The organism is Veillonella sp. CHU732 (assembly GCF_003992085.1).
In the GTDB taxonomy this organism is placed as follows: Bacteria; Bacillota; Negativicutes; order Veillonellales; family Veillonellaceae; genus F0422.
The window spans coordinates 1-57,671 of sequence record NZ_RQVC01000007.1 but is presented as its reverse complement, the minus strand read 5'-3'; the positions used below and the strand labels follow the sequence as shown (position 1 = coordinate 57,671).

50 protein-coding genes and 1 other RNA gene (1 of these 51 running past the window's edge) are annotated in these 57,671 nt (G+C 41.9%); 8 read left to right on the top strand and 43 right to left on the bottom strand.

Annotation, left to right across the window (positions count from 1 at the left end; all coding sequences use genetic code 11):
• The 13 genes from EO121_RS04450 to EO121_RS04390 all read right to left on the bottom strand — a co-directional run.
• Positions 1-1,349: the 5' portion of a 3'-5' exonuclease gene (locus EO121_RS04450; RefSeq protein WP_127166338.1), read on the bottom strand. The gene continues 1,300 nt to the left of window position 1, outside the view; the window shows 1,349 of its 2,649 coding nt (coding positions 1-1,349); it begins with the start codon at positions 1,347-1,349; its stop codon lies off the left edge, out of view.
• Positions 1,350-1,363: 14 nt separating this feature from the next.
• Positions 1,364-1,594, bottom strand: coding sequence for a hypothetical protein (locus EO121_RS04445; RefSeq protein ID WP_127161015.1), 231 nt, complete (start codon positions 1,592-1,594; stop codon positions 1,364-1,366).
• A 2-nt stretch (positions 1,595-1,596) separates the two neighbouring features.
• Positions 1,597-2,190, bottom strand: a complete 594-nt coding sequence (gene recR / locus EO121_RS04440; RefSeq protein ID WP_127166336.1) for a recombination mediator RecR — start codon at positions 2,188-2,190, stop codon at positions 1,597-1,599.
• Position 2,191: 1 nt separating this feature from the next.
• Positions 2,192-2,521: a YbaB/EbfC family nucleoid-associated protein gene (locus EO121_RS04435; RefSeq protein WP_009353175.1), complete on the bottom strand. Its 330-nt coding sequence runs from the start codon at positions 2,519-2,521 to the stop codon at positions 2,192-2,194.
• A 15-nt stretch (positions 2,522-2,536) separates the two neighbouring features.
• Positions 2,537-4,831: a DNA polymerase III subunit gamma/tau gene (dnaX, locus tag EO121_RS04430; protein WP_127166334.1), complete on the bottom strand. Its 2,295-nt coding sequence runs from the start codon at positions 4,829-4,831 to the stop codon at positions 2,537-2,539.
• Positions 4,832-4,886: 55 nt separating this feature from the next.
• An RNA gene (gene ffs / locus EO121_RS04425) (signal recognition particle sRNA large type) lies at positions 4,887-5,027 on the bottom strand.
• A gap of 341 nt (positions 5,028-5,368) precedes the next feature.
• Positions 5,369-6,013: a DUF421 domain-containing protein gene (locus tag EO121_RS04420; protein WP_127166332.1), complete on the bottom strand. Its 645-nt coding sequence runs from the start codon at positions 6,011-6,013 to the stop codon at positions 5,369-5,371.
• A 1-nt stretch (position 6,014) separates the two neighbouring features.
• Positions 6,015-6,476: a DUF3290 family protein gene (locus EO121_RS04415; protein WP_127166330.1), complete on the bottom strand. Its 462-nt coding sequence runs from the start codon at positions 6,474-6,476 to the stop codon at positions 6,015-6,017.
• Between the two features lie 16 nt (positions 6,477-6,492).
• Positions 6,493-7,044 (bottom strand): TIGR01440 family protein, encoded by a 552-nt coding sequence (locus EO121_RS04410; RefSeq protein WP_127166328.1) that lies wholly within the window; start codon positions 7,042-7,044, stop codon positions 6,493-6,495.
• A gap of 169 nt (positions 7,045-7,213) precedes the next feature.
• Complete coding sequence (locus EO121_RS04405; RefSeq protein ID WP_127166326.1) at positions 7,214-8,092, bottom strand: mechanosensitive ion channel family protein; 879 nt, start codon at positions 8,090-8,092, stop codon at positions 7,214-7,216.
• 381 nt (positions 8,093-8,473) lie between these two features.
• The gene (locus EO121_RS04400) at positions 8,474-9,184 is read right to left on the bottom strand and encodes a lactate utilization protein C (RefSeq protein ID WP_127166324.1); all 711 of its coding nucleotides are present in this window, start codon (positions 9,182-9,184) and stop codon (positions 8,474-8,476) included.
• Between the two features lies 1 nt (position 9,185).
• The gene (locus EO121_RS04395) at positions 9,186-10,631 is read right to left on the bottom strand and encodes a LutB/LldF family L-lactate oxidation iron-sulfur protein (RefSeq protein WP_127161007.1); all 1,446 of its coding nucleotides are present in this window, start codon (positions 10,629-10,631) and stop codon (positions 9,186-9,188) included.
• 11 nt (positions 10,632-10,642) lie between these two features.
• The gene (locus EO121_RS04390; protein ID WP_127166322.1) at positions 10,643-11,380 is read right to left on the bottom strand and encodes a (Fe-S)-binding protein; all 738 of its coding nucleotides are present in this window, start codon (positions 11,378-11,380) and stop codon (positions 10,643-10,645) included.
• Between the two features lie 526 nt (positions 11,381-11,906).
• On the opposite strand from EO121_RS04390, the gene EO121_RS04385 reads away from it, so the two are divergent.
• Positions 11,907-13,064 carry an S-layer homology domain-containing protein gene (locus tag EO121_RS04385; protein ID WP_127166320.1) on the top strand — a complete coding sequence of 386 codons (1,158 nt, stop codon included), beginning with the start codon at positions 11,907-11,909 and terminating at the stop codon, positions 13,062-13,064.
• A gap of 298 nt (positions 13,065-13,362) precedes the next feature.
• On the opposite strand, the gene dapF is transcribed toward EO121_RS04385, so the two are convergent.
• Entirely contained in the window at positions 13,363-14,202 is an 840-nt protein-coding gene (gene dapF, locus EO121_RS04380) for a diaminopimelate epimerase (RefSeq protein WP_127166318.1), read from the bottom strand.
• A 216-nt stretch (positions 14,203-14,418) separates the two neighbouring features.
• Here dapF and EO121_RS04375 point away from each other — a divergent pair, with 216 nt between their 5' ends.
• On the top strand, positions 14,419-15,174 hold the full coding sequence (locus tag EO121_RS04375; protein ID WP_127166316.1) for a DeoR/GlpR family DNA-binding transcription regulator: 756 nt from the start codon (positions 14,419-14,421) through the stop codon (positions 15,172-15,174).
• Positions 15,175-15,353: 179 nt separating this feature from the next.
• A complete protein-coding gene (gene mscL / locus EO121_RS04370; RefSeq protein WP_127166314.1) occupies positions 15,354-15,794 on the top strand; it encodes a large conductance mechanosensitive channel protein MscL in 441 nt (146 codons plus the stop codon).
• A 541-nt stretch (positions 15,795-16,335) separates the two neighbouring features.
• On the opposite strand, the gene EO121_RS04365 is transcribed toward mscL, so the two are convergent.
• The 3 genes from EO121_RS04365 to potE all read right to left on the bottom strand — a co-directional run bounded on the left by EO121_RS04365 (position 16,336) and on the right by potE (position 19,954).
• The gene (locus tag EO121_RS04365; protein WP_127166312.1) at positions 16,336-17,994 is read right to left on the bottom strand and encodes a YadA-like family protein; all 1,659 of its coding nucleotides are present in this window, start codon (positions 17,992-17,994) and stop codon (positions 16,336-16,338) included.
• 54 nt (positions 17,995-18,048) lie between these two features.
• Complete coding sequence (locus tag EO121_RS04360) at positions 18,049-18,267, bottom strand: ESPR domain-containing protein (protein ID WP_127166310.1); 219 nt, start codon at positions 18,265-18,267, stop codon at positions 18,049-18,051.
• 325 nt (positions 18,268-18,592) lie between these two features.
• Positions 18,593-19,954 carry a putrescine-ornithine antiporter gene (potE, locus tag EO121_RS04355; protein WP_127166308.1) on the bottom strand — a complete coding sequence of 454 codons (1,362 nt, stop codon included), beginning with the start codon at positions 19,952-19,954 and terminating at the stop codon, positions 18,593-18,595.
• A 268-nt stretch (positions 19,955-20,222) separates the two neighbouring features.
• Here potE and EO121_RS04350 point away from each other — a divergent pair, with 268 nt between their 5' ends.
• Positions 20,223-21,647 (top strand): sodium:alanine symporter family protein, encoded by a 1,425-nt coding sequence (locus EO121_RS04350; RefSeq protein ID WP_127166306.1) that lies wholly within the window; start codon positions 20,223-20,225, stop codon positions 21,645-21,647.
• A 299-nt stretch (positions 21,648-21,946) separates the two neighbouring features.
• Here the strand turns inward: EO121_RS04350 and addA are convergent, their stop codons facing one another.
• The 8 genes from addA to EO121_RS04310 form a co-directional block, all read right to left on the bottom strand.
• Entirely contained in the window at positions 21,947-25,891 is a 3,945-nt protein-coding gene (addA, locus tag EO121_RS04345; protein WP_127166304.1) for a helicase-exonuclease AddAB subunit AddA, read from the bottom strand.
• On the bottom strand, positions 25,878-29,267 hold the full coding sequence (locus EO121_RS04340; protein WP_127166302.1) for a PD-(D/E)XK nuclease family protein: 3,390 nt from the start codon (positions 29,265-29,267) through the stop codon (positions 25,878-25,880). The genes addA and EO121_RS04340 overlap by 14 nt, the downstream gene beginning before the upstream one ends.
• 116 nt (positions 29,268-29,383) lie before the next feature.
• Positions 29,384-29,881, bottom strand: a complete 498-nt coding sequence (queF, locus tag EO121_RS04335) for a preQ(1) synthase (RefSeq protein ID WP_127166300.1) — start codon at positions 29,879-29,881, stop codon at positions 29,384-29,386.
• Positions 29,874-30,374 carry a QueT transporter family protein gene (locus EO121_RS04330; protein ID WP_127166298.1) on the bottom strand — a complete coding sequence of 167 codons (501 nt, stop codon included), beginning with the start codon at positions 30,372-30,374 and terminating at the stop codon, positions 29,874-29,876. The genes queF and EO121_RS04330 overlap by 8 nt, the downstream gene beginning before the upstream one ends.
• 81 nt (positions 30,375-30,455) lie before the next feature.
• Positions 30,456-30,977: a GNAT family N-acetyltransferase gene (locus EO121_RS04325; protein WP_127166296.1), complete on the bottom strand. Its 522-nt coding sequence runs from the start codon at positions 30,975-30,977 to the stop codon at positions 30,456-30,458.
• Positions 30,978-31,066: 89 nt separating this feature from the next.
• Positions 31,067-32,020: a hypothetical protein gene (locus EO121_RS04320; RefSeq protein WP_127166294.1), complete on the bottom strand. Its 954-nt coding sequence runs from the start codon at positions 32,018-32,020 to the stop codon at positions 31,067-31,069.
• A gap of 16 nt (positions 32,021-32,036) precedes the next feature.
• Positions 32,037-32,747: a hypothetical protein gene (locus EO121_RS04315; RefSeq protein WP_127160994.1), complete on the bottom strand. Its 711-nt coding sequence runs from the start codon at positions 32,745-32,747 to the stop codon at positions 32,037-32,039.
• Positions 32,740-33,231, bottom strand: coding sequence for an ECF transporter S component (locus EO121_RS04310; protein ID WP_164725861.1), 492 nt, complete (start codon positions 33,229-33,231; stop codon positions 32,740-32,742). The genes EO121_RS04315 and EO121_RS04310 overlap by 8 nt, the downstream gene beginning before the upstream one ends.
• A gap of 184 nt (positions 33,232-33,415) precedes the next feature.
• On the opposite strand from EO121_RS04310, the gene EO121_RS04305 reads away from it, so the two are divergent.
• A complete protein-coding gene (locus EO121_RS04305) occupies positions 33,416-34,090 on the top strand; it encodes a response regulator transcription factor (protein ID WP_127166292.1) in 675 nt (224 codons plus the stop codon).
• A 3-nt stretch (positions 34,091-34,093) separates the two neighbouring features.
• On the top strand, positions 34,094-35,515 hold the full coding sequence (locus EO121_RS04300) for a cell wall metabolism sensor histidine kinase WalK (protein ID WP_127166290.1): 1,422 nt from the start codon (positions 34,094-34,096) through the stop codon (positions 35,513-35,515).
• A gap of 143 nt (positions 35,516-35,658) precedes the next feature.
• Here the strand turns inward: EO121_RS04300 and guaD are convergent, their stop codons facing one another.
• The 4 genes from guaD to EO121_RS04280 form a co-directional block, all read right to left on the bottom strand.
• The gene (guaD, locus tag EO121_RS04295; RefSeq protein ID WP_127166289.1) at positions 35,659-36,936 is read right to left on the bottom strand and encodes a guanine deaminase; all 1,278 of its coding nucleotides are present in this window, start codon (positions 36,934-36,936) and stop codon (positions 35,659-35,661) included.
• Positions 36,937-37,054: 118 nt separating this feature from the next.
• Positions 37,055-38,260, bottom strand: a complete 1,206-nt coding sequence (locus EO121_RS04290; protein ID WP_127166287.1) for an MFS transporter — start codon at positions 38,258-38,260, stop codon at positions 37,055-37,057.
• 151 nt (positions 38,261-38,411) lie between these two features.
• Complete coding sequence (locus tag EO121_RS04285) at positions 38,412-38,858, bottom strand: MarR family winged helix-turn-helix transcriptional regulator (protein ID WP_127160988.1); 447 nt, start codon at positions 38,856-38,858, stop codon at positions 38,412-38,414.
• Positions 38,859-38,886: 28 nt separating this feature from the next.
• Positions 38,887-39,303, bottom strand: coding sequence for an Rrf2 family transcriptional regulator (locus EO121_RS04280; protein ID WP_127166285.1), 417 nt, complete (start codon positions 39,301-39,303; stop codon positions 38,887-38,889).
• A gap of 334 nt (positions 39,304-39,637) precedes the next feature.
• On the opposite strand from EO121_RS04280, the gene EO121_RS04275 reads away from it, so the two are divergent.
• Complete coding sequence (locus EO121_RS04275) at positions 39,638-41,008, top strand: NCS2 family permease (protein ID WP_127166283.1); 1,371 nt, start codon at positions 39,638-39,640, stop codon at positions 41,006-41,008.
• Positions 41,009-41,231: 223 nt separating this feature from the next.
• Positions 41,232-42,602, top strand: coding sequence for an NCS2 family permease (locus tag EO121_RS04270; protein ID WP_127166281.1), 1,371 nt, complete (start codon positions 41,232-41,234; stop codon positions 42,600-42,602).
• Between the two features lie 104 nt (positions 42,603-42,706).
• Here the strand turns inward: EO121_RS04270 and EO121_RS04265 are convergent, their stop codons facing one another.
• The 14 genes from EO121_RS04265 to cysK all read right to left on the bottom strand — a co-directional run bounded on the left by EO121_RS04265 (position 42,707) and on the right by cysK (position 56,555).
• Positions 42,707-43,009, bottom strand: coding sequence for a hypothetical protein (locus EO121_RS04265; protein WP_009353198.1), 303 nt, complete (start codon positions 43,007-43,009; stop codon positions 42,707-42,709).
• Positions 43,010-43,221: 212 nt separating this feature from the next.
• Positions 43,222-44,007, bottom strand: a complete 786-nt coding sequence (gene truA, locus EO121_RS04260) for a tRNA pseudouridine(38-40) synthase TruA (protein WP_127166394.1) — start codon at positions 44,005-44,007, stop codon at positions 43,222-43,224.
• Positions 44,008-44,098: 91 nt separating this feature from the next.
• The gene (locus EO121_RS04255) at positions 44,099-44,905 is read right to left on the bottom strand and encodes an energy-coupling factor transporter transmembrane protein EcfT (RefSeq protein ID WP_127166279.1); all 807 of its coding nucleotides are present in this window, start codon (positions 44,903-44,905) and stop codon (positions 44,099-44,101) included.
• Positions 44,895-45,764, bottom strand: coding sequence for an energy-coupling factor transporter ATPase (locus EO121_RS04250; protein ID WP_127166277.1), 870 nt, complete (start codon positions 45,762-45,764; stop codon positions 44,895-44,897). The genes EO121_RS04255 and EO121_RS04250 overlap by 11 nt, the downstream gene beginning before the upstream one ends.
• Positions 45,749-46,591, bottom strand: a complete 843-nt coding sequence (locus EO121_RS04245; protein ID WP_127166275.1) for an energy-coupling factor transporter ATPase — start codon at positions 46,589-46,591, stop codon at positions 45,749-45,751. The genes EO121_RS04250 and EO121_RS04245 overlap by 16 nt, the downstream gene beginning before the upstream one ends.
• Positions 46,592-46,720: 129 nt before the next feature.
• Positions 46,721-48,391, bottom strand: coding sequence for a sulfate adenylyltransferase subunit 1 (locus tag EO121_RS04240; protein WP_127166273.1), 1,671 nt, complete (start codon positions 48,389-48,391; stop codon positions 46,721-46,723).
• Positions 48,391-49,290 (bottom strand): sulfate adenylyltransferase subunit CysD, encoded by a 900-nt coding sequence (gene cysD, locus EO121_RS04235; RefSeq protein WP_127135890.1) that lies wholly within the window; start codon positions 49,288-49,290, stop codon positions 48,391-48,393. The genes EO121_RS04240 and cysD overlap by 1 nt, the downstream gene beginning before the upstream one ends.
• Before the next feature lie 10 nt (positions 49,291-49,300).
• On the bottom strand, positions 49,301-49,615 hold the full coding sequence (locus EO121_RS04230) for a ferredoxin family protein (RefSeq protein ID WP_127135891.1): 315 nt from the start codon (positions 49,613-49,615) through the stop codon (positions 49,301-49,303).
• Complete coding sequence (locus EO121_RS04225) at positions 49,599-51,407, bottom strand: adenylyl-sulfate reductase subunit alpha (protein WP_127166271.1); 1,809 nt, start codon at positions 51,405-51,407, stop codon at positions 49,599-49,601. The genes EO121_RS04230 and EO121_RS04225 overlap by 17 nt, the downstream gene beginning before the upstream one ends.
• A gap of 81 nt (positions 51,408-51,488) precedes the next feature.
• A complete protein-coding gene (locus tag EO121_RS04220; protein ID WP_127166269.1) occupies positions 51,489-52,550 on the bottom strand; it encodes an ABC transporter ATP-binding protein in 1,062 nt (353 codons plus the stop codon).
• A 109-nt stretch (positions 52,551-52,659) separates the two neighbouring features.
• Positions 52,660-53,487 carry a sulfate ABC transporter permease gene (locus tag EO121_RS04215; protein WP_127166268.1) on the bottom strand — a complete coding sequence of 276 codons (828 nt, stop codon included), beginning with the start codon at positions 53,485-53,487 and terminating at the stop codon, positions 52,660-52,662.
• A gap of 7 nt (positions 53,488-53,494) precedes the next feature.
• Positions 53,495-54,370 carry a sulfate ABC transporter permease subunit CysT gene (gene cysT / locus EO121_RS04210; protein WP_240629387.1) on the bottom strand — a complete coding sequence of 292 codons (876 nt, stop codon included), beginning with the start codon at positions 54,368-54,370 and terminating at the stop codon, positions 53,495-53,497.
• The gene (locus EO121_RS04205; RefSeq protein WP_127166266.1) at positions 54,351-55,376 is read right to left on the bottom strand and encodes a sulfate ABC transporter substrate-binding protein; all 1,026 of its coding nucleotides are present in this window, start codon (positions 55,374-55,376) and stop codon (positions 54,351-54,353) included. The genes cysT and EO121_RS04205 overlap by 20 nt, the downstream gene beginning before the upstream one ends.
• 255 nt (positions 55,377-55,631) lie before the next feature.
• Complete coding sequence (cysK, locus tag EO121_RS04200; RefSeq protein WP_127166264.1) at positions 55,632-56,555, bottom strand: cysteine synthase A; 924 nt, start codon at positions 56,553-56,555, stop codon at positions 55,632-55,634.
• Between the last annotated feature and the right edge of the window lie 1,116 nt (positions 56,556-57,671).

Here is a 57,671-nt window from a genome sequence, read left to right as displayed (position 1 = left end):
ATTAAGTCCCAAGGGTTCACTAAGCATTTAAAAAATGCCAACACATCCTTGATTTCCAAACGTCGGAAAAATTTTAATTCATCTGCCAAAATAAACTTCAATTGTTTCTCTTCTGGCAAAGATCGATTACATCGTTTAAAATGCTCACTCAATTGTATAGCCTGTTTATTGGTGCGCACCAAAATTCCTACAGGAGGCATCTCTTCTCCAGTTCTCAACTGTTGAATAGATTGAAATATATACCTAGCCTCATCCTGAGCATCTGCAGCCGCATATATCGAAATGGGCTCACCTTGCTGTGTGGCTATCGCTTTCGGTTCTTTTCGATACAACTCTCGCACCCGTTGAGGGAACATATCTTTCAGCATGGAAAAAGCTCCCTTAAACAACATCTGATTAGACCGATAGTTTGTATCAAACACTAATTCTATAGGGTTATACTCTCTACGATACCGATCGATTAATATAATCGGATTAGACCCACGCCATTCATAAATGGTTTGAAAGTAATCCCCACAGAGCAAAATATGGTTCCCCTCCCACATGGTATTCATCACTTCATATTCTAACTCACTCGTGTCTTGCATTTCATCTACTGCAATATAGGAATAGCGTTGGCGCCAACGATTAGCTACCTCAGGACGCTGAAAGATTTGATGTACCCTCGTAATCAAATCGGCAAAATCTAGTCCATTCAACGAACGTAATCTCCATTCGTATTCCATCAATACCTGCAGCCCTTTTTCTTCTAAAAATTCGGCAGTATCCTCTGACATGATGCTATACCAAACAGACTGTTCCTGTTGCATACGCTTAATTGTCCGTGCATAATCATCTTCTATACTAGAGGAATAATATTGATACTTAGAACGATGTTCTTTCACCGCACTGATAACCTCACGAATCGTATTTGCATGTATTTTGAGTGCCATAAGACCTTGCTCTTCGCTATAGGCTTTCACAAGATTCGGCAAACATTCACTCAATAATTCCTCTACATCTTCTTCATCAAAGATAAGAAATTCTTTAAACAAATCTTCTTGTAATTTTGCTTCTTCTTGCAAAATGGTATAACAAAAGCTGTGAAATGTAGATACTTTCACAGCTTGCGCCTCTTGTCCTACAATGGTAATCATGCGCTCTTTCATTTCACGACACGCCTTGTTCGTAAATGTGAGACACAAGATTTGTTCACCAGTGGCACGTCCTGTTTCCAAGATATGTGCCACTCGATAGGACAATGTATTTGTTTTTCCCGTTCCTGCAGAAGCTAGCAATACAATATTTCTATCTAATTCCTGTACAACTTGTTGTTGAATGTCATTAAGTACCACAGTATTTGATTGCATAGTTGCTCCTTATTTTACCAATGAAAGTACGCTAAGCCTAGCACTGGTATAGGCCCTAACACGGCTGTTAGTGCCCACAACATAATATTCATATCCATAGGAATATGGAATACTTCTGTAGCTACTGCATAGGTAATCATGCCTAAAAAGACATTTATCGCCACTCGTTTGATGGTGAACCAAGCTACTTTGATAATCACCCAAGCTACAACAATAGCTACTACAGCTTGTAATATGTAATCCATCATTACCTCATTTCTTGACGATGTAATACAGCGCCGCTCAAGGTCACCTCATCGGCGTATTCAATATCACCACCTACTGGAATACCACGGGCAATACGAGTGACCTTAATCCCCGTAGGTTGCAATAATCGAGCAATGTATAGGGCCGTTGCTTCCCCTTCTACATCAGGATCTGTGGCGATGATGACCTCTTGCACTGTATCATCTTGAAGGCGCAACATAAGCTCTTTCAAGCGGATGTCTTCTACGCCAACCCCATCAATAGGGGACAAAGCCCCTTCCAACACATGGTATAGCCCTTTATAGTCACCACTGCGTTCGATAGCGATGACATCACGGGATGTTTCCACCACACAAATCATCGATTTGTCCCGTTTAGAGCTAGCACAAAACTCACAAGGATCTTGAGCAGATAAATTAAAGCATTGGGAACATCTATGAGTTGCTTCTTTCGCTGCAAGGATGGTTTCTACCAAGCGTTGTACATCTTCTGCATCTGCCTCAATTAGATGGTATGCTAATCGTCTAGCCGATTTAGCCCCCACACCTGGTAGGCGACGCAACTCTTCTACTAATCGTTCTAAAGGATTTGTCATATTAGAACATACCTGGCATTCCAGGAAGTTTCAAGTTTCCTGTGACAGCACCTAATTTTTTCTCTGCCACTTCTTTTGCTTTGCGATTTGCTTCATTGACAGCTGCTAAGATTAAATCTTCCAATGCTTCCACATCTTCTGGATCCACTGCAGCAGGAGCAATTTTAATGGACAACACTTCTTGTTCTCCGTTCATTGTTACAGATACGGCACCACCACCGATAGATGCTTCTACCACGGTGTTTTTAATTTCTTCTTGTGCTTTTTCCATGTCCTTTTGCATTTTTTGAACTTTTTTCAACATACCTTGCATATTACCGCCACCAAACATAGTGAACCTCCTTCATTACTTAGACGTGTCGTCTACTTCTTTCACATAAATATCATACCCACTAGCCTCCATGTGTTGTAAAGCATCATAGAGTAGAGTTTCTTGTTTTTCTTCATCACTGGCCTCGGCTGAGGACCACTTCGGCAACTTCCGTATCTCGTCTATACCTTCTTCTGAAAGCATGCCATTCCCCATTTCCTGATAGTAAGGATTTAATACTTCCTCTGGATTCTCATAAACTGTGAGAAAGTCATCAATAATACCCTCTACATTGGTTGGGTCACTACCCGCACCTACCTTTGAAGTGGTGTTTGTCCCTACATAAGTGGGTTTTCCACTGTCAGGCCTCGACGTTTCTACAGATACAGTTGGCATCTCCTCATCAGCTGTCACCGGGGGCGTTCCTTGCACCGCAACAATTGGTTGCCCTATCCCTTCAGTTTCTTTAGTACCTTTCACCACAGGAGTCGGTACCCTTGGTTGTACCTGCGACTGTCGGCTTTGGTGTGATGCCCCTCCAAAGGATTTTGCTGCCTCTAAGTACACCTGCAGTTTAGGGTCCTTCTTATCGATAGCTTTCACCACAATCGGTCGTCCTATCACTTGTTGGAATGCTTTCTTTCCACATTCTACATGTTGCTGCTGTACCAAAATAGGTCCCGCAATAGGCGTAGGGAATGCCAATATGGCTTGCTCTTGATCTAAGTACACCAAGGTTCCTTGCTGATAGATTGTATTTAGCAATCCATAGTTCTTGCCTCTCAACCATTTTATCACGTTTGCTAAAATCGTGCTATATTCATGAGGACTCACCATCCCCTGCCCTACGGTTCGCTCTTGCGCCGTGTCAAATGTCGCCGTTTTAGGCTTTACCGATGGAGATGCTTTCTTCGGTAATGGTGGTGGCAAGGAGCTTTTACCAATAGAATCGGCCACTTTAGCTACACGAGGAGGTGGTAACGGGGATGTTGCTTTTACAGTTCTAGCTCTCACTGGTGAGACAGGTGGCAACAACACCTCATCCTCTACTGGATGAGGAATATCCTCCAAGACTCCATCATATACATCCATATCCGACACAGGTAGTGCAGGTTCTACCACAGAGCTGGCAACTACAGGTCGTTGTTCCGCCCACTCATTCAACTTTTGGAGCAATGTATCTTCTTGACGATTCACAAATTGTTCCATCGTCGTCATGCGACCTTCCAAGGTTTGGTAGGTACCGCCACCTAATTGCAAGAGTGAAAGCAATCCCATTTCTACAATCACTCGTGGGTTATCTACTTGTTTTGCGTTATTTTGCACCGTTTGTAATACATTGATATAGCGTCCTATCTCCTCCATAGATAACGCATTGGCCTGCGCCAATAATCGCTCTTTATGCGTATCATAAGCCAATAACTCTTCTGCCTCAGGTAATACTTTTGCCACAATCATGGCGCGCAAATGTTCCACTAAGGCCGTCACAATTTGGCGAGCATCACGCCCCATTTGCAATGCTTCATCTACAGCTTGCAATAAAGCCGCTCCATTACCGGATTTCAATATATCTACCATATCGAGGACCCAAGATTTGCTCACTAAGCCAATCATAGACTCTACTAGAGGAGCTGTAATCATATCTGAGGTCATACCGGAACATTGATCCAGAATACTCAAGGCATCCCGTAAACCACCATCTGCATGGACTGCAATCACTTGTGCCGCCGCAAGGTCAAGAGAGATATTGCTTTCCTTCGCCACATGCAATAAGTGAGCTGTAATATCTTTTGCTGTGATACGGCGGAATGTATAACGCTGACAACGAGATAAAATAGTAACCGGTAATTTCTCCGATTCTGTTGTAGCAAAAATGAACATCACATGGCTTGGCGGTTCCTCGATCGTTTTTAACAAGGCATTCCATGCTTCATTGGTGAGCATGTGGGCTTCATCAATGATAAATACTTTTTTATGACCTACTACAGGCAAGAAGTTCACCTGTTCCCGCAAGGCACGCACTTCATCAATACCTCGATTGGAAGCCGCATCAATTTCGATCACATCCAAGGCTTGTCCTTGTAACATCTGCTGACACGATTCACACTGACCACAAGGTGTATCTGTAGGACCCTGTTCACAGTTAATAGCGCGAGCAAATATCTTTGCCATACTCGTTTTGCCCGTACCTCTAGGACCAGCAAATAAATAGGCATGGGCCACTTTATCTTCACGAATAGCTCGTTGTAATGTATCCGACACATGATGTTGACCCACAACATCGGCAAACTGTTTCGGTCTCCATCGTCTATATAACGCTAAATAACTCATAGCCCCTCCTTTCCCTTAAGATATGAAAAAAAGCAGCTAAGCTAGCTGCTTTACCATAGCACTCGAATCTGACAGCCCTATAGGTTTCCTCGTGGCACAAGAGAGTTACCGCTTAATGCTGCTCCAATCAAGGCCTGACATGGTTCACAGGCTCTCCTTGCACAAGCCCCATAGAACTGCCATATTCCAATGCTATTACCCTACTATTATACATGTTTTTTTATCCCTATTCAAGACTTTGTACCTCTTTCTATCACAAAATGTGCTATACTTTAGGTATCCTCTTTTGCGGAAAGGAGGTGAGTTTATGTACGAGGCTCTAACTTCATTATTATCTGGTTCCTTTCTGACCCCTATTCTACAAGGATTGATTGTTAATGTTTTAACATATGCAATTCTGAAGTATTACAAGGATAGAAAATAGAAAGAAAAAAGGACGGTGGCCACCGTCCTTTTTTGAGTTTATGAAAGAATGCTCTAACTTCTTATATCTTTCTACTCCAAGTATACACCATTCTATTCTAAAATACAATGGTATTATCCTCGTCGCCCTTCATAAGGGTGCAAAATAAGATGCCCTTTGGAGTATTCTCCTACATAGATATCTCCGATGGAATATCCTTGGTCTCGCACTTCTTCTTCCAGCCAAGCCATGTCTTTATCTGCCAGTTCTAGTATATCTGGATCTACTACGCCATCTACAATAACAGGGTAGCGAATGATATCGTCACCATTCATGACCAGCGTTAATTGACCATTTTGCTCTAGCACAGCACGGCGTACATCACTCACAAGGGTAACCCCTGCGCTCCGAAGTTTCAACTGCAAATCACTGCCACGAAGGCCACGTTTCAAACATTCTCCAACACGAATCTTTCCCCGATCAATGACAATGCTAGGTCGTCCATCAATAAGTGTCTTAATCCATCGCACATGAGCGCTAAGAAAACGCAAGCCCATAACTACAATAGTCCAGGCAATCAAGACTAGAAAGAATTGTAAGATACCAATACTTTCACTATAGATAACAGCACCAATGATACCGCCTAGCACATAGTTTTGCACTTGGTCTAGCGCAGAGTTAGGTGCCAAATTACCCTTACCCATCAAGTTCATTTGTAAAATAAGAGCTAAGATACCAAGGGTCAGTTTGATAAATACTAATGTATATCCTGTTAACATATTATCGTCCACCCTTCTCCACATCTACCACCTTAGGATGACTATTAATCATCTCCACAGGTCGCAAAGAATAGCCATCCTTATTCATAGTGAAAGTCACCTCAAAATAGGCTTCCTCAATATTGACAATCATCCGATCTTGCACGCGCAATGTGTTAACGCGAATCTTATCTTTAGGCACATCGGCACGTTCACTTAAATTATTTAAAAATTGCACCATATAGTTCGATTCTTCTGCACTATTAATATCACGAGTGTAATCATTAACTTGCAATCCTAATAAAAATACAAGCCCTAATACAATGATAATTCCCAAGTCACGGAACTTGGTATCAAAGCGATTATACATAACTTTTACACCTACTATTAGCAATGCTACTAGTAAAATAGATGTCATAATGTATTGCAACAGGGATGTAAACTCTCCTCGTTGCACCACATAGGCATAGGTATAAAATTCCATAATTACCTCACAGTTCTTACTTTAACGCTTCATTATACTGCGCTCGTTCACCGCCTACAAATTTAGGTCGCACACGAGCCGCCGTCACATGGGCTGCACCAATTTCTGTTACGCTTAAACGCACAGGCACTGCCACATGTTTTAGATGCATACCAATAAAAGTATCTCCTATATCGATACCGGCATCAGCTTTTACATGCTCTACCACCACAGGATCCGACCATATGGTATAGGCCGTAGTCGCCATGGAACCGCCTGCATGCTGTACAGGCACTACATTCACTTCTTCATAGCCTCTAGCCAATGCGACGTGACGTTCCAATACCAAGGCCCGATTAAGATGTTCACAACATTGAATAGCCACATCAAAGCCATATTCACTTTGCATGTCAGACAGCGCTGTAAATAAATCCGATGCCACAGTGAGAGAGGAATCCTTACCAATATGACCGCCTCTCACTTCGCTAGTGGAACATCCCACTACAAGTAGTTTACCTTCTTGCAGTTTTGCTGTCGTAGCCAATTCTGCTACAGCAGCTTTCATAGACTCATATATATTTTTATTCATAGGATTGCCCCCTCTTCATTGAGTACGAATCGACGTAAACAAGTATGCCATCGTCTTAGAGTATTATTTACCATATGCATCGTACATGATAGGCATGGAATAGCATTGCCCCTGGATATTCCTTACCCACCTATATCTTGCAGGTACAAAATAGGATTCTCTTAAGCTATTAGTTGGCCATATGTACCACACGTTGTGGATAGGGAATATCGATGCCCTCTGCATCAAAGCGATCTTTCACATCGGACATAACACCATAATAGACTTCTCTAAAATCACTGGCATTAATTAAAGGATATGCCACAATATCGACAGAGCTTTCACCAAACTCTTTGATGCCAATTTCTAAAGTATCCATATTATGAACCTTGCCTGTGCTCACTAGAATTTCTTTGATAATCTCAATAGCCCGATGATGGTCTGCATTATAGTTAATGCCAAACACAAATGTAATATACCTTGTTGGTTCATAGTTACTGTTCATCAAGTTATTGGACGTAATAGCTGAGTTCGGGATGAAGACAATACGATTTTCTTTCGTCGCAATAGCGGTATTAATAAGATGGATGCCTTTCACAGACCCTTCCACACCATTCACAGAAATCCAATCCCCAGCTTTAAACGGTTTAAACGCCAAGATAATCAATCCCGATGCTAAGTTAGACATGTTATTTTGCAACGCTAAACCAATAGCGATACCAAAGGCACCAAAAGCCGCCAAGAAGTTATTCGTCGGAAATCCCACTAAGGACAAAGCTGACAGCACGACTACGGACAAAATAGTGTAGTAAATAATTTGAGACGCAAAGCTGCGCACCGTTTGATCATAACCGGTGCGACTCATCAATTGTACTGATAGACGTCTTACAAATAGAGCGATATAGCGGCCTATAATCAACACGATGATGGCCAAAATAATACTAGGTAAATATTCCAGTAATAAGGATTGCACATGGTTAACAAAGGAAATACTTTCCTCTACATGCTCTGCTACCTTTTCAGCGCCTGCCGCTGTGGCTGTGGCAACTTTTTCTTCTGCTAATAACATACATTATTCCTTTCCTATAACTATATTGTCATTGCGTAACTCATAGCATAGGGATATGAGTTCGCCCAGTATTAGATTCTATTATATCCATAGCACTAAACTTGTCAATATATCATGCTAAAGTATACAACAAAGTTTCGTCAAATGTAATGGCTACTGTTATAAGGGCATTCTCTACATTTACTATAGCCCCATTTTGTTCTATCTCAAAGTTTTTAACAACTTTATAATTCAATAAGCCTAGTATTTAACTAGGCTCATCCCTATTAAAACCAACTCATTTTGCCCTATAGCACGAAAAACTTCTAGAACCAAAAAATATAGGATAGTTGATATACCTACCAACTACCCTATATCCTAATTGTTTATGAACTATATCTCTTATTTAACTAAGATGAATGTTACATTGATTGGACCATGAACACCTACTACACGAACTAATTCGATATCCGCTGTGTTAGATGGACCAGAGATGTGAACTACATTGGTAGGGAACTTAGCTGGATCATTACGATAGATTTTCGCTAATTCTGCCATCGTTTGTGTCATACGTGGATAAATTGTATCTTCACGCAATATAGAAATATGCGTTAAAGGCAATAACCCTAGGGAACGACCAGATTCTTCTGTACTTGGTTGGATTACTGTTGCTGTTTCCGCAATACCCAAAATTGGGAATGTAATACCAATGTTAGAATCCTTCGCCACATTGATATTCGCTTCACGACCTTTCGTAGCATCCCATTGATAGAATGTTGCTTGGTCTTCACCCAATTGTTTGAAAGCTGCTTCTAATCCATAGTTTTCTACTTCTGCAGATTTAGGGTACACAACGCTGCCGCCACCACGAACAATAATTTCATCCACTAATGCTTGAGCTAGTTGAGACTCTTCTACTTCGATAAGTTTAGTACCTAAACGTTCTGCTTCTGTTTTAAACATCTCTACTACTTGCTCATGACTAAGGTCAGAATACATAGTTTCTTGAGGTCCTTTTGAAAAATCAAAAGGTGTTACAGATGTAGGAATTGAGTCACGGCCTAACGCACGAGATAGGCGACCTAAAAAGGCTTGTTTTTTTGCTTGATCCATTTTATTTCTCCTTTCCCTTTTGTGCTACGTGTTTTGCATATTCATCACGGAATTTACTCATTTTGAGCAAGCCCATGTCTTTTGCTTTCACCCAGCCACCAACTACTGGTAATACTTTTGTCCAATCTGCCATATGGCCATTGTTACTCATTAATTTCATGCCGATAGCACCCATTTTAGTACCCATATCGAACAAGAAGGAGTTCGCAAATACACCTGCCACTGTATGGAAGATGCTGCGTTCAATAGCTGGACGCATTTGTAATTTATCTGCAATCACTTGACGATGTTTCAATAATAATTCATGCAATGGAATCTTAACTGGGCAGTGCTCCCAACATTCGCCGCACAATGTGGACGCGTAAGGAAGATCGCCAGCTTCTTCATAACCAACCAATAGCGGAGTTAATACAGCACCCATTGGACCTGGATAGATAGAGCCATAACCATGACCTGTAATGTGACGATATACAGGGCAAATGTTCATACATGCACCACAACGGATACAACGTAACATTTCTTCAAAATCGCCACCTAAAATACCAGAACGACGGTTATCAATGATGATGATGTGTAATTCTTCTGGACCGTCTGCTTCCCCTTCACGAGCAGGACCTGTAATCATGGAGAAGTAGTTGGAAATTTTAGCGCCTACAGAGGAACGAATCAACATTTCCATCATCACATCTAAAGATGCGAAGTTAGGCACCAAACGTTCCATACCCATCAATGCAATTTGCGTTTTAGGCATGGAGCTTGCCATACGACCATTACCTTCATTAGATACGATAGTAATAGTACCAGTTTCAGCTACACCGAAGTTACAACCAGTGAAACCTACGTCTGCACGTAAGAAACGATCGCGAATATAGCGACGTACGAAACGAGTCATTTCTTCTGGATTTTCAGTGCCTTCATAACCTAATTTTTTCGCAAATGTATCACGAATACGGTTACGTTCAAAATGCAATGCAGGTACTACGATATGGGATGGAGGATCAAAGTCAGCTGTTTGCAAAATAAATTCTGCCAAGTCAGTTTCGTTTACTTCGATACCCGCTTCAATTAATTCGTGGTTCAATCCGATTTCTTCAGATACCATGGTTTTGGATTTAACAACCATTTTTGCTTCTTTTGCACGAAGTACTTCCATGCAAATGGCCGTTGCTTCTTTATCATCTGCTGCAAAGTGTACATGAGCACCAGCTTTTTCAGCATTTTCAGCAAATTGATTCAAATAGTAATCCAAATTAGCCAATACATGGTCACGCAAATCAGCGGCTTCATCACGGAAATCTTCCCATTCTGCTACTTGATCTACTACAGCTTTACGTTTTTCATAGAATACATCCTGTGCTGTTTGAATGGCTTTTACTTTGAAGTCATTAGCAAGCACATCATTAACGCGTGTCTTAAACGGGCGTTTATCGTACACAATATTACTCATGGTGACTCCTCCTATCGACTATTCAACAATTCCGCTATGTGCATTACACGGATATGGCGATCAATTTCGCCTTCTTTGTAAAGTCGATCTAACATACCTTCAATATTCATCAAGCAAGCCATATCAGAACCTGCTACAATGTTAGCACCAGAATCAGCGATATTCAACGCTTTTTCTCGTGTCATAACAGCGGAAATTTCAGGATTTTTTACTGTGAAAGTACCACCAAATCCACAGCAACGTTCTGCACGATGCAATGGTAAGTATTCTAAACCTTGAATGCCTGCTAACAGTTTCATAGGTTGTTCTTTGATTCCCATCAAACGTGTTACGTGACAAGATTTATGGTATGTCACTTTATCATTAAAGCGAGCTCCTACATCAGTTACTCCCAACACGTCAACGATGAATTGTGTGAACTCATAAATTTTAGAGCTCAATTTTTCAGCTCGTGCTAACCATTCTGGTTCATCTTTTAAAATATGATGATATTCATCGCGAATAGCGAACGCACAAGAGCCGGACATGCTCACTACATAATCAGCATTTTCGAATTGTTCAATTGTGTTTTTGATAGCTCCTTTTGCAGCTTCATTGTAACCAGAGTTAACAAACATCTGACCACAGCACACTTGCTTTTTAGGAACTGTTAGTTCGCAGCCAAGGTTTTCAAGAACCTTTACACCTGCCATGCCTACATGAGGGTAGAACATATCAATCAAACATTGTTGAAATAAATGAATTTTCATTTTTTCACATCCTCAACTTTAAAGTAAACTACTATCACTTGATTGGCAAAATGCAACAATCGTTTTCCATCTATGTACTATTAGAACGGTAGATTCTAAATAGTTTTTTGATGATTTTATTATATAGTAATTTTTCTGTAATTACAAAAGACTTGCAATATTAGCAAGACCCCATTTTTATACCATTTTGCTAGTCATTATCAATCAGATGTTTTGTATCAAAAATCACACATTTTTCCTAGTCTCATCAAGCCTTATAGCATCAAGGCTTGTATAATTTTTATGTATTTTAATACATATCAAATCTTCTATTAAAACACACATGTCTTTTCATCTGTTAATTCCTACCCAAAATTAGTGCTATAACCAAAACTCATGATAGAAATAACTATCACTGTATAATTCAACTTTTTCTATAGTAAATTTATTGATAAATATCACTCTTTTCGCATGGAGCGAATCTTTCAAATATGGTATGATAAACATACTAGAACACAATTCGATTCTCTATATCTGGAGGTCCTTTATGAAACGTATAATGACAACACTTTTTTTAACTACATTCCCTATAATACTAGCCCAAGCACAAACTTCAGTCTCACCCTCCACCAGTGCGCTTCCTGTAGTACCTAATACATATACCTACTCACAGCCCAACAGTATTCCTACTTTTGATCGAGTACAAAAATATCGTTTTACCGATGTACCAGCTAATTTTTGGGCCTTTGAGTCCATCACAAAAATGACAAAGGAAGGTCTCATGAGTGGCTATCGTAATGGTACATTCAAGCCAAATGATCCCCTGTCTCGTGAAGAGGCTGCCTCTTTATTCAGCAATATGCTTGGTGACACACCGTCTATCATGCTAGCCAGCTCTTTCTCAGACATCACCTCTGATCGTTGGTCTTCCTTAGCCATTGAAAGTGTAGCAAGGGCTAATATCATCAGTGGGTATGGCGATTCTACCTATCGGCCAGAACAATATATGTCTCGCCAAGAGTTTGCTGTCGTTGCCAATAAATTTTTACACTACCAAGGGTACCACACGGAAGATCCCACTGCATTAGATACAATTCACTTTAGCGATCAAAAATTCATTGCCCCTTGGGCCCAGTCATCTGTACGAGAATTAGCTTTACTGGGATTTATTAACTACAGCACAACAGGTTTGTTTAACCCTGAAAAGTATGTAACACGTGCTGAAGCTGCAGAAATTACCTATCGTTTACTCTTCTCTAAAGAAGCTACTACCATTCAGCACACAATTCAGCAACAACAAATGGAAGAAACGGCACGCGCTCTGATCAAGAAAACATTTGGCGAGAATTACGATTTCCACAACCGTGGTGCTATGTTCTGGCGTGATGGTAAATTAGTTATTTCCTTTACATCTTCCAGTGATGTGAAAGCCATTACTGCCGAAACGGCTTACATTAGAGATAAATACTTCTTAGATAACCACATCATTACAACTGGATCATATAGCTTAGGTGACTTTGACAATTTACAAACCGATGCCGCTTACTTGTATCGCCAATTAGAACCGCAAGGAACCATCCTAGCTGTCACACCAACACCAAATGTAGATGGATTGATTCTAACTGTAGACAAGTTACATGCTACGGCACAAACAGCATTTGTGAAAAAGTTTGGTAAAAAAATACAGCTTAAAACTAATTCATAGGTATACGTTAATTGGTAATGCACGAGAGCAGTCAATGCTAACTACAACAAAGTTTATCTGATGTAAAACCATACTATTATTTTTTATTTTTATATTTTCATGATTGTATATAAAGAAAGAGGAACGTTGATACGATGTGATCAACGTTCCTCTTTTATATTGGAAGTTATTTTGTTACCACTTTCTTTACATTTGAAACTCAGTGTATTGCTACCCCTACATTTAAATTCGGATATATCTTAAGTTTTTTATTCTAGGGGCTTATACGTCTTCGGCATTCCTACATGTTAGCATTTATCTAACAAGTTACATCCTCTAAATCCAAGCTAAATACTTCTGTAGCAGGCCCTGTCATATACACCGTTCCATCCTCATCATAATCGATATGTAAGGTACCAAGGTATAACTCCACATCTACAGAACGTCCAGTTAATCCTTTTTCATGAGCCATCACAGCACTAGAACAAGATCCTGTACCACAAGCTAAGGTCGCTCCTGCACCTCGTTCCCACGTGCGGACTTTCACAGTGTTTTCATCCATCACTTGCACAAAGTTCACATTCGTCCCTTTGGGGAACAAAGGATGCTTTTCAATCTTCGGCCCTAACACTGTCAATGGAACTGTTGTTACATCCTCTACAAAGACTTCAGTATGCGGTACTCCTAACAGTACAGAACTCACCACATAGGATGTGCCATCTACATCGATGGTATAGTCTATAACTTTGTCTGTTTCTACGTCCATAGGAATATCCTTCGCAGGAAATGTTGGTTTCCCCATATTGACTTTCACCAGTTTAGCCACACCATTTTCGGCAATAATCGTTGGCGTCATAATACCTGCTAGCGTTTCTACCGTAAACACTTCTTTATCGATAATCTTGCGGTCATACGCATACTTCGCAAAGCATCGAATGCCATTACCACACATTTCCGCTTCACTGCCGTCAGAATTAATAATGCGCATGCGCACATCCGCTACCTTAGAAGGCATGACAATGACAAGACCATCTGCGCCAATACCGGTATGACGATCACAGAGGCGTTGCGCCATATCTGTCACATCAAACTGACTTGCACCATCATCGAAGAAGACGATAAAATCATTTCCTAAACCATGCATTTTTGTTATTTTCATACGTATCTCCTCATTTATAGTATGTAATTCCTATCCGCACAGAGCGGATATTAAATTTATCGCAAAATATAGCCTTTACTTTTATACATTTTGATGAAAACCACCGTAGACTACTATAATTTATTTGCCATTTATATTACCATGAATATAGGAAAAATAATAGGTACGTTTTCCTAAGCAGTATTAGGTTAATCATATATTGGAGGTGATTTTACTATGCTTCCTGAAGAACGTTATTCTGCTATTTTACGACGCTTGAAACAAAATCGTGTGGTGACCGTACACGAACTGGTCACTGCCTTGTCTTCTTCAGCGCCTACAATACGCAGAGATTTAGCCTATCTCCACAACAAAGGTCTCTTGCAAAAGGTTCATGGTGGTGCAGCGAGCCTCACCATTGACCATACCACAACGGATATAGATATGCTCCCTAAATCTGTCATGTATCGTGATGCGAAAGAATCTATTGCCTTAGCGGCCTCTGAATTAATCAGTCCCTCTGGTTTTATCTTCATTGATGCGGGCAGTACCACTGAAATGGTATTACATTATTTACAGCACACGAATGCAACATTTGTGACTAACGGTATTCATCATGCTACCCATTTGGCATCACGCCATTTGAAAGTCATCTTATTAGGTGGCACTGTCAATCCCATTTCGTCTTCTATCGTCGGTAGTGTAGCCCTTAATCAATTGGAATCGTATAACTTTACCCAAGGATTCTTTAGCACCCATGGTATTAGTTTTAAATCTGGCTTTACTACAGAAGATCCTCTTGATGCATCTGTGAAAGAAAAAGCATTGCAAAAATGTCACAATGCCTTCGTCTTAGCAGATCCATCTAAGTTTGATTGCATTTCATCTGTAACCTTTGCCACCATTGATAAAGCGTCTATTATTACTACGAAATTACCTAATGAATTATATCGGAACTATGCAAATATTCAAGAAGTTGATCATCATCGTTAATTATAAAAAGCTGTCATCCCTAGACCTATGAGTCTAACGGTATGACAGCTTTTTTTCAATCTATAAAACGTTGTGTATTCAATCATTTTATTTATACTGTACATCTATCTTTTTCGATGTATTTGTATTATAATTTAGGTTACGTTTTTTATTTTGTAAGTTTTGAAACGGAGATTAGTATGAGCTTTTTTAAAGATTTTAAAGACTTTGCTATGCGCGGAAATGTAGTAGATTTAGCAGTCGGCGTTATCATTGGTGCGGCTTTTGGTAAAATTGTTACCTCTTTGGTAAACGATGTAGTTATGCCTCCTATCGGTTTATTATTAGGTGGAGTGGACTTTTCAAATTTATTTATCCCTTTAACTTCGGGTGCTACTCCTACTACCTTTGCAGAAGCAAAAGCAGCTGGTATCCCTATGATAGCCTATGGTCTTTTCTTGAATACAGTGTTTGAGTTCCTTATCATTGCTCTTTGTATTTTCACTGTCATCAGCCAAATCAAACGATTTACACCTGCAGAAGCACCGGTGGAAGTTCGTAAATGTGACTATTGCCGTGAAGCGATTGCTGATGATGCTACACGTTGTCCACACTGCACAGCCGAGTTGGCTATCAAATAATGATAGATGTAACAAATACCAGCCTCTATCTTTTTGAATTTTAACTTTATATTATGCTAATAGGAAAGGACTGATACGAGTATCAGTCCTTTACCTATAATTAGTATTATGTGAAATGCATAATGCATGATCACAACAAACCTAGCATATACTTTTATTATGTATATTGCTTTTCAAATATAGCATAACTAGATATTTAAAATCAAGTATTAAAATATTCATTTCGCAAATGCCGATAAATCCCTTAATATAAAGGGTTCTCTGCCTCATTAAAACGGTTGCTACCAGTGCTATACACACATAGAATCTAGGTAATATATAAAACAATTATCATCTTGATTCTACCTCGAGTAGGAACACCTTATCACCCATTCTAACTATAAAAATCTACAACAAAATAGCCCTAACTACAATAGAGGAAAGCTGATTACAACATCAACTTTCCTCTTTTTTTAATTATACTATTATAGTTTCAATGTATTTGATATCTAGATAGCATTATATGCCTCTACCTCTAACATCATATACAAGAGTGTATGTATTATTTACCTTGTTGCATATTTGCCATAGCATTCATCAACATAGCAATTTTTTGATCTTGTGCTTGCAATTGAGCTTTTAAGTCATCAATCTCTTGCGTCATAGCTTTTCTAGACTTAGATACGCCATTATGTTGACCTAGTTTAAGGCTCACACCTACATTGATCATATTTTGACCATTACCCATGGCACCACCAATGCTAAACATAGTATCTTCATTAGGACGGTAGAATGCACCTAATGCCAACGCACTGCCACTGCGGTAATTACCATAGCCAGCAGCTACATTCCATTTATCATTTTCATCAAAATCCAATGGATGTAATGCCGCCAATGCTGCAGAACCAGCTACCGCTTTATCCATACGAGAGTTTACACGGTTTTCTAAGGCGTTCATATTTTGACTGATATTAGATGTATTAGCATTGATCTCTTTTATTTTTTCGTTAATTGTATCTTCAATGCTGTCTTTCATAGTAGATACATCATTTTTCACTGTATTCACATCTTGTTTCACCTTAGAAACATCTTTCTTAATATTAGAAATATCAGTTGTATTTTTTCCAACAGTCTCTTTAGTTGTGGATACATCATTTTTGATAGTGTTTACAGTCTCTTTAACAGTGTTCACATCTTGTTTCACTGTATTTAGCTCAGATTTATCAGCCTTTTTCTCAAGCTCACTATGTAATTGCCCGCCATTCACAGCGTCTTTAGAGCCTGCCGCTACAGAACCATCACCTACGTTTTTAATCGCTTGATTATTTGCATTCAATCCAGTAGCAGATACATAGTTTTTATCTCCAACACTAAGACCAGTAGCATCCATTTTTGTAGTACCGGTTGTAACACTATTCAACGTAATATCGTCTTTTACTGCCACTGTATATATGGATTGACCATTTGCACCAGTAGATGGAGTTACAGTTACATTTTTCCCAGCTACTACTTCTGTTTTCGCTACTTTGATAGCTTCTTCCACAGTATCTTTACCTGTACCACCGATATTTGTCATTGTAATGGCTCCTGTGTCTGCTACGGCTGCATTGCCACCTAAGATGGTTTTTACAGAACCTGCGATAGTGCTCATCGTGCCTGCTACAGAGTATAATTGGCTACCATTCACTGCATCTGTAGATGTAGCCGTAATTTGACCTGCTGCTACATTCTGGACTTGCTTTTCTTTACCAGCTGTACCAATAGAGACAACGAATCCTTCTCCATTCGCTTTTCCATCACCTGCAAAGCCAGTGAATTTTAAGGATGTACTATTTGCTGTCACTGTAGCTTCTGCTGTATCCACTGCCTTTGTTGTTTTTGCATAAGTACCCAATGCGACAGAATGTGGCATCGTTGTTCTAGCTGCTTCTGCTGCATTGTAACCACCACCAATGGCGACACTTGTAGGATTTGCTTCTACACGAGCACCAATAGCAATACCATACCAAGAAGATTTGGCACTATCACCAATAGCAACTGCACGATTGCTTGTAGCTTGCGCACTGCCACCAATGGCTACGGTAGACTGCCCACTATTACCAGCACTACCAGATTTACTACCTGTACCAATAGCTACTGCATTTTCACCTGTAGTACTAGCATTCGCACCAATAGCAACACTATTCGCTTCTTTTGCTAGAGCCCCTACGCCTTGTGCCACCGTATTAGCCCCTTCGGTACTAGCGTTATTACCGATAGCTACGCTATTAGCTCCTTATGCTGAGGAGGCTTCTCCAAAAGCAACATTTGAATCTCCACCAGTACCCGCTTCATTCAATGCAGCATGTACAGGTCCTGCAAAAGCCGTAACAGCTAAAACAGCGCCTAGTACACCCGCTTTCATTGCTTTGCCGTTGACAGTACTTGCCAACTCAGACACCACTACATACATATTTTTTGTTTTGTTCCATACAACTCGATACATTTGATTCATTTCTATTCACCTTTCTATCACTCAATACGTATGTGTATCTTCCCATTACATACGTGACACTACCATGTATATGCCCACTATACATTTACAATACTCTAATGATTTCTTACTCAATATCATTTGCTATATATCCTTTCATAATAAAGACGGTGAAAGTAGGATTTAAGTGCAAATTTTTTTCGGCCCTACTCACAAGACCATTATGAAAGAAAAAAGAAATACTGCACCAAACCTACATCTGATACAGTATTTTTACTTGCTATATGAGTATCATACACTATGTTTATGAATATTTCATGAAATTTCGTAAAATATGTTCATATTTTCATAATGTATACTCTGATTTTATTTTTTTATACGCCGGATGTTTCCCCACGGCTTTCACGAGGCGTGCTCTCCAATGGAATGCCGCTTGGTACGCTGCATAGCCAAAGATGATTACCGCCAAGCCACCTTGGATAGGGACTTCACCACAGGCATAGATAGCATAGCTATCATAGGTGATAGCTACGGCACTCATCACATAGATGAGACGGCGCAATCCCATAGTAGCGCCCTCAATGGATAACATCTTATTCACTGCCACGCAGCAAAGAATGTAAGGGAATACATTTGTCACTACTGCTAAGTTAACGAGCTGCGCAAATTGTTCATTCAAACTTTCATCGGTAGTCATCAACGCTAAGATACCTTGCAATGCCAAGAGAATGATAATACCGCGCACTGGAGAATCTACACGATTCACACGAGCAAATACCTTGGGAAAGAATCCCGCTTCTGCACAACTTTTAAACACACGGCTCAAGGTGAATTGCCATCCCATGATTGCCCCAAAGCAGGATACTGCCATGAGAGCCATCACGATTTTGCCTGCTGTGCCATTAAACATGTAAGCAAACACTAACCCGAAAGGAGCGGTGGAATTCACTAGCTCGATGTTAGGAATGATGCCCGCCATAATATTCGTCGATACAATATACACCACGGCTACTGCCAACGTGCCAAAAAATGTCGCTATCGGTACATTCTTTTTAGGATTTTCAACAGCATCTGCATTAGCGGCCGCCGACTCAAAGCCTAAAAAGCCCCACAATGTAAGGGAAATAGACTGACTGACCGCATCAAACACGGGCAGTTCTTGTGGGTTCCAAACAGACACAAACATCTCTGGATCGAACCAAAACCAACCAAACACACCAATAAATAAGACTGGCAACATCGTTCCCCAAATGGTAATGTTACTAATGCGCCCTGTACTCTTATTACCACGCACATTGATTAAAGCCGCCACCATGAGCAACGCGATAGTTGCTAAACTCACTTCTAATGGTGAAAGGTGTACGTCAAACAACACAGCCCCATACCCTACAATGGATATGGCGATGGCTACATTGGCAATCACCAAGGACACTGCATAGGAGTAGTTCGCCATAAAATGGCCTGTTCTACCGAAGGCATATTCTACATAGCCACCTAAGCCGCCTGCTTTCTTTGTAAATAAACCACATTGGGCGAAAATATAGGCTAAGGTCAAGGACCCTAGTACAGTGATTATCCAAGATAGGATAGAAATGGTGCCTACCTGTGCTAATTGAGACGGTAGCATAATAATTCCAGCACCCAACATATTGGCTGCCACGATGGATGTCAGTTGGAATACAGACATTTTTTTAGCGGTGGTTTTCATGTATCAAGCCCCTTTCCATACATCACTTGAGCATTTCAAGTATCCGTGTCGTCAAAAACCGCTAGCGCCACTAGTCCGTACGGAATGGGTTCGGATGTAGTGACGCATCTTCATTTATTTATCGATTCATTGTAACACCTTTTACCCCTCGTGGATAGATGTTTTTTTACAATTTTTTTAGGATTGTTATAACTTTCTATCATTTCCCTATCTTCCTATGATATACTATAGAAAATATGCTATGTCCATAGAAAGAAAGGATGTCCTTATGCAAGAACAAATCATTCAACTCTTGGGCGATGTGAACGGATTCCTCTGGAATAATATCATCATCGCACTCCTTATTATTGCCGGAGTTTGGTTTACGGCAACCACACGATTCGTGCAATTACGACAACTACCAGAAATGTTCCGTATTTTAAAATCTGGGGCAGGAGAAAAAAGTAAAGGTGACCATCATATTTCTCCATTCCAAGCCTTCTGTATCAGTGTTGCCTCTCACGTAGGTGTTGGTAATATTGCGGGTATCGCTATTGCTATCGCTTTAGGTGGTCCGGGCGCTGTGTTCTGGATGTGGTTCATCGCTCTTCTTGGTGCGGCTACTAGCTTCATCGAAAACACATTAGGCCAAATCTACAAAGAGCGTTTACCTGATGGCTCTTTCCGTGGCGGTCCATCCTATTATATTCGCCATGGCTTGAACAGCCCATTCTTATCTGTTTTATTTGCCATCTTAATCAGCGTTACCTACGGTCTAATCTATAACTCTGTACAAGCAAACACCATCGCTATCGCCGTACAACCTTGGAATATCGATGCGTCCACAACAGGTCTTATCGTAGCAGCTTTATCTGCACTGGTTATCTTCGGTGGTGCCAAACGTATCGCTCAAACAGCTGAATTTTTAGTGCCTTTTATGGCTGGTTTATATTTCTTAATCGCCTTATACATTGTCATCTCTAATATTTCTGTATTACCAGATGTGATTTCCGCTATCTTTACACAAGCTTTCACCATTGATTCTGCTACGGGCGGTTTCATCGGTGCTGCGGTAATGCAAGGTATTAAACGTGGCTTGTTCTCTAACGAAGCTGGTGAAGGTTCTGTACCAAATGCGTCCGCTTCTGCTGATGTAAATCACCCAGTAAAACAAGGTTTAATCATGTCCCTTGGGGTATTCGTGGATACTATGTTTGTATGTACTGCGTCCGCCTTCATCGTTCTTGTATCTGGCGAATACGTACACACTGATTTAACTGGTATCGCCCTTGTGCAACACAGTATTGGTCACCAATTAGGTGCTTGGGCACCTGCGGTTATCGCCTTATTTGTATTCATGTTTGCTTACAGTTCCATTATCGGCAACTATTTCTACGGCGAAGTGAATATTGCGCATATGACGAAAAACAATAAAGTTGCTATTAATGTATTCCGTGCATTAGTTATCATCATGGTCTATGTTGGCTGTATCGCTGAATTGAACCTTGTATGGAACTTAGCAGACTTGTTCATGGCATTCCTAGTGCTTTGCAATATTACCTCTATCTTACGCTTAGGTAAATTGGTAACCATTGCTCTGAAAGACTATGTAAGCCAAAAATCTAAAGGTATTGAAGATCCTATCTTCGACCGTGCTATTTTACCAACTCAAAAAGGTATCACTTGGTGGCATAAAGGTCACGAAAACGAATAATAGTATACTGAAAGGGTCCTTCGGGGCCCTTTTTCGTACCCTAGTATATAATATGCTCTCCCCTTATATTGGGGGGGCACTGTGCCCCCATACATTACATAATCCGCATAATTTAGAATAAGAAGAGGAACATTGGCACAGTGTGCACAACGTTCCTCTTTTTTGTTCTGTTTTGTATTTTGATTATATTAGTTTACATGCCTGTATTCAATCACATTTGTTAGTAGCATTACAACGCATGTAGAATAATATACCTAACATATCTATGAGATTATTATTACTAATGTTGCAATCGCACTTTATACCGATATAGCCCGCTCCAATCGGAAGGAATAGATGTATACCTCTTTCACAGGGTATGGTGTTAATCGTTCCAAAGCTTCTTTATACAACATGAGCTGAATGCGATAGCGCTCTACCAAAGCCTCTTCGTCTAGACGGTCGGTCTTATAATCCACTAGGACCCAAGCGCTGTCTTCTAGGAATGCTGTATCGATGATACCTTGTAGGAACAAATCTTCCCCGTCTAGCATCTCTGGGTACACACGGTTCGCCGGAAATAGCATACTAAATGGCAACTCTCGTTCCACTCGCTGTGCTGTTAGCAATCGTTGTCCTAGATCAGATTGAAAGAAATCATAAATCCGTTTTTCACTGATTGCTTTCCGTTCTTCATCGGTCAAGTATCCTTGTAACGCCAAGTTATCTAAGACTTTCCGCAAAGATAGTCGTGTGTAGTTTTCCAACGGCAACCACTGCATCACTTCATGCATGAGGGTACCCCAACGAGCACCACTGCGAATCGGCGTGGACTCATTCATGGAAGACAAGGCTACGTCGAAGGGTCCTAGGTCTACAGGAGCTTCTTCTGATATATCCTCTGCACCCTTTTCTTTGCCTTTCTCAGCACCGTTTTCCATGCCCTGCTCGCCAGTTGGCTCAGTATCGTCAGTACATGCATCCGGTATACTATCGAGCATACTATCGCCTATTAACATACCTTCTACGGAACTATGTAAGTCCTTACTAGAGTCTACTACGAGCAGTTCAGACCTATCTGGTGTCCCAGATTCTCCTTCTATATTGCTGTTATGTTGCTCTGTTCGATAGTCCGGCTCAATCATCTGCTTCGCCAGTTCTTCCAACTCCACAAAGCGCCGTTTAATTTCAGATACAGAAATTTTCCCCGCTCGTTCTGTAGAACTTTCATAAGGATAGACAGAGGTCAAGCGATCCACCACGATCGGATCCAATGGTGGCGCTTCCACCGGTAATTGGGCACGTACTTGTTCTAACATATCTACATCCACGGACGGTGTTTCCTGTGAAACACTGTAGTCATTCCCATCATGAACGTGGAAGGATACAGGACAATCTTTGTACGGTATATCTGGGAATTGCGGGCTTTCTACCTCCGCAAATTGGCGCAACTGAGTGCCTCCTCCTACGTGGCGAGCTAAACTTCGCAAAATCCAATCTAAATAGGAATTACATCCTAGAATTTGCTCTTTCGTGAAAGCACTTTCACCCCACTGTAAGACAGGCGCCACCCATTCTCCCATTTTCTTCGTCGCTGGTCGATCCGTAGAGCCATTGATGGATCCCTTCATATAGCCCGTGATATACAGCTTATCTTTAGGTCTCGTTAATGCAACATAAAGGATACGCTCCTCTTCAGCTTTCAAATTTTCCTCCAAGGCTTGGCGCACAAATATCCATGGCAAGGAATTGTACATGACACGCAAGTCCGGGAAGTATCCTTTTAAACCTACACCATACTCCTTGTGCAATAGCAAAGACCGGTTCAAATCCATTTTGTTAAACCCTTTTTGGGTCCCCATGAGGAACACTACAGGGAACTCTAAGCCTTTACTTTTGTGGATGGTCATAATGCGCACCACATTGTCCGCTTCACTCACTGTTTTGGCAACGCTCAAATCTTCTCCGGATGCCTGCAAGCTTTCAATAAAGCGCAAGAACCGGAATAAACCACGGTAATTGCCACTTTCATATTGTTTCGCTCGCTCATACAAGGCTAGCACATTGCCACGGCGCACCAAACCATTTGGCATGGCGCTCACGTATTCTACCACATGCAATGTATCGTAGATGTGCCAAATTAAGTCCGTAATACCTTGACGGCGAGACATGGTCCGCCAGGTGTCCATAGAGTCCACAAAGCGAATCCAGCCTGCATTCTGGGATGTTTCTACAAATGAGCGCAATCCACTCCACAAGCTGTCCTCCCCTACGGATAGGCGAAGGCGCCCTAAATCGTTCGCATCCATCCCGATCAAAGGCGATTGCAAAACGATGGCCATGGGCAAGTCCTGCTCTGGATTATCGATAATTTGCAACAAGGACAGTACAAACTGCACTTCCATAGCACTGAAATAGCCCGACTTTTCCTCTGCATAGGCAGGGATGCCCTCTCGCCGTAGTAGGTCGATCATACGACTTGCCGATCCAGAGATAGACCGTTTCAAAAGCACAATGTCCCGCCATTCCATGAGCCGGAAGGTGCCGTCTTTATCTTGTACCATGGCTCCATTGTTCTTCAACTCTTGGATTTTACGGATTACAAAGAGCATTTCTTTTTCATCGTTCTCTAAGTCTTCTCCGTCATCCAATTCTGTTTGGGCTTTGTCCTCATCACAGCAGAGAACGTGCACTTCTACGTCTCCACCTACCCATTCTGGTGGTGCCTCTTCTACGATGCGACCTGTATGGAGAGCCTCTGCCTCACCATAGGTAAGGCCTGCCCCTTCATCGGTCATGATTTGAGAGAAAATAAAGTTCGTCACATTTAGAATCGCTTCATGGGATCGGAAGTTTTGTGACAAATCGATGCGTCGTTCCACACCGTTCACATCGTGATCAAACCGGTGGTACTTTTCCATAAATAGCTGAGGGTCTGCCATACGGAAACCATAAATCGACTGTTTTACATCGCCTACATAGAATCGATTGTCCCCACGAGATACTAAATTCACGATAGCCTCTTGGACGCCATTCGTGTCTTGGTATTCATCGACCATCACTTCTTTGAATGTGTCCTGTAACTCCAGCGCCACCTCAGATGGCTTAAGTTCCTCTGTAGATTCTAGGTCTACTAATAAGGCTAAGCATAGATGTTCCAAGTCAGAGAAATCGATCATGCCCACTTCTTGTTTTGCCTGTTGAAAGTCCTCATGGAATCGTTTCACCAGCTGGATGATACCTCGTACCAACGGTACTAAGTACTCCATTTGCTCTCGCCAATCTGCTTCGGTAATAGCAAAAACACCTTTCGGCATGGCTTGCAGTATTTCTTTTCCTTCAGCCAAAATGGCTTTGATTTCGCTCAAAATAGCTGGGTCACTTTCATTCATAGCCTTAGTGGCACGGAGTACAGGGAAACTAAATCCCCCAATGCCAACTACACCGACATGCATAGCATCCCAAGTGTCCGCCTTTTGCATGGCTTGTAATAGCGTTTGCAGTTCGCTGACCTTTTCCATCCATTTGTCGAACCCATTACCTAAGGTCGCCAAGCGCTGTGCCTCTTCATAGCGCTCTAACAGATACTCAATTTGCCGTTGTTGTTCTTTCCAAAATAATGTGCCCCAAGTAGTTTCTCTCAAGGTCTGGTGTAAAGCACTTTCATACGTATCACATACGGCATCTAGCCAGCGCATAGGCTGACTTTGAGCCAAGGCGAAGTTGTAAATTTGAAACACCGTGTCCCGCAAGATCTGGTCTGATCGTTCCGTGCTAAACATATCGCTCACATCGTAAATATTATACAAACCTTGTTCGTAGGCTTCTAGCAAAATGGCATCTAGCACATCGTAGCGCATAAGAGCCAATTCCCCTTCATTGCCGATGGTGAAAGACGGATCTATATCTAGTTTATAAAAATAACTACGGATGACCCATTGGCAAAAGGAGTGCAAAGTAGAAATATGGGCGGACGGCAACATATTCAATTGTTCTTCTAAATAAGCATCTCCTGTGGCTTGAAACTCTTCCGCTAGTTTTACACCAATACGGGCTTTCATCTCCGCTGCTGCCGCCTTTGTGAACGTCACCACCATCAGTTCTTGAATACTTAACTCCCGCCGTTTCAAGCGCTGTATCATACGCTCTACGAGGACTGCCGTTTTACCAGATCCCGCCGCGGCGGACACCAAAATAGTTTGGGATGGTAACTGCCCTGGTCTAGGTGCATCAATGGCGCTCTGTTGCGCATCAGTCCATTTCATAGGTAGCCCCTCCTGTTTGTAATGCTTCCATCTTCTCCAATGCTTCCTCTTCGGTCATGGTCTTAATATGGCGATATCTATTGCGTGTTCCATCAAAGCGACATAGAGCTTGGAACTCACAATATTCACAAGGCCGTCGTTTATCCTTTTGGTACGGACTGATAGGAAATTCTCCATCCATCATCTGTGTACCACTGTTGGAAATAATTTGCTTTGTATATTCTTTCATAAGTCCAAATTGTTCCATTGTCTTTAAACTCTTAGACGTTCGGCTATCCGGAGTGCCATCCTTTTTCAGAACAATCGGTACATAAGGGGAATTACTTTGGTAAGCCCTTGTCACATCTAAGAATTGTAACACATCACCATCTACAAAGTATCCACTGTTTTTCAATTGTTGGCCTTCCGATTTTTCTTCCTCCGCCCGTCTGTGATTCACGACTTCAGACAATTTCACTTGCGGATTCCGCACATAGGTGTAGAGAGCAGCTGCCGTGCCAATTCTATCCTGTGTATTCTTCTCCAATGCCAATAAATAGGTCATTAACTGTAATTTCAAACCATAGTAAATTTCATCAGCTCGCACCGTTGTGCCCCCTGATTTATAGTCGATGACCGCCGCATAATGGCCAAGAGGACCACGATATTCATCGACACGGTCAATTTGACCACGCAGTACGATACTTTCACCATAGTTCTTGCCCAAGGGAATGCGTACTGGGTACCAACCAGATTCGCCCATGCCAAAGCTTTGCTCTACTTCGGTAGTGGAAAACTCGCTTTTCTTAGACCAATCTACGAGACGTGCTACCGTAGCCGATAAGGTGGATGTTAATCGAGTATACAATTGCGATTCGTACGCATCTCGCGCCTCTGTCCCCATCACCGCATCTGCTGCTTCACGACATAAGGATTCTTGTTCTTCCTCTGTTACATCACGCCATTGTCGACCTTGTTGTAATAAATATTCCCCTAAATAGCGCAATGTCTCGTGAAGGAAGGTTCCGATTTCAGGGGCTCCAAAGGATTTCACTTTCCGTGGGGCTAAGCGCAACGCATATTGAGCATAAAAACTGTATGGGCAACGATGGTATCGTTCTAATCGTGTGACGGAACCCGTTAAGGCATCGCTGCGTAGCAATAGCCCTCGCACAATGGACTGCTCAATGCGTGGCACTGTATTGGAATCAAACATACCTCGTGTGGCAAAGAATACTTCACCTCGATAGCCCGATTCCAATCCCCAATTATAAAGACTCCACCATGTAGAGGAGATAGGTTCTCCTTTCATAAGAGCACTCATGCGACTAGAAAAAAGCCCTAAGCTTTGGGATGCTCGCCATAGATAGTCCTGTTCTCGTCCCTCTGGCATAGATAGTGGCGCTTCTTCGATGGTGTTCACATACCCATATTGCTGTAAACGGCGCACCACTAAAGATGGTTCCATTTTAGATCCTTCTTCATCAGATGTGACATAGGACAGGTGCAGTCCTTGGCTGGCACGAGTGCAGGCTAAATAGAACAAGAAATTTTCATTGAACATTTGCCCTAAGGCACCCGCCGCTAGTTGCACACCTACCTTAGCCAACGCCGTCCGCTCTTGGTCACGCAGAATGCCTTCGTCCCCCATTTTACGAGGAAATACGCCCTCATTGAGGCCTAGCACATAGACTTCCTTCGCATCTGTCATATAGCTGCGATCGATGGTGGTAATCGTCACATGATCCAACGATGGTGGTACCAAGGAGTAGGTCACTTCACTGAGTCCTTCCTCGATGATGAGACCCATCTCCTCTGCGTTCAACTCCTCTGTGCCCGTCACAGACGCACACTCCTCTAACAATTGAATGGCATGTTTATATAACTGTACATGGCTAGCACTTTCTTGTACATCCCCACGATTTTCTGCTTCGTCATACCAATGTTTCAATTGCTCTGGAATACGCCAATCTTGCATGGTTTGGAACAGGAACTCACTCCACTCCTGTCCCGTATGTGACAGTTTACAGAAATCATAGATTGGACGTAAATATTCTAGGACTCGCCTATGTAAAGCCTGCATCACAGCTCGTCGCTCTTCATCGTCCTCGCCGCCATAGGTCCAGGCCTCTCGTAACCACGCTGGCCCTTGAATACCGTATTCTAAACAATAGTTTTCTAATCGGTCTACTTCTTCCCGTGTGAAAGGAGCAAAATCCGTTTTCAGTAAGCGGAATACCGCATCATGGTCAAAGAAAGTTCGATACACATGGAAGATACCTTGCAAGAACTCCGCCAAAGGATGACTAGTCATCATCTTCCGTTGGTCTGAGAAGAAGGGGATTCCATAGTTCATGCAGGCCTTTTCCAATACATCACCATAGGACTCCATGTCCCGCAAGATGATAGTACAGTCTTTCCAGCGATGCCCCTCTTCTTGACTATATGCCAATATCTTACGACATACTGCATCGGCCTCCCGCTCTCGATTGTAGGCACTAACCATGGTCAACGAATCTTCAGTGGTGTTTGCTTTCATAGGCGTTCTGAAAAATTGTGTATTCAATTGTTGTAATACCGGTGTCCCCCGATAGACGGTATTCATGTCATGCACCACCGCCTCTGGATACCAAGTCATCATATCTCGGTATGTCTCCCAAACACGGAAATACATAGATCCCTTGCGACTATGTACCTCTTCCTCCAAGGATGGCAAGCTGATCGTCATATGACAGGATTCACTAAGGGAAAACAACCGTTGAATCAATCGATATTGTAGTGGCGTAAACCAATGAAATCCATCCACAAAGACATGACACCGTTCCATCAGTGGCGACTGTGGTAAGATTTCGATCAATGTTTCCATAGAATCTTGGACGCCTAACTCTTCCAGCGCTGTATCGTAGCGTTCTAATAACAAGGATAATTCTTGTAATTTTCTGCCCAACACCATAGAGTCTACCTGTTGTACCGCCCCCGACAAGTCCTCTGGCGTTACACCAAAGGCTTTACACTCCGTCAAGAGACCTTGTATGACATCTCCAAAATGAGGTTGTTTCGCTGCCTGTTTAAACAAGTCCAATTCCCCTGCGGATTGCTTTAAGAGCACTCGAAGGACTAATTTCTTGCCAATCTCCGACAGGCCTCCTTCTTTCACCTTGCCCAAGGATTGATACACTTGGTAGGCTAAGCGTGTCATGCCCACCACACGCACCGTGGTGAACCCTTTTTCCTGACGATACTCTACGAGCTTCCGTTCCATCATATACGTCGCAGGGTCTGGCACAAGGACGATAATCTGGTGGTCTGGATGGTCTTGTAAAATTCGCTCTATCTCTGCGAAACAAGCCGTGGTCTTTCCCGTACCCGCTCCGCCAATATATAACTGTGGTTGCATGTCCAACTCCTTTTCCTCTCAACACGTTGTATCTATCTCTATCCTATCATGTCTAGGGCACTTAGTAAAATTGCCAGGTCCCTCAACCGATTGACCTGGCAATAGTATATATGTAATTAACGGTACGCTACCCGTTTTGGTTGCATATCGTGAAAGTGCAAGCGTTCCTTCGCTGTGGCTTCCCAATCAGTACCCGGTTTGCCATAGTTGGCATACGGATCAATGGACAAGCCCCCACGTGGTGTAAATTCGCCCCACACTTCAATATATTTAGGCTCCATCAATGCCACTAAATCTTTCATGATGATATTGATACAATCTTCGTGAAAGTCTCCATGGTTGCGGAAGCTAAATAAATATAATTTTAAAGATTTACTTTCCACTAGCTTTTCATCTGGCACATAGGAAATATAAATCGTTGCAAAGTCCGGTTGCCCCGTCATGGGACAAAGGCTGGTAAACTCTGGACAATTGAATTTCACAAAATAGTCATTTCCTGGATGTTTATTAGGAAATGCTTCTAGCACCTGTGGTGCATAATCTGTAGGATAGTCCGTATGGCTACCTAAAGCATGAACACCTTGTAATTCTACTGCATTACGACCACTACTCACGAACTAAAACCTCCTTATTTTTATAGACTACTTTCTCCAACGCATTGATCAAGAAGTAGCTCACCACACCACACACGAACTGACCTACTACGAGGGAGCTTACTAATACCCAGTATGGAACTGGCAAGAAATAGGTCAACCAAATTGGTACAATCAATCCTGGTACAAAGGTAATGATAGGAATCAATACCCAATTGCCTAAGCCTTGGCGCTTCGCAAGGACGATTAGACCCGTTGTCAATAAACCTACGATAGCTCCACCGATAGAATCCACTAAACCAAAACCGCCCATCACTGTATTACTTACAAAGTTCGCAATAGTAAAAGCTGGAATTGTGAATGGAAAGATAGCTGACAATCCATAGAGAGCTGTAGCAATACGCACTTGATACTGACCAAAGGCAAAGCCTTGCGTACCGATCATAAGCGCCAAATACATAGCGATGGAAACGGCAGAAATCGTCAATCGTTGTGTGTTGTTAAATTGTTTCATTATAACTCCTTAGTTTTGTTTACAGACAGGAGGATCTCGAACTGTCTATCTAATACCTACTACGACATAGGTCGTAGCTACCTAGAACATTTCTAGGGTTTTAAATGGTTCCGGATATTCCAATACACCTTGTAAAGGCTCTGCTTGGGCATCAAGCTTAATCCCCATCATATGGTCCCGGTCCAATCCTGCTGGCGGTTCTACACCAAATTTGTGTGCAAAATCATAACCCAACCGTGGATAGTATACATTACTACCATGTACAAATAAGTAAGAGTATCCCATTTTACGTGCCAATCGTTGGCCTTCTAAAATGAGCGCACCCCCTACACCATGTCCACGCATAGACTGCGCTACTGCCAGTAAGCCCAAGATGAGTACGTCCTGATCGCCTACTTTACCACGTAAGAACATACCATATCCTGCAATGGCATTATCAATAACAGCCACTAAGGATAACTTAGGAATATACGCATCAGACTCGCGCAATAATTCCACTAGTTTATATTCTCGCCCTGTACTGCGATCCGCACTGATATAGGCTTCACGCACGAGAGCTGTGACCGTATAAAATTCACGCTTTTTCTCTTCTCGTATAATCATAGTTCCTCCGGTTCATGATGAAAGTACACCAAATGGATTGCTAACCCTTAGTATACCGAATTTCTTCGATAATATCAAATATATTTCCCTTATTTCTTAGCTTTCTTTGCCAGTCTATCTCGTTCTTTTTGCTCTTGTTTTGCCAATCTTTCTTGCTCCTTAGCTTGCTGTTTTGCTAATTGAGCTTCCTTCTTAGCCTGTTGTTTTGCTAATCGAGCTTGTTCCTTCGCTTGCTGTTTCACCAATTTTTGTTCTGCTTGTAACTTAGCTCGTTCCGCCTTTGCTAAACGTTGTTGCTCTTTCTTCACCAATGTTTCTTGTTTTCGTTGTGCTTTTGTATCTAACCGTTCTTGTTTGCGTTCTGCTTTTTGCAATAGAACCCATTCTTGTTTAGCCACTTTCATAAGCGGTCGTTGTTCCTTTTTGGACGCATCCCATTGACCGCCAGCCATAGCCTCTTGCACTTCTCCATCAATTGGTTGTAAGGCTATGTTTCCTTGGTTCTTCACCGAAGGCACTACTAATTCCAAATGGCTTCGCTGAAAGGACCCTTGTTGAGAGGTGCGTACTTGTACACCGCTACGATTTGGCAACGCAGATGTATCGATTTGGAATGCCTCCATTTTCTTTTGGATTTCTTCCTTCGTTAAAGCTGGTTCCACTGCGATTGGGGTACCCTCATCCGCACTATCCACCTGTGCTTTACCTTGTTTTGCTTCTTCTTGTTCTATTTCATAGTTCATAATGGACCGACGATTTTCATTGTACAGTCGCAATGCCAACATTCGGTCACTTTCATTCATGGTTTCACGACGTGATACCACATCTGCCATCATAGGGATGAGTTCTTTTCTAGTGAATGCTCGTGACCCTAAGTCTATCCCTTTAGTATCCGTAATCGCTCCATGTTTTACCAAGGTCATGAGCGCTTGGTATTCCCAATCAGGAGGACTCACTACACCATATGGGTTTGCCTCTGCTTGAACTACCGTCAATCCACCAGCCACTAGTGCCAACGCTATATAATATCGTAATTGTTTCATATCTATATCCTTTCTATTACCTATGCCGTCCTACGTACTGCGCCTTTGGAAAGTCTGCTAGCCAAGCGTCTTCGCCACTAGTACGAACAGCGACGACCACCGCCGTAGCAGGTCCGCCACTATGATCTAACTCATCATCAGTCAGTTCTATGGACTCCATGGATGCCCCTTCTAAATAGCTGACCACCGTCAACTCTTGGCGGATACCTCTAGAACCAATGGGCACCACACGAGATGTGCTAGGATGTGCCAAGGCTCGTTTCACCTCATCATAGGTAACAATCCACTCTGGTTGTTCTAGCACCTCATGACCTACTAAGGGTTTCCCTAATACGTACACAGCATAGGGTTCTCCTGTGCCAAGCATTTCTGGCTCCCCGATTCCTAAGGCAGTAATCCCTACAGAGGTAGTGCTTACTTTCATATTACTTTCATGGCTACCATTAATGGGCACAGTAATACCTAGTGTATCCAGTTCTTCTTGAATCCCCTGTACCACAGAGATCACCACCGTATCGTAGTCGCCGCCAATGAGGTATTGTATGGCTTTCACAGTACCTCTAGCGCATAGAATTTCGAGCATTGCCACACGAGCTGCGAAGGCACCCACCATGGCATAGGGTACAGCTAGCACATCATGCTCCTGTAACCCAATACCACTGCTAATATCACTGGCAATGATCCAATCTTCATTCTCTTTCAAGGAAAGTCTTGTTATATCACGCATGTCGTTTACCACCAAACACTCGATTCAACTGACTCACTACAAGAGCCGCCCCTACATAGTTCAACACATAGGCTAAGGACAGAGGCACAAATAAAATGGCAACAACCCCTGTACTCTGTGTCATCCATGCAATCACGGCGATCCCAATACCAACATTAACAATATACCCCAGTATACCACTCACTACATAAGAGAAAGATGAAGTCATTCGTTTCATTATATATCCAATACTAGCCCCAGTCCCTGCCATAATAATAGCGACCGCTACATGAATGGGTACACTGAGAGGAAAACCCGTGGAGGCAGCTGTTGCTATATGTCCTAAAGCACCTAGCACAGCCCCCGCTACAGGACCTAACAGTAAGGCTCCCACAAAGGCTGGTGATGAATCAAATCCAATGGAATACACTCCAAAATGGATCTGTCCGCCAATAGCGCAAAGAGCAATCAATAAGGCATAGGCCGTCATTGTTCTAATATTCATAATAACCACTCCTAGGGAAGAACAAATCATAATTTCTACCTTTATTATAGGTGACCCTACCGCATAAAGCAATCATTCATGGTCTTTTCATGTACAACGGCTATACTACTTCCATATATCTCTTTAAAGTATATTAAAAATACGATACAATACAACTATATACTAACCTATGAAAGGAGCTCTTATGAAAGTCTTAATTATTGAAGATGAAGAAATGTTGAATAATATTATCGCCAAACGTTTAAAGGTAGAGTCTATGATTGTAGACCAATGCTATAACGGCGAAGATGGATTAGATTATATTTCTACGTCCAGTTATGATGTGATCGTCATGGACATTATGATGCCAAAAATGGATGGTCATGAAGTGGTGAAACAAATGCGCGCCGAAGGCAACAAAACACCAGTCCTCTTCTTAACTGCCAAGGATGCCCTAGAAGATAAAGTGTCTGGCTTAAACCTAGGGGCCGATGACTACTTAGTGAAACCCTTTGAGTTTGACGAACTCATCGCTCGCATCTATGCCTTAGCTCGCCGTGGTCGCAACCAAGCGGTAGAAGATATCACTGCTGGTCCTTTGCGTATCAACCATAAAAGTCGATCTGTCTTTCTTAATGACGAACCCTTAACGTTAACTGCCAAAGAATTTGACTTGTTATTCTATTTAGCAAGCAATCCCAATATCGTCTTGTCTCGCCAACAAATTCTCGACCATGTGTGGGAATACGACTATGAAAGTTACTCCAACCTTATCGACGTATACATCAAAGACTTGCGTAAAAAGGTCGATATCGATGAAAATAAAAAATTAATTCAAACGGTTCGTGGCGTCGGCTATGTATTCCGCACCGAGGAATAATCTATGCGCTCTATCGTCAATCGTATGTACCATGGTGTCATACAGCCTATATGGCATCCTATAGAGGCCGTTCTATTACGTGTTCCTTTGGTGTATAAGATCACTAGTTGGTATTCTATCTTTCTCTTGCTAATGATTGGGCTCCTTGCTACATTCGTAATGCAATTTACCCACATTTGGGATCAAAACGAAATGCGTACGGACTTGCAAGAAAAGGTCATTGAGGCTGCTAATCATCCAAGAAAATACAAACCTTTTGATGAGGGTATCTTTCTGTTGGTCTACTCCCATGACGGCATCATCTTACGAGGTAATCCACCAGACCGATTCCCTAAAAATACGCCACCTTCTTTTGATGGTATCACCGAAGTCAACCAAGATGCTCACTCTTTCTTGTATTATGATGCTCCTATCCATCATCAAATTGGTGTACAAGGCTACATTCGTGGCGTTGTGCCCATGAGTTTTCTAGATAGAAAATCAAACAATATGTTCCTAGCTTTATTGCTAGGAGGCATCTTATTCGTCACTGTTGCCACCATTGGTGGATATTGGATTATCCAGCGTGGTTTAAAACCAGTGCGCACCGTAACAAGCTTAGCAGAACAAATTTCATTGAAACGAGATTTGTCGGAACGGATTGAAAATATCCCTCAATCGGGAGATACCATGTATCAGTTGGCATCTACTTTCAACCATATGCTCAGCAGCTTAGAAGAGGCATCCAATCGGGAAAAACGATTTAATTCCGATATATCCCATGAATTGCGCACTCCTATCGCTGTCATTCAAGCAGAAAGTGATTATGCCCGCCAATATGTGTCTTCTTTAGAAGAAGCTAAGGAAAGCTTTCAAAATATTTTCGTCCAAAGTAAGGGCATGGCTGATATGGTATCCCAATTACTAGAAATAGCACGCCTAGATAGTTTAACCAATATCGATAAGGTACCAGTTCCCCTTTCAGAGGTAGCACAACAATTAGTCCATACATATACGCTATTGAGTAAGGAAAAAGGATTAACCTTTACTAGCCATATTGATGAAGCAATCGTTGTTCATGGCAATCAAATCTTATTACAACAGGCTATGGCCAATCTATTGGACAATGCCTTCAAATTTGCTCACCATACCATCCATTTTGAAGTTTCCTTAGGCGATACGATTCATATCTTCGTTCAAGATGATGGCATCGGCATCCCACCTGAAAGTATCCCTATGATTTGGGACCGCTTGTACCAAGTAGACCCCTCTCGTACATCAAAAGAAAACAAAGGCCTCGGCCTTGGCCTCTTCTTTGTACAAAATGTTGTGCAACTCCATGAAGGTACGTTAGAAGTAGAAAGCGCACCAGACGTACGCACCGTCTTTGGATTCCATTTACCTATACAATCCGAGACGGATACAGATCCGGAAACGAAGGTATAGAATCTCTGACCCGTATTCCCCCTAATACAGAGATATATCTAACAACACATACATAGTCAGTAAGGCACTGTAACAAAATACTGTATATACAATAGAGGAACGTTGACCAACATGATCAACGTTCCTCTATTTGTATATGTAAATTATTTTGGTTCTTCTACTAAGCGACCCGCCACATAGCGTTTCATAATATGACGATCATCACCGATATATATCCATCGCTCCAATCGCTCTTCTAAAGACCGTTCATTGGCATCAAACATAGACGTATCGTCGATGATAAGAGCATCTAACTCATAGCCTTCTTCAAAGCTACCTACCTTACCAAAGAATGTTCCTCCACCCTTAGTGGCTAAGTAGAAAGCTTCGCTTAAGGTCAATGGTGCATATTGATTGTCTACTTCTACCCATTTCATTTTAGATAAGCCAATGGCTTCCATCAACACTTTCGCCATGGACACTGCATGTCCTCCTGAAATGTCTGATCCTAATCCCACTGGGATATGATGTTCTAAGAGTTTACGAATCGGTGCAATACCGCTGGATAAATTGACGTTAGAGTAAGGACAATGAGACACCATGGTCTGCGTTTCTTCCATGCGATCCATCTCTTCATCACTCAAATGAATGCAATGGGCCATTACCGTTGGAGTCTGTCCCATCAGTTGATGTTCATAATACACATCGGTATAACTATCTGATTCAGGATGCAACGCTGATACCCATTCAATTTCCCCATAATTTTCAGACAAATGCGATTGTACCGGCACATCGTATTCCTTGGCCAGTTCCCCTAATCCTCGCATCAGTTCACTTGTACAGGACGGCACGAAACGCGGTGTAATAATCGGCTTTACAAGAGGACCAAATGATTTTGCTTCTTCTAACCAAGCTTTCGTATCTGCTAACGACTCTTGCGTAGTTTCAATCAGGAAGTCTGGACTATTTCGGTCCATATTCACCTTGCCTACGAAAGCAGATAATCCCGCTTCTTGCAATAGTTTCATTAACACTAATGTGCTGTCCTTGTGAATCGTACCAAAGAGAATACTACGGGTGGTACCATGTCGCCATAGATCACGCACAAAAGCACTATATACTAGACGGGCATACTCTGGATCCTTAAACTTCGTTTCCTCTGGAAATGTATACGTCTCAAGCCAAGGTAATAATTCTTTATCCATACCAAGACCACGATTACAATATTGTGGTGCATGGGCATGGGTATCCACAAAACCCGGAATGATAAGTTGATCTCCATAGTCAACTACAGGCAATCCTTCATAAGAGCTTGGCAAAGTTTCACTACAGTACACAACCACACCATCTACAGCTACAATATATCCATGTGGTATAGCTACCAACTGTGTTGGACTCGGTGTGTGCAGAATATGTCCTTTCAAAATCAATGTGTCTTGCATAGAACCACCTCCGTGTATAACCTTATACAATTACCGTATGAAGTTTACAATAGTATGCGCATATAGCATGTTTTGTATGAGTGAATTATATCACACTTGGTGTATACCGTCTATCAACTTATAGAATGTTCGGGCGATTTCCATGGACTTTCAATACTAAAGAGCCAATGATCATCATCCCTATACCTGCTACGAGGAATACATATGAGGTACCCCAATAGGTCGCTACTATGCTAGCAAATAAAGGCCCCATCATATTTCCCAATTGCTGCGATGTGGTGGCGAGTCCAAATACTCGACCACGCACTGATGGATCGGTATTCACTGTCATAGCGGATCCAAGGGATGGGAAGATACCCACAATGAACACTCCTATGAGTAGTTGCAATGCCCCAAACCACCATAGGCCAAATGGTAAGCTTTGCAGTAATAATACGGTTCCCGTACCCAACAGCCCATACGAGATAACCTTAAAGTATCCTCGTCGTTGTCCATAAGCCGCCCACACATTAGTCATAATCATACCCATCACACCGCCACCACTGAGAATAGACCCTGCTAACATGGCAGCTCCTTCCATGGAACCTTTTAATTCGCCCACATAAATAGCCACGATAGGTTGTAGCATGAGCATGACAGATTGCACTAGAAAATATAACCCTAAAATATGGAGTAATACCTTATTTCGTTTCGCCTCTTGTAAATCTTCTTTAAAAGAAGTAACTTTCACTGGGGCTACACTTTCAACCTTTGGCTCTTTCACAAAGATGGCGATGACGGCGGTAACGATAAATAAGGTAATGCCCGCCACCATAAACACAGGGCGCATCCCTACCGCTAATTCTGTTAATCCACCGGTTAAGGGGCCCACTGTATTCCCTAGAACTAATCCCATCTGAAAGATACCCATCGCGGTGCCCACTCGTTCCTTCGGCACCGACAACGACACCATGGTCATGGCGGCTGGCATAAATCCATTGGCAAAGCCTTGAAACGCACGCACTAATAAAAATTGATATTCATCTTGTACAAAGGCGCTCCATAAATAGGAAACGCCAATTAAAATCCCTGCCCGGACTGCCATGAGCTTCTTTCCATGCTGATCTGCCAATCGCCCCCATACGGGAGCCATAATCGCTGCAATAAAAAAAGAAATAGAAAATGACAAGCCCGACCAAAGGGCTAAGTGTTCCTGTTCCACTCCCAGTTCTAACAGGTATACGGGAAGAAAAGGAATAATCATTGTATAGCAAATGGCTAGCAGCGACATTCCTATCGTGAGAATCCACACTGCTACCATCCCTGTTTGTTGTAATCGTTTCATATTTCACATCCTCTACTAACTTCAAATTTTAACCTTATTGTAACATATCTACTACTTGGTCCAACAAACCCCTCTGGATTTAAAGAAATAAAAATAGAGGATAGTTGATGTGGTATCAACAATCCTCTACTCACCTTACAAGTAAGTGTAATTAAATTTTATAGCCTTTTACATTGTGTAGTACTTTGTACAATAAGCTTTGCAATACTTGTAGGTCATCAGGTGATAAGCCAATGTTTACCTCAATTAACTCAGGAATGTGGCGAACCTTTTTCTGCAATGATTGTCCCTTTGCTGTTAAAGTAATCTCCATGGAACGCTCATCCTCTTTTACTCGCTCACGCACAATGAATCCTTTTAATTCTAGTTTCCTTAACAATGGTGTTAATGTTCCAGAATCTAGGAACAATCGAGTTCCAATGGCTTTTAAATTCACGCTTTTCAATTCCCAAATAACAGACATCACTAAATATTGCGTATAGGTCAACCCAACCTTAGTCAATTCTGGTTGGCATGCCCGAAACACTTCTTTAGCTGCTGCATACAAAGGAAACCCCACATGGGTTTCTACGTCTAATCTTTCTTTCTCTTTTTTCACTTTCAACTTCCCTTACCCTTTTCAATGCTTACACTGAGAAATGTCGGTCGATGACATCCTGTAATGTTAAACTTTGCATGTACTCGCGTAAATAATTTTGTAAATGCTCCCATAATGGTAATGTACGGCATCCATCGCTCATTGGACATGTGTTCACTTCTTCCTCTAAACAAGCCACAATGGCAATGGAATCTTCTGTAGCCGCAAGAATATCATAGACTGTATACTCTTTTGGTTCTTTGGTTAATTGATAGCCACCGTATTTACCACGCACACTTTTTACGTACCCGGCAGCACTTAATCGAGCTACAATTCCTTCTAAATATTTATCAGAAATTCTTTGACGTTCCGCCATTTCGCGAATAGATACATTTCGATCTACGCTATGTTCTGCTAAGTCCACTAGAACACGTAATGCATATCGACCTTTAGTAGAAATTTTCATAGATAATACCTCTTCAAAAGTAGGATTTATTCCTAGTCTCTATTATATCTATAACAACGAAGTTTGTCTATATAGATTGTGTACATATTTAGTATATAAAATGCATAACTACCACGCATTATACTCATATATACAATATCTCACTGTATATTTACACACACTGAAAACCAATGTCACCTCTCAGTGTACTTCTCATTTATTTATTAGTTATTTTTATATAATTATCTAACTTTTATAATTTTTTTGAATATATTCTATCAGAAAACCTATCCTTATAACTTCCTCTATGCTACAATAAAAGAGCATTTTTATTTAATTATTTAGGAGGTTTCTCATGTTAGAACGCGTATTCGCCCTAAAAGAGCGAAATACTACGATCCGTACAGAAGTCCTTGCAGGACTGACTACTTTCATTACCATGGCATATATTTTGCTATTGGCACCCAACTTGCTAAGCTTAGCGGGTATGGACAAAGATGCTGTATTAATTGCTACAGCCTTAGGGGGCGGTTTAGTCACTATCGCCATGGGACTGTTTGTTAATTATCCTATCGCTTTGGCGCCTGGTGTTGGTCTATTGGCCTTCTATTCTTTTACCGTGGTCCTTGGCATGGGATTAACCTGGCAAACAGCATTAGGTGCTGTATTTATTTCTGGACTCGTCTTCCTTGTACTGACGCTAACTAAAATTCGTCAGCTTATCATTGAGGCTATTCCGTCTTCTTTAAAAATTGCCATTACCGTAGGTATCGGCTTATTCATTTGTATCATTGGTTTAAAACTATCTGGGCTTATGACCATCGCTTTATCTTTGCAGCCCGGCACATTGAACGATATTGTGACTGCCAAAGGTCATGGAGCACCTGCCGCATCAGAAACCTTATTAACATTAGGTAACTTAGGCAATCCAGAAGTTCTCTTATCCCTATTCTCTTTATTTTTCTCCGCCGCTTTGATGGCTCGTAGAGTAACAGGAGCTCTATTGATTGGTGTCATCGTCACATCCATCATTGCCTATGCTACCGGTATCGCTAGCTTACCAGATTCTCTAAGCATTATGGCGATTCCAGACTTCAGTAAGATTGCGTTTATGGAACTAGACATTCCCTCTGCTTTCCAAGTAGGTCTTGTAACCATTATCTTCTCTTTTACTTTCGTTGAACTATTCGACTCCATGGGTACCTTAATTGCTACCGCCTCCAAAGCTGGCATTGCGGATCCTAAAAAAGGGGAGTTCCTTGGTCTTGGTAAAGCGATGATTGTGGATTCACTAGGTGTAAGTTTTGGTGCTATGCTTGGTTCTAGTACGATTACGGCTTTCGTTGAAAGTGCTGCCGGCGTTGGCGCTGGTGGTCGTACAGGATTGACAGCTGTCACTTGTGGTATCATGTTCATCCTTTGTTTATTCTTTGCTCCATTAATCGCATTAGTTCCCAATGCAGCTACAGCGCCTGTACTGATTTTGGTAGGCGCCTTGATGATGGAGTCCATCCGTGAAATTGATTTCTCTGACTGGACAGAAGGATTCCCTGCCTATTTAGTCATCGTGTTAATGCCTTTCACATACAGCATTGCTAACGGTGTAGCAGCAGGTCTCATCGTATATCCGTTGATGAAATGTATCACTGGCCGTCATAAAGATGTGCATTGGTTCATGTACGTATTAGGGGCTATCGTATTAGCAAAATATGTATTCTTTGATTAATCGATTCTCATTAACACTCAACTAAATAAGTATAGGCATATATGGTATGAATTACATTATATTCTACCCATATATGCCTATTTTATTCCGTCCCTTTCTATCCTATGTATATCAACTCTCAATTATGTGATTTTTATCACAAATTTTTATCAACTATCTTTTTTTCTCATGGTTGCTATGCTATAATGTAAACATAATTTGTTATAGAGGAGGAGGTTTTACTATGTTAGAAAGGTTATTCGCATTAAAAGAGCGGAACACCTCAGTTCGCACAGAGATCCTCGCTGGTCTCACCACATTCATTACCATGGCATATATTTTGCTACTAGCGCCTAACTTATTAGGATTGGCTGGAATGGACAGAGATGCCGTATTAATCGCCACTGCTTTAGGTGGTGGTTTGGTCACTATGATTATGGGACTATTTGTTAACTATCCATTAGCCTATGCACCAGGTGTAGGGCTCTTAGCATTCTACTCCTTTACAGTAGTTATTGGTATGGGATTAACATGGCAAACAGCATTGGGGGCCGTCTTCATATCTGGTCTCGTCTTCTTTGTATTAACTGTAACAAATATACGTTTACTTATCATCAAAGTAATTCCTGCGTCGTTAAAGTTCGCTATCACTGTAGGTATTGGCTTATTTATCTGTATTATCGGTTTAAAGCTATCCGGATTAATGACCATTTCCCTATCCTTACAACCAGGCACCTTGCATGATATTATTGCTGCTAAAGGTCATGGCGCTCCTGGAGCTTCTGAAACATTACTAAGCTTGGGAAATCTTAAAAATCCAGAAGTTCTCTTATCTTTATTCGGATTGTTTTTCTCCGCTGCTTTGATGGCGCGCCGCATCACAGGTGCTTTACTCATAGGTGTCATTACCACATCGATTATCGCCTATGTAACAGGTATTGCTACGCTACCTGAAACATTAACATTTATGGCCATACCTGATTTCAGCAAAGTCGCATTTATGCAGCTAGATATCGGCTCCGCTTTCCAAATTGGGCTTGTAACTATCATTTTCTCGTTCACCTTTGTGGAATTATTTGACTCCATGGGCACATTGATTGCTACCACAGCCAAAGCTGGTATTTCCGATCCAAAAGCTGGCAAATTCCCGGGCTTGGGAAAAGCGATGATTGTGGACTCTCTCGGCGTTAGCTTTGGTGCTCTGCTTGGTTCTAGTACAATTACAGCTTTCGTTGAAAGTGCCGCTGGTGTTGGTGCTGGTGGCCGTACTGGTTTAACTGCTGTCACTTGCGGATTTATGTTCATTCTTTCCTTATTCTTTGCTCCATTAATCGCCTTAGTACCGAATGCAGCCACTGCTCCTGTATTAATTCTTGTAGGTGCTTTGATGATGGAGTCCATTCGTGAAATTGATTTCTCCGATTGGACAGAAGGTTTCCCTGCCTACTTAGTTATCGTTTTAATGCCTTTCACATACAGCATTGCAAACGGTGTAGCTGCCGGTTTAATCATCTATCCAATTATTAAAGTCATCACTGGTAAGCATAAAGAAGTACACTGGTTTGTGTATGTTATGAGTGCCATTGTGTTGGCTAAATATGTATTCTTTGGCTAATTAAATACGTAGCTTATTGAATCTTAGGACGATTTAAAAGGACTGTATACATGTATTCGATACATGCATCACAGTCCTTTTTTTATTTCTTGCCATCTATGCAATTATAACAAATCGTCTTCGTACACCGCTTCTTCAAAGAACAATGGCAACAAGTCTTCGCTATATTCGTTCATATCGCGGCCTGTTTTGGAGAATACCACAGATGCAGCAAAACGCATTAACTCCGCTTCATTCTCTGGATTGTTCACAAATTCTTCAATAATTTTGTCCATATCTAAATGGCGTTTCATAATAAATCGAGCTAGTTTACGACGATTCACTGGGTCATTCACCAGTTCATCTACATCGATAATGTATTCTGGCATTTTAATGGCAATATGTGTATGGATTCCGTCTTCTTTCATGATAACCTCCTACATTGTACTCCCTATGGTAGGGCTATGCTTATATACTAACAAATATTATAGTCCATAGCAATTACATAACTACTTGCACCTATGCTTCGTGTCGCACACATACATACTAAGGCTATACACCACCCAAGTAATCATAGTATGTGTTGGGACACTGTCTATGCATCCGCTTTCATAGTAACCTACTGAAATCGGTCATACCCCTAAACACGGTTAGTTATGCATTGCACCCGTTCTTGTAAGCTAACCTCATCGGTAAACACTGTATCTAAACACAGTCCATGGGCAGGTGCTGTTTTTCCTATAAGCTGTCTATTCTCACCAGCGATGATCCGTGGCACGGCCTCTGGTTGAAAGCGACCTAAGCCTACATCCACCAAAAATCCTGCCATATTCCGCACCATGTGGTACACAAATCCATCTCCCAACACATGGATTCGTACAGTCGTTCCATCTTGGATGACTTTTACCGCATACATAGTCTTTACTGGATCTTGTACTGTCGTATTATGGCCTTTGAAGGTACTGAAATTATGTGTCCCTTCTAGGCCTTGTGCCGCTCTCCTCATGGCTTCTATATCCAAAGGTTTACGCACATGGTAGGCATAGCGCAATTGCAGTGGGTCTACCACAGGATCATTATGAATGGTATAAATGTATTCTTTCCCTTTCACATAATTCCGTGGGTTCCAATCCGATGGCAACTCCTGTGCCTCACGGACCACGATATACGGTGGCATATGGGCGATGAGGGCACGCATCAGATTGTCTACAGGAATCTTCCCCGTAGTTGTAAACGCCACTACTTGTCCTCTAGCATGGACACCTGCGTCGGTCCGCGAAGAACCATAAATCGTGATGGGCTCATTACAAACCTTAGATAAGGCTTCTTCTAAATAACCTTGTACTGTAGGTCCGTTCTGTTGCCGTTGGTAGCCACAGAGCTCTGTGCCATCATAGGCGACGATGAGCTGTATCGTTCTTGTCATATCTGGCATGTCCTATTCTTTCTACTGTTTTTTTACCTTATGATATATATCTGCGGTTAGCATATCTGTGACTAGCCTATACAATTAGTTCTTATATACCAAAGCTCCAGCGCAATACGGCTAATACAACGCTCACAAGTACCACGGCACCAATACCATAGGTATCTAATTGACTGTATTGCAATTCTTTCAAGCGAGTACGACCCTCTCCGCCTCGGTAGCAACGAGATTCCATAGCCACTGCCAATTCATCGGCACGGCGGAACGCACTAATAAATAATGGCACTAATAAAGGCACCATATTTTTAGCTCGTTTTAGTAAGGATCCTGTAGTAAAATCAGCACCACGAGATTCTTGAGCTTTCATAATGCGATCTGTTTCCTCTAACAAAGTCGGAATAAATCGTAAAGCAATGGTCATCATCATCGCTAATTCATGGGCTGGCACACCAAAGCGTTTCCAAGGGTTTAGGAGTCTTTCAATACCGTCCGTCAATCGGATAGGGGATGTAGTATAGGTCAACAAGGAAGAGAATACGATTAAGAAAATCAATCGCCCTGCCATAAGGCCTCCCAAATTAAGACCTTCTCGGCTGATGTGCAGCCATCCATAGGTGAATAGGTATTCCCCCGGCGTAGTGAATACGTGAATAGCCAAGGTGAATACAATGATGATCCACAATGGTTTAATGGAGAGCCACACGAGCCGCACTGGCAAACGAGATAGCCCCAAACAACCGAAGGTAAAGGCCGCCACAATGCTATAAGTCACTAAACTATCCGCAAAGAAAATAGCAATAATGAAAATCATAGTGGCTATAATCTTAGCCCGTGGGTCCATGCGGTGGAGTACGGAATCTCCTGGGAAGTACTGGCCAATAGTAATATTACTTAGCATGGTGCACCTCCTTGAGATAGTCGTAAATATCTGCTACTGCCTCATGGACATGAATATGGTCAATATTCACAGGTATATTTCGTTCTGCCAAAGCTTGCAATGTTTGCGACAATGGCGGTACATCCACACCAGCAGATTGCAATATCTCACGGTCATTATGGAAAATCTCGATAGGATTGCCGTCTAATAAGACTTGCCCTTGGTGCATAACAATCAATCGATTCGCCATGCGAGAAATATCTTCCATATTATGGGATACAAGAATAACGGTAATCCCTTTTTCCTTGTGCAATTTCACGATTTCTCCAAAGATTTCTTCTCGTCCAAATGGATCAAGTCCAGCAGATGGTTCATCGAGAATTAAATAGTCTGGATCTAGGGCAATAACCCCTGCGATAGCCACACGGCGCATTTGTCCACCCGACAAATGGAAAGGAGAACGCTCTGCATAGGTATCGTAGTCTAGGCCTACAAATTGCATCGCTTCTCGCACACGGCGATCCACCTCTGCCTCATCAAAGCCTAAATTTTTAGGACCAAAGGCAATGTCTTTAGCAATGGTTTCCTCGAATAGTTGATGTTCTGGATATTGGAATACCATGCCTACTTTGTGACGTGTTTGTTTTACCTCTTCTGTTTTACCTACTAAATCTACCCCATTGACTGTGACGGTACCTGAGGTAGGATGCAATAAGCCATTTAAATGTTGAACTAAGGTGGATTTACCAGACCCTGTATGTCCGATGATGCCTACAAACTCACCTTCGTGAATGGTCAAGTTCACATCATGCAAAGCCGTTTTTTCAAAAGGTGTCCCCTGTCCATAGGTGTAGGTAACATGTTCTAATTGAATTGACATATGGCCTCCCCTAGTTCTTCATTGGTAGTAATACCCTTTGGCATAGCTACTCCTTGTTCTTGTAAGCGCACTGCAATTTCTGACGGCACCGGCACATCCAGTCCGAGACCTTTTAAGGTATCTACATTCATAAACACATCTTTTGGTGCCCCTTCATCGATGACCTTACCTTGTTTCATCACAATGATACGATCTGCTAACGCTGCTTCTTCCATAAAGTGCGTAATATATACGATAGTAATGCCTTCTTCTTTATTGAGACGGTACACCGTATCCATGACTTCTTTGCGCCCTTTCGGATCGAGCATAGCCGTTGGCTCATCTAAAATGATACATTTCGGCTTCATCGCTAAAACGCCAGCAATGGCGATGCGTTGCTTTTGTCCCCCTGATAATAGATGAGGTCCATGCAACGCATAGTCCGACATGTTTACCGCCGCCAAGGCTGCATCCACACGACTGCGAATCTCTGGGGCTGGCACGCCTAGATTCTCTGGCCCAAACGCCACGTCTTCTTCTACAATGGCTGCCACGATTTGATTATCTGGATTTTGGAATACCATGCCCACATTTTGGCGAATATTCCAAATTAAATGTTCTTCTTTTGTATCCATTCCTAACACGGTAACGGTACCAGATGTAGGTTGCAATAGGACATTAAAATGTTTGGCTAGAGTACTTTTACCGCTCCCATTGGTCCCTATAATACTAACAAACTCACCTTCATGAATGTGAACACTCACATCCTGCAAGGCGTGTACCTCACGGCCCATTTCATCTTGATACACATGACTCATATGGTCCGTACTGATCATAACTTGTTTCATCTTGTTTTTGGTTTCCTCTCTACGTAAGTACAATTGTTACTTCGTATTACAATCTACTTCATTATACCTTGTAGAGAGGTTTAGGACAATAGGCAACCTGCTGTAGGTTTATATGGTTAACAATACAATTTATTTTTTGAAAGCAATGTGACGATAACTTGTGAAAGTCAACCATTTTCCGAAAGTATCATTTAGATTCTTAGAATCTTCAATATCCGCTAAGAATTGAGTATATTCTTCGCCAGAGTGTACCTCAATACCAAAGCCACGACCGTTTAGCAATGGCACACCTTGGTAGGTATACTCACGCAATGGAGCGATGGCTGTGATGACACCATCTCGCACAGAAATATAGACTTTATCACGTAGAATTAGGATATCGAAAGTACTTGGATATTGGTAACTATCTCCTGTAAGCGGAATCGCATCACCCACATGGTATGTGGCACATTCAGGTCTTACTTTATCTACGGTTAACCCTTCCACATCGTAGTAGAATTCTTCAAAAATATCGCCACGACCACGCACGGCATCGCCAATAAATGTGTACAGTTCCTCTCCTTTATCGAGGGTATCTTGGATAACACCACAGGCCGCTGTCATATGACTTACACGGTCGATAAGGATGAACTCGCCCAATGTTTTATGCTTAGTGAAAGTATCCACCACAATTGGCTCTTGTAAAGTCAAAACACAACGAGCTATTTCATTTTTGCTTAATCCATCTCGATCCACATGATCGCCTGTATTCACATCCACAGCATACCGAATTTTGCTCACTACCCCAGACACTAATTTCGTACCTGCCATGATCAGATATTCTCTGCCTTCTTGCAAGGTAGTATCATCCATCCATAGTAATGTCGTTTCTAGCTTCGCGCTCACCTGTAACTCTGTGCCATTTACAATGACGCAACCACGGGACACATCTACTTCACGGTCTAATTGGATGGTCACCGCTTCTCCTACGTGAATTTCCTCGACAGAATCAAATCCTCGAATTAAAGATTTCACCACTGCCGTTTCACCGCTTGGTAAGATGCACACTGTGTCATTCACACGAAGGGTACCACTTTCTACTTGTCCTTGGAAGCCTCTAAAGGTATGGTCTGGTCGAGACACACGTTGTACTGGCAAATAGAAGCCTTCTTCTTCAAAAGCTTGGATATCTACTGTTTCTAAATGGCCGAGTAAGGTATTGCCCTTGTACCAAGGCATGTGCGGAGAGTGAACGGTAATATTATCTCCCTCTGTAGCCGATACAGGAATGATAGCAATGTCCGCTAGTTGCAATTCTTGTTGTAATGCTTGAATATCTACTTGAATCTCTTGGAATCGACTTTCACTATAGTCCACTAAGTCCATTTTATTCACTGCAAAGATGAAATGTTGGATACCCATTAAAGCGCAGATACGAGCATGACGACGTGTTTGCACCAACACACCTTGCTTAGCATCCACCAGAATGATTGCCAAATCTGCAAAGGATGCCCCTACCGCCATATTGCGAGTATATTCTTCATGACCTGGTGTATCTGCCACGATGAAGCTGCGATGGTCTGTCGTGAAATAACGGTATGCCACATCGATGGTGATACCCTGCTCACGCTCTGCCATCAAACCGTCTAGCAACAAAGAATAGTCGATTTTGCCACCACGACTGCCCACCTTACTTTCTAATTCAAGGGCTTCCTTTTGGTCTGCATATAATAATTTGGAATCGTATAAGATATGTCCAATCAATGTAGATTTTCCATCATCTACACTGCCACATGTAATGAATTTCAATAAACTTTTCATTAGAAATAGCCCTCCCGTTTGCGTCGTTCCATGCTACCTGCCGCTTCACTGTCGATAACCCGTGTAGTTCGTTCAGAGGATACGGCACTCAATGTTTCTTCGATGATTTCATCTAAGGTAGTCGCATTCGATTCAATGCCACCTGTTAATGGATAACAGCCTAATGTACGGAATCGAACTAATTTATTTTCTACTGTTTCACCTTCTTGTAAGCGGAATCGTTCATCATCGACCATAATTAAGTTGCCATCACGTTCCACTACAGGTCGTTCTGCTGCGAAATACAATGGCACGATATCGATATTTTCTCGTTTGATATATTGCCAAATATCTGTTTCTGTCCAGTTAGAGATTGGGAATACACGCATGCTTTCCCCTTTGTTGATTTTTGTGTTAAACAGTTTCCACATTTCTGGCCGTTGGTTCTTTGGATCCCACGCATGTTGTTCATTCCGGAAAGAAAAAATACGTTCTTTCGCACGAGATTTTTCTTCGTCTCGACGACCGCCCCCAAAGGCTGCATCAAAACCGTATTTGTCTAACGCTTGTTTTAACGCTTGTGTTTTCATAATATCTGTGTAGGCTGCACCAGAGTCGAATGGATTAATGCCACGATCTACCCCATCCTGATTGATGTACTCTAGCATTTCGATACCTAGTTTCTTCGCTACATTGTCACGAAACTCAATCATCTCTTTGAACTTCCAAGTCGTGTTCACATGTAAGAATGGGAATGGCGGTTTTGCTGGGTAAAAAGCTTTCATCGCTAAATGCAGCATCACCGAACTATCTTTCCCAATGGAGTATAGCATCACTGGATTCTCACATTGTGCGGCTACCTCTCGAATAATATATATAGCTTCCGCTTCTAATTCATCTAAATGAGAGAATTGACTCATATTGACCTCCTTAATAGGCATTACTTTCTTTTGCATTCACTGTAATTCGTTGCACAGTTCCATCTACTTTCGTAATGTCCCAGTGCAATAAATGACCTTCTGTTTGCACTACCATAGTAGCGCCCTTACCACCCATGTCTTCTCCTAAGAAAAAGGAAATGGCTCCTACAGGGCATTCTTTTACGCAGGACACGCAGCCCCAACAATCAGAAGGATAGGCGATGTAAGCTTTCTTCGCCTCATCTTTATAGATTAATGTCCCAGGGCATACTTGCTGGCATCTACCGCAACCGATACAAGTATCCTTATTAATTTGTATGCTCATAAGTATCCCCCTTTTCCACTAGTGGCCGTTGAAAGACCTGAAATTCACCATCTTGATATACGGAGTTGACGTACACCAATCTCTCATCACTGCAATGTGGGTAATCTCCATGCTCTCCAAAGCTGTGCCAACGTGTTTCCTTACGTCCCTCTAAATGAGCCACTAAGGCTTGAGCCACCACAATGCGATCTCGCAATTCATAGAGGTAGGACAGTTCATGTAATGTGCTTGCCTGTAGTTGCTCTACGTCTTTTGCTAAGGCTTCTAATTTTAATTTCGCAACGCCTAAGCTTTCTTCTGTGTATTTGTAGGCTTGGCTAATGCCACCGGCATAGACATCCATAATATCCTGTAATCGTTGTTCATGTGCCTCGATGTGGGCTAAGGTAGAACTCTTCCTAGCCAGTACAGTACTATCATTAGTGTGAACTAGTTCAGCCCCATTATTTGTGCCGATTTGTGCAGAACTATCGTTATATCTGGCTTGCATAGAATCATCATTACTGAAAACTTGCGCTAAATATCGTTTTACAATTGTATCAATGGTTTCCTTATACCACGGTTTCTCTTCTACAGACGATACTTCACCTTGCTCTTTGTATCGTCGCACAATCTCATCCCCAGCAATTTCTCCTTCTGCTAAGGCTCCTGTGACATATTTTTGAGGTGCTCCCCCTGCTACATCACCCGCAGCAAATAGGTTAGTGATAGTCGTTTCTCGATGGGTATCAACCCAGTAGCCACTCGCTGTATGACCGCCTACGATATATGGCTCTGTACCTTCAATTTCTACATTTTCTGTGGCAGGTCCTTGTCCACGTTCTACCCAACGCAATGTTTGGCTTGGTGCCATATTGAGGTAGGCTTTCAGCAAGTCTTGCTCTTGGTCTGGAGAAATCCCCTTCGTTCCTAAATAGCAAGGTCCTCTGCCTTCCACCTGTTCCTGTACGGTGCCGTACACACGTTGTGAAGTAGTGATGCCGTATACACTTTCATAGTTCTCACCAAGACTATTGATTTGTTTCGCTCCTACCCCTTGGGCAATAGTCCCTGTAGGGGCAATAGTATCTTTACAACGAAGGGCAATGAAGCGCATCTCTAGGGTCGTCATCTCCGCCCCTTGTAAAATACCCATGGCATAGCCCGCCCCAGTATTAAACGGGGAATACCACATTTTATGACGAGAGAACCCCGGATTGTTAGGTTTATAAATTCCAGAGGCACCGCCAGTAGCGCAGATTACGTAGGTTGCCTCAATCTCATAGATGGTACCCGTTTCTTTATGGAATCCTACAGCACCATAGATACGGTTATCTTTCACAATGTAATCCGTGATAACTAATTGATTAATCACCTGACAATTTTCCAAAGATTCTACAGCACTCGCCAAGATAGGCTTAATATTTTCACCATTAATTTTAATATTTCGATTCCCACGAGCCACGTAGTTGCCTTGGTCGTCTTTCAAAATCACTAGTCCTAATCGTTCTAGCTCATGGACTGTGCCATTCACTCGTTCGCACATAGTACGCAACAAGTCATCTCGCACAATGCCCTCCGCATCCTTCGTGGCATAGTCCACATAATCTTGGACTGTACGATTGGGCAAAATATAACAGTTGATAGCATTCACCCCTGCTGCCAAACAGCCACTTCGTTTAATATGCGCCTTCTCCGCCACGATGATACGAGCATCGCTGGCTTTTCCTATGGTTAACGCTGCATAACAACCAGCCGTCCCCCCGCCGATAATCAGCACATCTGTGCGCAGTCGCTCTTTCTTTCCTAACATCCTATGCACCCTTTCCTTCCATGCGTGTATACCCTTGTATATATTGTTTCTGCTTTATCTATACCTTTTGAAAGTTTCATACTAAATATAGAACAAGCTACTTGTATTCATACCTTCATTTTCTACTAGATACGTATCCGTCTCATCATAGATGCAAATTCTAGAAATCAACACATCCACCGCATCTCCTACTTTGAAAGCATGTCCATCGATAGTATGATTCGCCACCAGTACTAACTCACCAATCCGGACCGTCACTTCCAAACGATTTCCTTTAAATAAAATATGCTCAATATGACCTAACTCCACCACGCTGCGATAGCGGTGCAATGATCCTTGGGGATGAATGCTGATATATTCTGGTCGAATTAAGGCTTCTTTCACATTGTCGATTTTCTGAAAGCCCTTTAACACATCATACCCTTCTACCATAGAAGACTTACCTAAGAACTTAGCCACAAAAGGAGTCTTTGGGTTGCAGTAAATCTCCTGTGGCGTTCCCACTTGTTCAATGCGACCTTTGTTAGTCACCACAATTTGATCTGCCATTTCTAAGGCCTCTTCTTGGTCATGTGTCACAAAGATAGTAGTAATCCCAATTTGCTGAATCGTATTGCGCAACCACATACGAAGTTCTTCTTTCACCTTTGCATCGATGGCTGCAAAAGGTTCATCCAAGAGCAACACCTCTGGATTTGGTGCCAACGCTCTAGCAAAGGCAACCCGTTGCCGTTGTCCACCAGATAATTGGCTCGGATATCTATCTTCTAAGCCACTAAGTCCGATGAGATCAATGAGCTCCGTCACACGGCGACGAATTTCCTCCTTGCCCACTTTCTTCACGGTCAATCCAAAGGCAATATTATCAAACACCGTCATATAGCGAAACAACGCATAACTTTGAAATAAAAATCCAATCCCTCGGTCTGCAGGCGCCACCGTATTGACCCGTGTCCCATTGATACAGATATCGCCTCGATCTGGTGTTTCCAAACCGGCAATCATCCGTAGTATAGTCGTCTTCCCGCTTCCACTAGGCCCTAAGAGGGCTACCAAGCTGCCCTTCTCAATGGACAAGGACACATCTTTCGACGCCTGAAAGTCTCCATAATTTTTATATATATTCGATAAACTAACGTACATGTATTTCCTCCCTCTACCTGTATCGATGATAATTCGTATCGTTGACAACCCTTGACCTACGTTATCATTGACTTGCCTCACCGATGCCTCGCTCTATCACTAACCTGCTTTACCGATGGCTAGCTTTATGCGCTGCATAGGTGCGCAAAGCAATCATGATGAAAGCCAATAGAATCAGCACCGACGACACACTAAAGGATGCTACCACGGCACTTTCAGTACCAGACATATAAAGAGCATCGATTTCTAATGGCAAGGTAAACGTAGATCCCCTCGCCTTAGATACAGCCGCCACTGCTCCAAATTCACCCATAGCCCGGGCACCACACAAGATAACCCCATACAACAAAGGCCATTTGATGTGAGGAAAGGTGATCTCCTTAAAAATACGCCATCCAGAAGCCCCCATCAATGCAGCTGCTTCCTCTTCTTCTCGACCTTGATTCAGCAAGACTGGCAAGATTTCACGGAATACAAAGGGCATCGTCATGAATACAGTAACCAAGATAACCCCTGGTATAGCAAAGACAATACGAATATCTAACCCTGTCCACGCATTGAACTGATTAATGTAGGGTCCTAACCATCCCAATCTACCGAAAGTAAGTAAAAAGGCTAAGCCCGCAATGACTGGCGATACAGAAAAAGGTATATCTGCCAAAGTAGCTATCAATGTTTTACCAGGAAAATCAAATTTTGATACCGCAAAGGCAGCTGCCACGCCGAAAATGGCGCTCACCAACATAGCAATGACCATCACCAGTATGGTCAGCCCCAAAGATTTCATTACATAAACAGTGCTAATAGACTGCACATAAAATTGCCAACCTAACGACAAGGACTGATACACTACTGAAAGCATAGGAATAAGGAGCATAAAAATAATGAATACCCAAGCTAATAGAATTAACAAGGTAGAACCGTATCGTCCTTTCATAGACCTATTACCTCCCTTTAATGCGCTTTGCATGATGATTCTGAATTAGATTCACTACTAACAAGATAGAAAACGAAATGCCTAGTAGCACGATAGCGATGGCCGTAGCACTGCTATAGTCGGCATAATTTAATTTTTGCATAATCACATAGGACACAGCTTGCGTGTGATTTTTAAAACTATTCCCTGAAATATAAATGATACTACCATATTCGCCAATCCCTCTAGCAAAGGCTAAACTAAAACCAGTCAGTAAGGGTGGCAATAATTCAGGAAAAATGACTTGTCGATACAATCTAAATTTACTGGCGCCCATCATGAAAGCTGCCTCTTCATAAATAGGGTCTAAGGTTTCAAGCACCGGTTCCAAGGACCGCACCACAAAAGGAATCCCTACAAATACGAGGGCTACTACAATGCCTATTTGACTATAAGCCACGTGAATCCCCCAGTGCGACAAGATAGATCCAAACCAACCTGTATCAGTATACAGCTTCGATAAGGTAATCCCAGCCACTGCTGTGGGTAGTGCAAAAGGGAGTTCTATCATGCTGTTCAGTAAGGATTTCCCTGGAAATGTGTAGCGCACCAGAACCCAAGCCAAGATAAAACCAAATACTACATTGATAGCTGCTGCAATAGCGGCTGTTAATAAACTAGTTGTAAAGGCTTGTACTACATTCGCTTTAGTAAGCAATACTTTCCAAGTATCCCAAGGCAAGGACAGTCCATGGGAAAACACTGACCCTAAAGGAATGATGATACAGATCGATAATAAGGCAATGGTAATGCCTAAGGACAAGCCCATACCTGGAATGATTCGTGTCGATGTTGGGTTTATCATTCGTGAAAGCCACGATGTATTATGTTCCATAGATTTCATCAAATACCCCACCTTCATCAAAAAACTTTTTATACACTGCATCCCAACCGCCATAGGTGTGGATAGTCGTTAACTCTATCCTATGGTTAAAAGTCGAAGAAAACTCCTGTAAAATAGCTGGATTGGACGGTCTAAATCCATAAGAACCAATCAACCGCTGCCCTTCATCAGAGTATAAATATTGAATATAATCACGAGCTACCTCTGTAGTTTGATCTCGATCTGTAATTCCTTTTACAAGAGCCACATTAGGCTCTGCAACGATGCTTGTGCTAGGAGTCACCACCTCATATTGACCTGGATAGTTCTTCACAATTTGTAAGGCTTCATTTTCCCAAATCAAGAGCACATCCCCTTGCTTATTTTCTACGAACGTCGTCGCCGCACTACGAGCACCAGCATCTAAGACTTTCACATGGTCATAAAGAGATTTTACATACCCTTTGGCACCCGTTTCTGTACCGTATGCCCTAAGTCCATGGTCCCAAGCCGCCATGAATATCCAACAAGCCGCACTAGAACTTTTCGGATCTGGAGCTACGATGGAAATCCCAGACCTCTCTAAATCTACCCAATCTTGTATATGCTGAGGATTATCCTTACGCACTAAAAATACAATAGTCGACGTATAAGGAGCCGAATGGTTGGGAAACATGTTCTCCCAATTCGTATCGAGCAAGTGCACACGGTTCAGCATTTCAATATCTTGTGAAGACCCCAAGGACACAATATCGGCATCATTACCTTCGATGATGGACCGCGCCTGTGCACTAGAGCCACCGTGAGATTGCGTGACATGCACATCCTTTCCAGTGATAGCCTTATAATGCTCACGAAATAGGCGGTTATAGTCTTCATAAAACTCACGGGTACTATCATAGGATACATTTGTAATGTGTACCTCATTGCCTACTATTTTGGGCTCTTTCATACATCCTGTGAAAGTCCCTATACAAGCAACCCCTATCATGGCGATGAGCCAGTTTCTATATCGTTTTTGTTTCATATATACCCTCCATCGTCATGTCTAAGGCACATTACTATCCTGTCGTTTAGCAGAATATTACACACAATCCCTTACTTATTTCTAGTGTGCACTACTAGCCTTTATATAAAATTCCATAGGCTCAATTAATACATAGTATATAAATCCGCTAATTCCATATATGGCCTACTAGCATCTAGAAAAGGAACACTCATACATTACATTAAACATTTTAAATCTATAAATACTTGCTTTAGAATCATAGGCTAATATGTACTAGGCATCGAAAATCCCTGTCGATAAATAGCGCTCCCCACCATCAGGTAGTAATACAACAATATTCTTATCCTTGTAAGTAGGATCCTGACCAATTTGTATGGTTGCTTGTAAGGCAGACCCCGAAGAAATGCCCAGTAACAAGCCCTCTGTTTTAGCGATTGTCCGCGTACATGCGTAGGCATCTTCTGTAGAAACTGTGACAATTTTATCTAACAGCTTAGTATCTAATACATCCGGGATAAATCCTGCACCAATGCCTTGGATCCCGTGAGGGCCTGCTTCCTTGCCAGATAGTACAGCAGATGTCGTCGGCTCTACGCCGATAATCTGCACATTTGGGTTTTGCTCTTTTAGATAGCGACCCACACCAGTCACCGTTCCGCCAGTACCAATAGAGGAAATAAATACATCTACTTCACCATTCGTATCCTTCCAAATCTCAGGACCTGTCGTCTCATAATGAGTGTTAGGATTCGCAGGGTTTGTAAATTGTTGCAAGATGAAAGCATTGCCATGAATTTGTTGTAACTCCTCAGCTACCCGAATACTTCCTTTCATCCCTTCTATGCCTGGTGAAAGCACAACCAACGCCCCCAATGCTCGTACGATACGTTGACGCTCCACACTCATCGTGTCCGGCATGACAAGAATTAATTTAAGTCCCATTTGCGCTGCTACAAAGGCAAGACCAATCCCCGTATTACCACTAGTAGGTTCAATGAGCACCGTATCTTTTTGTATCACCCCAGAGTCAATTCCCTCTTTGATCATTCCGTAGGCAACACGATCCTTCACACTACCCAGTGGATTAAAATATTCTAATTTTCCTAACAAACGACCATTTAATTGATATAATTTTGTGAAAGCATCCAATACCACCAAAGGCGTAGAGCCAATTAAATCTGTTACGTGCTGGTACATGATTGGTTCCCCCTTACTGCTGTGTTTTTTATGTACATAACTAGCTGGTTAATATATACTACGTAATATGTAGTGAAAATATATCTATCTGCTACGATAGTTTGATCATTAATCTATAAATTTAATATATTGATAATATCTATATCCAATTTTATAAATATATATTTTTATTTTATATTTACTACATATGTATCGACAGATACTTATAGATAGTATCTACTTACCGCCTTAACATAGACCTATAGTAACGTCTACTATTGTATATTCTTATTCCTATGTAGTCAATTGGATATAAACTATAGAACACTATAGGGTAAAACTATATACATAAATATACAATTCTAAAAATGAGAATTGTTATATATTATTTTATGTGTAGAGATAAAAAAAAGACACCTTACGGTGTCGTAATATATATATTACTTTTGGCATATTTAGTGGAAAGAGCTATTTTTGTACTTTGTCAGTTGCAACTTTCCTATTTGTTCCTGGCTGTAGGTTTTATCCCCCCCCTTCGGGGCTTCAAAATCTTACGCCAGGAACTTTTCCTTTTCCTGCTTTGTTCCTGGCTGTGGGTTTTATACACCCCTTCGGGGCTTTAAAACCTTACACCAGGAACTAAGCGATGCTCTATGATTTATACGTCGCTTCACTCCTTTAAATCATGAGCCCTGCTTATCCCAGGCCTTATGAGGTATACCATAGTTGCTACTTGATCAATCTGGCTGGAAACGGCTTAGTGGATTTAAGACTATTAACTAATAAAAGAAGAGCACCCTATTGGGTGCTCTTTTTTTATTAATCAGCGACTTCCTATTTGTTCCTGGCTGTGGGTTTTATACGCCCCTTCGGGGCTTTAAAACCTTACGCCAGGAACTAAGCGATGCTCTATGATTTATGCGTCATTTCTTCTATTTTTACATTTTCATACTTCTCTTTTCCTGCTTTGTTCCTAGCTGTGGATTTTGTGCACCCTTTGGGCTTCAAAATCTTACGCTAGGAACTAAGCGATGCTCTATGATTTATGCGTCGCTTCTCGCTCCTTTAAATCATGAGCCCTGCTTATCCCAGGCCTTATGAGGTATACCATAGTTGCTACTTGATCAATCTGGCTGG

What these genes read in the sequence shown, in the direction of transcription:
- EO121_RS04445 (WP_127161015.1), bottom strand. Translation starts at nt 1,594, where the DNA reads ATGGATTACATATTACAAGCTGTAGTAGCTATTGTTGTAGCTTGGGTG.
- recR (WP_127166336.1), bottom strand. Translation starts at nt 2,190, where the DNA reads ATGACAAATCCTTTAGAACGATTAGTAGAAGAGTTGCGTCGCCTACCA.
- EO121_RS04435 (WP_009353175.1), bottom strand. Translation starts at nt 2,521, where the DNA reads ATGTTTGGTGGCGGTAATATGCAAGGTATGTTGAAAAAAGTTCAAAAA.
- dnaX (WP_127166334.1), bottom strand. Translation starts at nt 4,831, where the DNA reads ATGAGTTATTTAGCGTTATATAGACGATGGAGACCGAAACAGTTTGCC.
- EO121_RS04420 (WP_127166332.1), bottom strand. Translation starts at nt 6,013, where the DNA reads ATGTTAACAGGATATACATTAGTATTTATCAAACTGACCCTTGGTATC.
- EO121_RS04415 (WP_127166330.1), bottom strand. Translation starts at nt 6,476, where the DNA reads ATGGAATTTTATACCTATGCCTATGTGGTGCAACGAGGAGAGTTTACA.
- EO121_RS04410 (WP_127166328.1), bottom strand. Translation starts at nt 7,044, where the DNA reads ATGAATAAAAATATATATGAGTCTATGAAAGCTGCTGTAGCAGAATTG.
- EO121_RS04405 (WP_127166326.1), bottom strand. Translation starts at nt 8,092, where the DNA reads ATGTTATTAGCAGAAGAAAAAGTTGCCACAGCCACAGCGGCAGGCGCT.
- EO121_RS04400 (WP_127166324.1), bottom strand. Translation starts at nt 9,184, where the DNA reads ATGGATCAAGCAAAAAAACAAGCCTTTTTAGGTCGCCTATCTCGTGCG.
- EO121_RS04395 (WP_127161007.1), bottom strand. Translation starts at nt 10,631, where the DNA reads ATGAGTAATATTGTGTACGATAAACGCCCGTTTAAGACACGCGTTAAT.
- EO121_RS04390 (WP_127166322.1), bottom strand. Translation starts at nt 11,380, where the DNA reads ATGAAAATTCATTTATTTCAACAATGTTTGATTGATATGTTCTACCCT.
- EO121_RS04385 (WP_127166320.1), top strand. Translation starts at nt 11,907, where the DNA reads ATGAAACGTATAATGACAACACTTTTTTTAACTACATTCCCTATAATA.
- dapF (WP_127166318.1), bottom strand. Translation starts at nt 14,202, where the DNA reads ATGAAAATAACAAAAATGCATGGTTTAGGAAATGATTTTATCGTCTTC.
- EO121_RS04375 (WP_127166316.1), top strand. Translation starts at nt 14,419, where the DNA reads ATGCTTCCTGAAGAACGTTATTCTGCTATTTTACGACGCTTGAAACAA.
- mscL (WP_127166314.1), top strand. Translation starts at nt 15,354, where the DNA reads ATGAGCTTTTTTAAAGATTTTAAAGACTTTGCTATGCGCGGAAATGTA.
- EO121_RS04360 (WP_127166310.1), bottom strand. Translation starts at nt 18,267, where the DNA reads ATGAATCAAATGTATCGAGTTGTATGGAACAAAACAAAAAATATGTAT.
- potE (WP_127166308.1), bottom strand. Translation starts at nt 19,954, where the DNA reads ATGAAAACCACCGCTAAAAAAATGTCTGTATTCCAACTGACATCCATC.
- EO121_RS04350 (WP_127166306.1), top strand. Translation starts at nt 20,223, where the DNA reads ATGCAAGAACAAATCATTCAACTCTTGGGCGATGTGAACGGATTCCTC.
- addA (WP_127166304.1), bottom strand. Translation starts at nt 25,891, where the DNA reads ATGAAATGGACTGATGCGCAACAGAGCGCCATTGATGCACCTAGACCA.
- EO121_RS04340 (WP_127166302.1), bottom strand. Translation starts at nt 29,267, where the DNA reads ATGCAACCACAGTTATATATTGGCGGAGCGGGTACGGGAAAGACCACG.
- EO121_RS04330 (WP_127166298.1), bottom strand. Translation starts at nt 30,374, where the DNA reads ATGAAACAATTTAACAACACACAACGATTGACGATTTCTGCCGTTTCC.
- EO121_RS04325 (WP_127166296.1), bottom strand. Translation starts at nt 30,977, where the DNA reads ATGATTATACGAGAAGAGAAAAAGCGTGAATTTTATACGGTCACAGCT.
- EO121_RS04320 (WP_127166294.1), bottom strand. Translation starts at nt 32,020, where the DNA reads ATGAAACAATTACGATATTATATAGCGTTGGCACTAGTGGCTGGTGGA.
- EO121_RS04315 (WP_127160994.1), bottom strand. Translation starts at nt 32,747, where the DNA reads ATGCGTGATATAACAAGACTTTCCTTGAAAGAGAATGAAGATTGGATC.
- EO121_RS04310 (WP_164725861.1), bottom strand. Translation starts at nt 33,231, where the DNA reads ATGAATATTAGAACAATGACGGCCTATGCCTTATTGATTGCTCTTTGC.
- EO121_RS04305 (WP_127166292.1), top strand. Translation starts at nt 33,416, where the DNA reads ATGAAAGTCTTAATTATTGAAGATGAAGAAATGTTGAATAATATTATC.
- EO121_RS04300 (WP_127166290.1), top strand. Translation starts at nt 34,094, where the DNA reads ATGCGCTCTATCGTCAATCGTATGTACCATGGTGTCATACAGCCTATA.
- guaD (WP_127166289.1), bottom strand. Translation starts at nt 36,936, where the DNA reads ATGCAAGACACATTGATTTTGAAAGGACATATTCTGCACACACCGAGT.
- EO121_RS04290 (WP_127166287.1), bottom strand. Translation starts at nt 38,260, where the DNA reads ATGAAACGATTACAACAAACAGGGATGGTAGCAGTGTGGATTCTCACG.
- EO121_RS04280 (WP_127166285.1), bottom strand. Translation starts at nt 39,303, where the DNA reads ATGAAAATTTCTACTAAAGGTCGATATGCATTACGTGTTCTAGTGGAC.
- EO121_RS04275 (WP_127166283.1), top strand. Translation starts at nt 39,638, where the DNA reads ATGTTAGAACGCGTATTCGCCCTAAAAGAGCGAAATACTACGATCCGT.
- EO121_RS04270 (WP_127166281.1), top strand. Translation starts at nt 41,232, where the DNA reads ATGTTAGAAAGGTTATTCGCATTAAAAGAGCGGAACACCTCAGTTCGC.
- EO121_RS04265 (WP_009353198.1), bottom strand. Translation starts at nt 43,009, where the DNA reads ATGAAAGAAGACGGAATCCATACACATATTGCCATTAAAATGCCAGAA.
- truA (WP_127166394.1), bottom strand. Translation starts at nt 44,007, where the DNA reads ATGACAAGAACGATACAGCTCATCGTCGCCTATGATGGCACAGAGCTC.
- EO121_RS04255 (WP_127166279.1), bottom strand. Translation starts at nt 44,905, where the DNA reads ATGCTAAGTAATATTACTATTGGCCAGTACTTCCCAGGAGATTCCGTA.
- EO121_RS04250 (WP_127166277.1), bottom strand. Translation starts at nt 45,764, where the DNA reads ATGTCAATTCAATTAGAACATGTTACCTACACCTATGGACAGGGGACA.
- EO121_RS04245 (WP_127166275.1), bottom strand. Translation starts at nt 46,591, where the DNA reads ATGAAACAAGTTATGATCAGTACGGACCATATGAGTCATGTGTATCAA.
- EO121_RS04240 (WP_127166273.1), bottom strand. Translation starts at nt 48,391, where the DNA reads ATGAAAAGTTTATTGAAATTCATTACATGTGGCAGTGTAGATGATGGA.
- cysD (WP_127135890.1), bottom strand. Translation starts at nt 49,290, where the DNA reads ATGAGTCAATTCTCTCATTTAGATGAATTAGAAGCGGAAGCTATATAT.
- EO121_RS04230 (WP_127135891.1), bottom strand. Translation starts at nt 49,615, where the DNA reads ATGAGCATACAAATTAATAAGGATACTTGTATCGGTTGCGGTAGATGC.
- EO121_RS04225 (WP_127166271.1), bottom strand. Translation starts at nt 51,407, where the DNA reads ATGTTAGGAAAGAAAGAGCGACTGCGCACAGATGTGCTGATTATCGGC.
- EO121_RS04220 (WP_127166269.1), bottom strand. Translation starts at nt 52,550, where the DNA reads ATGTACGTTAGTTTATCGAATATATATAAAAATTATGGAGACTTTCAG.
- EO121_RS04215 (WP_127166268.1), bottom strand. Translation starts at nt 53,487, where the DNA reads ATGAAAGGACGATACGGTTCTACCTTGTTAATTCTATTAGCTTGGGTA.
- cysT (WP_240629387.1), bottom strand. Translation starts at nt 54,370, where the DNA reads ATGAAATCTATGGAACATAATACATCGTGGCTTTCACGAATGATAAAC.
- EO121_RS04205 (WP_127166266.1), bottom strand. Translation starts at nt 55,376, where the DNA reads ATGAAACAAAAACGATATAGAAACTGGCTCATCGCCATGATAGGGGTT.
- cysK (WP_127166264.1), bottom strand. Translation starts at nt 56,555, where the DNA reads ATGTACCAGCACGTAACAGATTTAATTGGCTCTACGCCTTTGGTGGTA.